This window comes from Limnobacter sp. MED105, from assembly GCF_000170915.1.
In the GTDB taxonomy this organism is placed as follows: domain Bacteria; phylum Pseudomonadota; class Gammaproteobacteria; order Burkholderiales; family Burkholderiaceae_B; genus Limnobacter.
Map to the genome: position 1 here is coordinate 1 of NZ_ABCT01000004.1, position 57,671 is coordinate 57,671.

General features: G+C 52.4%; 53 protein-coding genes and 1 tRNA gene (1 of these 54 running past the window's edge). 41 read left to right on the plus strand and 13 right to left on the minus strand.

What is annotated here, in order from left to right; translation table 11 throughout:
* Positions 1-313: 313 nt before the first annotated feature.
* Positions 314-1,018 (minus strand): Bax inhibitor-1/YccA family protein, encoded by a 705-nt coding sequence (locus LMED105_RS05170; protein WP_008248933.1) that lies wholly within the window; start codon positions 1,016-1,018, stop codon positions 314-316.
* A 172-nt stretch (positions 1,019-1,190) separates the two neighbouring features.
* Between LMED105_RS05170 and ndk the strand changes: the two genes are divergently transcribed.
* From ndk to der, 8 genes are all read left to right on the plus strand, one after another.
* Complete coding sequence (gene ndk, locus LMED105_RS05175) at positions 1,191-1,616, plus strand: nucleoside-diphosphate kinase (protein ID WP_008248935.1); 426 nt, start codon at positions 1,191-1,193, stop codon at positions 1,614-1,616.
* A 66-nt stretch (positions 1,617-1,682) separates the two neighbouring features.
* The gene (rlmN, locus tag LMED105_RS05180; RefSeq protein ID WP_008248937.1) at positions 1,683-2,822 is read left to right on the plus strand and encodes a 23S rRNA (adenine(2503)-C(2))-methyltransferase RlmN; all 1,140 of its coding nucleotides are present in this window, start codon (positions 1,683-1,685) and stop codon (positions 2,820-2,822) included.
* Between the two features lie 265 nt (positions 2,823-3,087).
* Complete coding sequence (locus tag LMED105_RS05185) at positions 3,088-4,191, plus strand: RodZ domain-containing protein (RefSeq protein ID WP_008248945.1); 1,104 nt, start codon at positions 3,088-3,090, stop codon at positions 4,189-4,191.
* A gap of 67 nt (positions 4,192-4,258) precedes the next feature.
* On the plus strand, positions 4,259-5,506 hold the full coding sequence (gene ispG / locus LMED105_RS05190) for a flavodoxin-dependent (E)-4-hydroxy-3-methylbut-2-enyl-diphosphate synthase (RefSeq protein WP_008248947.1): 1,248 nt from the start codon (positions 4,259-4,261) through the stop codon (positions 5,504-5,506).
* A 50-nt stretch (positions 5,507-5,556) separates the two neighbouring features.
* On the plus strand, positions 5,557-6,882 hold the full coding sequence (hisS, locus tag LMED105_RS05195; protein WP_008248948.1) for a histidine--tRNA ligase: 1,326 nt from the start codon (positions 5,557-5,559) through the stop codon (positions 6,880-6,882).
* Positions 6,879-7,523: a tetratricopeptide repeat protein gene (locus tag LMED105_RS05200; RefSeq protein ID WP_008248949.1), complete on the plus strand. Its 645-nt coding sequence runs from the start codon at positions 6,879-6,881 to the stop codon at positions 7,521-7,523. Before hisS ends, LMED105_RS05200 begins: the two co-directional genes overlap by 4 nt.
* Positions 7,524-7,531: 8 nt before the next feature.
* Positions 7,532-8,698: an outer membrane protein assembly factor BamB gene (bamB, locus tag LMED105_RS05205; protein ID WP_040512422.1), complete on the plus strand. Its 1,167-nt coding sequence runs from the start codon at positions 7,532-7,534 to the stop codon at positions 8,696-8,698.
* A gap of 8 nt (positions 8,699-8,706) precedes the next feature.
* Positions 8,707-10,032 (plus strand): ribosome biogenesis GTPase Der, encoded by a 1,326-nt coding sequence (der, locus tag LMED105_RS05210; protein ID WP_008248956.1) that lies wholly within the window; start codon positions 8,707-8,709, stop codon positions 10,030-10,032.
* 21 nt (positions 10,033-10,053) lie between these two features.
* Here the strand turns inward: der and LMED105_RS05215 are convergent, their stop codons facing one another.
* On the minus strand, positions 10,054-10,374 hold the full coding sequence (locus LMED105_RS05215; protein WP_008248958.1) for an Mpo1-like protein: 321 nt from the start codon (positions 10,372-10,374) through the stop codon (positions 10,054-10,056).
* Positions 10,375-10,519: 145 nt separating this feature from the next.
* Between LMED105_RS05215 and LMED105_RS05220 the strand changes: the two genes are divergently transcribed.
* The 22 genes from LMED105_RS05220 (at position 10,520) to LMED105_RS05325 (ending at position 32,487) form a co-directional block, all read left to right on the plus strand.
* Positions 10,520-10,993: a CBS domain-containing protein gene (locus LMED105_RS05220; protein ID WP_008248960.1), complete on the plus strand. Its 474-nt coding sequence runs from the start codon at positions 10,520-10,522 to the stop codon at positions 10,991-10,993.
* A 33-nt stretch (positions 10,994-11,026) separates the two neighbouring features.
* Positions 11,027-12,055: an NAD(P)/FAD-dependent oxidoreductase gene (locus tag LMED105_RS05225; RefSeq protein ID WP_040512423.1), complete on the plus strand. Its 1,029-nt coding sequence runs from the start codon at positions 11,027-11,029 to the stop codon at positions 12,053-12,055.
* 119 nt (positions 12,056-12,174) lie between these two features.
* The gene (aroC, locus tag LMED105_RS05230) at positions 12,175-13,281 is read left to right on the plus strand and encodes a chorismate synthase (RefSeq protein ID WP_008248963.1); all 1,107 of its coding nucleotides are present in this window, start codon (positions 12,175-12,177) and stop codon (positions 13,279-13,281) included.
* 27 nt (positions 13,282-13,308) lie between these two features.
* Positions 13,309-14,490 (plus strand): MFS transporter, encoded by a 1,182-nt coding sequence (locus LMED105_RS05235; RefSeq protein ID WP_008248964.1) that lies wholly within the window; start codon positions 13,309-13,311, stop codon positions 14,488-14,490.
* Positions 14,491-14,580: 90 nt separating this feature from the next.
* Positions 14,581-15,414, plus strand: coding sequence for a M48 family metallopeptidase (locus LMED105_RS05240; RefSeq protein ID WP_008248965.1), 834 nt, complete (start codon positions 14,581-14,583; stop codon positions 15,412-15,414).
* 160 nt (positions 15,415-15,574) lie between these two features.
* A complete protein-coding gene (gene leuC / locus LMED105_RS05245; protein WP_008248966.1) occupies positions 15,575-16,975 on the plus strand; it encodes a 3-isopropylmalate dehydratase large subunit in 1,401 nt (466 codons plus the stop codon).
* Between the two features lie 18 nt (positions 16,976-16,993).
* Positions 16,994-17,131: an entericidin A/B family lipoprotein gene (locus tag LMED105_RS05250; RefSeq protein WP_008248967.1), complete on the plus strand. Its 138-nt coding sequence runs from the start codon at positions 16,994-16,996 to the stop codon at positions 17,129-17,131.
* An 82-nt stretch (positions 17,132-17,213) separates the two neighbouring features.
* Positions 17,214-17,855, plus strand: a complete 642-nt coding sequence (leuD, locus tag LMED105_RS05255) for a 3-isopropylmalate dehydratase small subunit (protein ID WP_008248968.1) — start codon at positions 17,214-17,216, stop codon at positions 17,853-17,855.
* 23 nt (positions 17,856-17,878) lie between these two features.
* Positions 17,879-18,973, plus strand: a complete 1,095-nt coding sequence (gene leuB / locus LMED105_RS05260; RefSeq protein ID WP_008248969.1) for a 3-isopropylmalate dehydrogenase — start codon at positions 17,879-17,881, stop codon at positions 18,971-18,973.
* 47 nt (positions 18,974-19,020) lie between these two features.
* Complete coding sequence (gene asd / locus LMED105_RS05265; RefSeq protein WP_040512466.1) at positions 19,021-20,142, plus strand: aspartate-semialdehyde dehydrogenase; 1,122 nt, start codon at positions 19,021-19,023, stop codon at positions 20,140-20,142.
* Positions 20,143-20,206: 64 nt separating this feature from the next.
* Positions 20,207-22,387, plus strand: a complete 2,181-nt coding sequence (locus LMED105_RS05270; RefSeq protein ID WP_008248971.1) for a FimV/HubP family polar landmark protein — start codon at positions 20,207-20,209, stop codon at positions 22,385-22,387.
* Positions 22,388-23,152, plus strand: coding sequence for a tRNA pseudouridine(38-40) synthase TruA (gene truA / locus LMED105_RS05275; RefSeq protein ID WP_008248972.1), 765 nt, complete (start codon positions 22,388-22,390; stop codon positions 23,150-23,152). It abuts the gene before it with no gap.
* A complete protein-coding gene (locus LMED105_RS05280; protein WP_008248973.1) occupies positions 23,149-23,784 on the plus strand; it encodes a phosphoribosylanthranilate isomerase in 636 nt (211 codons plus the stop codon). Before truA ends, LMED105_RS05280 begins: the two co-directional genes overlap by 4 nt.
* A gap of 23 nt (positions 23,785-23,807) precedes the next feature.
* Positions 23,808-25,061: a tryptophan synthase subunit beta gene (trpB, locus tag LMED105_RS05285; RefSeq protein ID WP_008248974.1), complete on the plus strand. Its 1,254-nt coding sequence runs from the start codon at positions 23,808-23,810 to the stop codon at positions 25,059-25,061.
* A gap of 15 nt (positions 25,062-25,076) precedes the next feature.
* Positions 25,077-25,889 carry a tryptophan synthase subunit alpha gene (gene trpA / locus LMED105_RS05290; RefSeq protein WP_008248975.1) on the plus strand — a complete coding sequence of 271 codons (813 nt, stop codon included), beginning with the start codon at positions 25,077-25,079 and terminating at the stop codon, positions 25,887-25,889.
* Between the two features lie 24 nt (positions 25,890-25,913).
* Entirely contained in the window at positions 25,914-26,792 is an 879-nt protein-coding gene (gene accD / locus LMED105_RS05295) for an acetyl-CoA carboxylase, carboxyltransferase subunit beta (RefSeq protein WP_008248976.1), read from the plus strand.
* Positions 26,793-26,798: 6 nt separating this feature from the next.
* Entirely contained in the window at positions 26,799-28,205 is a 1,407-nt protein-coding gene (gene folC / locus LMED105_RS05300) for a bifunctional tetrahydrofolate synthase/dihydrofolate synthase (protein WP_008248977.1), read from the plus strand.
* A 17-nt stretch (positions 28,206-28,222) separates the two neighbouring features.
* Complete coding sequence (locus LMED105_RS05305; protein WP_156799554.1) at positions 28,223-28,924, plus strand: SPOR domain-containing protein; 702 nt, start codon at positions 28,223-28,225, stop codon at positions 28,922-28,924.
* A complete protein-coding gene (locus tag LMED105_RS05310) occupies positions 28,921-29,412 on the plus strand; it encodes a CvpA family protein (protein WP_008248980.1) in 492 nt (163 codons plus the stop codon). Before LMED105_RS05305 ends, LMED105_RS05310 begins: the two co-directional genes overlap by 4 nt.
* A 9-nt stretch (positions 29,413-29,421) precedes the next feature.
* On the plus strand, positions 29,422-30,936 hold the full coding sequence (purF, locus tag LMED105_RS05315) for an amidophosphoribosyltransferase (RefSeq protein ID WP_008248982.1): 1,515 nt from the start codon (positions 29,422-29,424) through the stop codon (positions 30,934-30,936).
* 91 nt (positions 30,937-31,027) lie between these two features.
* Complete coding sequence (locus tag LMED105_RS05320) at positions 31,028-32,284, plus strand: aspartate kinase (protein WP_008248985.1); 1,257 nt, start codon at positions 31,028-31,030, stop codon at positions 32,282-32,284.
* A 112-nt stretch (positions 32,285-32,396) separates the two neighbouring features.
* Positions 32,397-32,487: transfer RNA gene (locus LMED105_RS05325), tRNA-Ser, on the plus strand.
* Positions 32,488-32,522: 35 nt separating this feature from the next.
* Here LMED105_RS05325 and LMED105_RS05330 read toward each other — a convergent pair.
* The gene (locus LMED105_RS05330; RefSeq protein WP_008248987.1) at positions 32,523-33,455 is read right to left on the minus strand and encodes a diacylglycerol kinase family protein; all 933 of its coding nucleotides are present in this window, start codon (positions 33,453-33,455) and stop codon (positions 32,523-32,525) included.
* Between the two features lie 83 nt (positions 33,456-33,538).
* The gene (locus tag LMED105_RS16145) at positions 33,539-35,773 is read right to left on the minus strand and encodes a PAS domain-containing protein (RefSeq protein WP_198006798.1); all 2,235 of its coding nucleotides are present in this window, start codon (positions 35,771-35,773) and stop codon (positions 33,539-33,541) included.
* 131 nt (positions 35,774-35,904) lie between these two features.
* Here LMED105_RS16145 and LMED105_RS05340 point away from each other — a divergent pair, with 131 nt between their 5' ends.
* Entirely contained in the window at positions 35,905-36,162 is a 258-nt protein-coding gene (locus LMED105_RS05340; protein WP_008248991.1) for a hypothetical protein, read from the plus strand.
* Positions 36,159-36,596, plus strand: a complete 438-nt coding sequence (locus LMED105_RS05345) for a response regulator (RefSeq protein ID WP_083797105.1) — start codon at positions 36,159-36,161, stop codon at positions 36,594-36,596. Before LMED105_RS05340 ends, LMED105_RS05345 begins: the two co-directional genes overlap by 4 nt.
* Before the next feature lie 13 nt (positions 36,597-36,609).
* Here the strand turns inward: LMED105_RS05345 and LMED105_RS05350 are convergent, their stop codons facing one another.
* Both LMED105_RS05350 and LMED105_RS05355 read right to left on the minus strand, forming a co-directional pair.
* Positions 36,610-37,998, minus strand: coding sequence for an HD domain-containing phosphohydrolase (locus LMED105_RS05350; RefSeq protein ID WP_008248994.1), 1,389 nt, complete (start codon positions 37,996-37,998; stop codon positions 36,610-36,612).
* A 20-nt stretch (positions 37,999-38,018) separates the two neighbouring features.
* Positions 38,019-39,434 (minus strand): HD domain-containing phosphohydrolase, encoded by a 1,416-nt coding sequence (locus LMED105_RS05355; protein WP_008248996.1) that lies wholly within the window; start codon positions 39,432-39,434, stop codon positions 38,019-38,021.
* 268 nt (positions 39,435-39,702) lie between these two features.
* Between LMED105_RS05355 and LMED105_RS16150 the strand changes: the two genes are divergently transcribed.
* Positions 39,703-41,028 (plus strand): histidine kinase, encoded by a 1,326-nt coding sequence (locus LMED105_RS16150; RefSeq protein ID WP_156799555.1) that lies wholly within the window; start codon positions 39,703-39,705, stop codon positions 41,026-41,028.
* Positions 41,029-41,043: 15 nt separating this feature from the next.
* Here the strand turns inward: LMED105_RS16150 and LMED105_RS05365 are convergent, their stop codons facing one another.
* The gene (locus tag LMED105_RS05365) at positions 41,044-41,679 is read right to left on the minus strand and encodes a response regulator transcription factor (RefSeq protein WP_008249001.1); all 636 of its coding nucleotides are present in this window, start codon (positions 41,677-41,679) and stop codon (positions 41,044-41,046) included.
* 185 nt (positions 41,680-41,864) lie between these two features.
* On the opposite strand from LMED105_RS05365, the gene LMED105_RS05370 reads away from it, so the two are divergent.
* Together LMED105_RS05370 and LMED105_RS05375 are read left to right on the plus strand one after the other, a co-directional pair.
* Entirely contained in the window at positions 41,865-42,197 is a 333-nt protein-coding gene (locus LMED105_RS05370; RefSeq protein ID WP_008249002.1) for a BON domain-containing protein, read from the plus strand.
* 86 nt (positions 42,198-42,283) lie between these two features.
* Positions 42,284-42,715, plus strand: a complete 432-nt coding sequence (locus LMED105_RS05375) for a response regulator (protein ID WP_008249004.1) — start codon at positions 42,284-42,286, stop codon at positions 42,713-42,715.
* A gap of 13 nt (positions 42,716-42,728) precedes the next feature.
* Here LMED105_RS05375 and hmpA read toward each other — a convergent pair whose 3' ends face one another.
* Positions 42,729-43,871, minus strand: a complete 1,143-nt coding sequence (gene hmpA, locus LMED105_RS05380; protein WP_040512476.1) for an NO-inducible flavohemoprotein — start codon at positions 43,869-43,871, stop codon at positions 42,729-42,731.
* Positions 43,872-44,097: 226 nt separating this feature from the next.
* Between hmpA and norR the strand changes: the two genes are divergently transcribed.
* Positions 44,098-45,666 (plus strand): nitric oxide reductase transcriptional regulator NorR, encoded by a 1,569-nt coding sequence (gene norR / locus LMED105_RS05385; RefSeq protein ID WP_008249007.1) that lies wholly within the window; start codon positions 44,098-44,100, stop codon positions 45,664-45,666.
* Here norR and cphA read toward each other — a convergent pair.
* On the minus strand, positions 45,663-48,275 hold the full coding sequence (cphA, locus tag LMED105_RS05390) for a cyanophycin synthetase (protein WP_008249009.1): 2,613 nt from the start codon (positions 48,273-48,275) through the stop codon (positions 45,663-45,665). The genes norR and cphA overlap by 4 nt on opposite strands.
* A gap of 35 nt (positions 48,276-48,310) precedes the next feature.
* Complete coding sequence (locus tag LMED105_RS05395) at positions 48,311-50,503, minus strand: acetate--CoA ligase family protein (protein WP_232222715.1); 2,193 nt, start codon at positions 50,501-50,503, stop codon at positions 48,311-48,313.
* A 168-nt stretch (positions 50,504-50,671) separates the two neighbouring features.
* Between LMED105_RS05395 and LMED105_RS05400 the strand changes: the two genes are divergently transcribed.
* Both LMED105_RS05400 and LMED105_RS05405 read left to right on the plus strand, forming a co-directional pair.
* Positions 50,672-52,795: an ABC transporter ATP-binding protein gene (locus LMED105_RS05400; RefSeq protein ID WP_083797116.1), complete on the plus strand. Its 2,124-nt coding sequence runs from the start codon at positions 50,672-50,674 to the stop codon at positions 52,793-52,795.
* Positions 52,788-53,255, plus strand: coding sequence for a DUF1854 domain-containing protein (locus LMED105_RS05405; protein WP_008249012.1), 468 nt, complete (start codon positions 52,788-52,790; stop codon positions 53,253-53,255). Before LMED105_RS05400 ends, LMED105_RS05405 begins: the two co-directional genes overlap by 8 nt.
* Positions 53,256-53,371: 116 nt before the next feature.
* Here the strand turns inward: LMED105_RS05405 and flhC are convergent, their stop codons facing one another.
* Complete coding sequence (gene flhC, locus LMED105_RS05410) at positions 53,372-53,938, minus strand: flagellar transcriptional regulator FlhC (protein WP_040512425.1); 567 nt, start codon at positions 53,936-53,938, stop codon at positions 53,372-53,374.
* 55 nt (positions 53,939-53,993) lie between these two features.
* Entirely contained in the window at positions 53,994-54,311 is a 318-nt protein-coding gene (flhD, locus tag LMED105_RS05415) for a flagellar transcriptional regulator FlhD (RefSeq protein ID WP_040512480.1), read from the minus strand.
* Between the two features lie 194 nt (positions 54,312-54,505).
* Here flhD and LMED105_RS05420 point away from each other — a divergent pair, with 194 nt between their 5' ends.
* Entirely contained in the window at positions 54,506-55,384 is an 879-nt protein-coding gene (locus LMED105_RS05420) for an alpha/beta fold hydrolase (protein ID WP_008249017.1), read from the plus strand.
* On the opposite strand, the gene LMED105_RS05425 is transcribed toward LMED105_RS05420, so the two are convergent.
* Complete coding sequence (locus LMED105_RS05425) at positions 55,368-56,795, minus strand: amidase (protein ID WP_040512427.1); 1,428 nt, start codon at positions 56,793-56,795, stop codon at positions 55,368-55,370. The two genes, LMED105_RS05420 and LMED105_RS05425, sit on opposite strands and share 17 nt — an antisense overlap.
* 55 nt (positions 56,796-56,850) lie before the next feature.
* Here LMED105_RS05425 and LMED105_RS05430 point away from each other — a divergent pair, with 55 nt between their 5' ends.
* A complete protein-coding gene (locus tag LMED105_RS05430; protein WP_008249021.1) occupies positions 56,851-57,288 on the plus strand; it encodes a YchJ family protein in 438 nt (145 codons plus the stop codon).
* A gap of 126 nt (positions 57,289-57,414) precedes the next feature.
* Positions 57,415-57,671, plus strand: partial view of an Hsp20 family protein gene (locus tag LMED105_RS05435; RefSeq protein WP_008249023.1) — the 5' portion only. The gene runs 235 nt beyond the window's last position; 257 of the gene's 492 nt are visible here — the first part of the coding sequence; it begins with the start codon at positions 57,415-57,417; the stop codon falls past the right edge of the window.

The window sequence follows — 57,671 nt, forward strand, 5'->3', positions numbered from 1 at the left end:
TGAACATGTTCCCGCACACTGCGCATGTGGAATCGATTGCGGTGTTTGAGCGGGTTGAATACAGCGAATATTGCGGATAAAAAGCCAAGCGATCACTGGCTGGAAGCACAAATAACAAACGGGGCCGTTGCGGCCCCGTTTTCGTTGGTGCGTTTGCCTCACCAACTCGGCGGTCAGTATAGATACCGACCAACTGAGACTTCATATTGCGCTTCTGAAACCGACTTTGCAACAACTTTCGATGTTGCAAAGTGTCAAAAAAGTACTTTTAAATCAGTTACTTTCAGGTAACTTGAAGTCTGTTGGCCCGTTTTTACTCGCGGCTGCCACCAGCAAACACCATGAGCAGTTGCAGCAAATTCACGAACAAATTGTACAAACTCAGGTAAATGCTCAGGGCGGCAGAAATATAGTTTGTTTCACCACCGCGCATCACGCGCTGCAGGTCGTACAAAATAAACAGCGAGAACAAGCCTACACAAATGGTAGAAATGGTCAGCGACAAGGCTGGCATTTGCAGGAAGATGTTGGCTACAGAAGCCACAATCACCATGACCAGACCAATCAGCAGGCCTTTGCCCATATTGGTGAAGTCGCGCTTGGTCACCGCTGCGTAGCTGGCCAGACCAAAGAAAATACCCGCTGTACCCAACGCAGCCATCATGATGATGGAGCCACCGTTGGACAGGCTAAGTGCAACCGACAATATGCCGGAGAGCATCAAACCCATGAAGAATGTGAAGCCGAGCATCAAGACCACACCAAATGAGTTGTTGCGGTTACGTTGAATACCCCAGATGAAGCCGAACATGGCCGCAAGCATCACGACGAACGACAGGATCGGGCTGCCAGCGAATAGACGGAAGAAGCCGAATTGAATGCCCGCAAACGCGCCCAAGGCTGTTGGCACCATGGAAAGGGCCAGCAAGAAATAGGTGTTTCGCAGAACGCGGTTGGTTTCTACGGTAGATACACCACCGGCTGTTCGGCCAAATTGTGCAGTTCTGAAGTCAGACATGTGTACTCGCTCCTTTGTAAAACGCGAATTTGTATGGATTTAGAGTAATGGTAATGGCGAAAAGTTTCAATTCAAGACGTGGGTCAGCCCCGTGATTGGGTTTTTTACATAAACCAGCTATAATCGCGGGTTAATTTTCATGCTTTTCTAATCTTTTCGGAGTGGTTACACCATGGCAATCGAGCGCACCCTGTCCATCATCAAGCCTGATGCTGTTGCAAAAAACGTTATTGGTCAAATTTACAGCCGCTTTGAAGCCGCTGGCCTGAAGGTTGTTGCTGCACGCATGGCACACCTGTCACGCGCTGAAGCTGAAGGTTTCTACGCTGTGCACAAGGCACGTCCATTCTTCAAGGACCTGGTTGAATTCATGATCTCCGGTCCAGTAATGATTCAAGCCCTGGAAGGCGAGAATGCAATTGCCAAGAACCGCGAACTGATGGGCGCAACAAACCCCAAGGAAGCCGCTGCCGGTACAATTCGCGCCGACTTCGCAGACAGCATTGACGCCAACGCTGTTCACGGCTCCGATGCACCAGAAACCGCTGCGAACGAAATCGCTTATTTCTTCCCAGCGTCACAAGTATTTTCACGCTAATCTAGTTCGATTGCGTTGAATTCCGGGGGCGCACGTGCGTCCCCGTTTGTTTTGAAAGGACACACCATGAGTGCACAACTCGACAATTTGCTGGACTACTCGGTGCCCGAGTTGATTCAGTGGTGTGGCAATTTGGGTGAAAAGCCGTTCAGGGCCAAGCAGCTGGCCAAATGGATACACCAGTCAGGCATGGACAATTTTGACTCCATGACCGACCTTGCGAAGTCATTTCGCCAGAATTTGAACAGCCGTGCCTGCATCAAGGCCCCTAGCATCATTTCCGACAATGTCTCCAAAGACGGCACACGCAAGTGGCTCTTTGATGTGGGTAACGGCGATGCTGTCGAAACGGTATTTATTCCCGAAGAGCGCCGTGGAACCCTCTGTGTCAGTTCGCAGGCAGGCTGCGCCGTGAATTGCCGTTTCTGCTCCACAGGCAAGCAAGGTTTTTCCCGCAATTTAAGCACCGCCGAGATTGTGGCCCAGTTGTGGAAGGCCAATGTCTTACTGCGTGAAGCGGGTGACCGGGTTTACGCTCAAGAGCGCCCGGTTACGAACGTTGTCATGATGGGCATGGGCGAACCACTGTTGAACTACGATGCCCTGGTGCCTGCCTTGCAATTGATGCTGGATGACACGGCTTATGGTCTGTCTCGCCGAAGGGTTACTGTGTCCACTTCAGGTGTTGTGCCGTTTATGGACAGGCTCTCACAAGACTGCCCCGTGGCTTTGGCTGTGTCGCTGCACGCCCCCAATGACGCGCTTCGTGACCATCTGGTGCCATTGAACAAAAAGTATCCCCTGCGGGAATTGCTGGACGCTTGTTTGCGTTACCTGAAATTTGCACCCCGTGATTTCATCACTTTTGAGTATGTGATGCTCGATGGTGTGAACGACAAGCCCGAGCATGCTCAGCAATTGCTTGAAATCGCAAAAATTGTGCCTTGTAAATTCAATCTGATCCCCTTCAACCCCTTCCCGGAATCGGGTTTGCTCAAGTCAACCAGCCCTGCGATCAAAACGTTTGTAGACATACTGGGCGGAGCAGGGGTTGTGACCACCGTTCGCAAAACTCGGGGCGACGACATCGATGCGGCCTGTGGGCAACTGGCCGGTGAGGTTCGGGACCGAACGAAAGTCAAGGAGCGGCTGGTGAGCACCGTGTCTCTGGAAGAACTGAGGGGTTCCTCCAAACGCAGGGACTAGGGAAACACCCCGCATGCTTTGTCATACAATGAATGCATGATGTGGTGTGTTGTAGAAGTCTGAGTGTATTAATTGAACTATAAAAACTATATTTTGATCGCCGAACTTGTGGCGCTTTCTCAAAAAACTCCTCAACACATTGAATTTTCATAGAAATCGCTTGAATCTACCGGCTTGCTTCGATTATGCTGCACAGGTGGTGGCGGTAAAGAACTACAATTACTAATCGGGGCCATTTGTGCCTGCCGACGCTTGGAAAGACCAAATGAATGAAAATCGTGCCATGAGCAAAACTGAATCATCAGATGCCAGTGCAGGTCAGGATGTAAAACTGGAGCAAAACAACAGCTCTGTTGCAGAAAAGCACCCCAATTTGACGCTGCTCGAGTCGGGTCAAAACCCAGGCGAAATTTTGCGTGTCGCCCGTGAAAAAGCAGGTTATTCCCTCAGCGACATCAGCGCTCAAACCAAAATCAACGAACGCCAGCTTGAAGCCATTGAAAGTGGCGATGTTGGGCGCCTGCCGCCTGAGACATTTGCCAAGGCTTTCATTAAAAGTTATTGCAAAGCCCTGAAGATGGATCCGGCACCAGTCATCATGTCCTTCGGGTTTTCCGAGGCCAGCGCGCAAGTCAAAGCCGCACGGTCTGGGCAGGCAGACAGTGGTCGCCCTGAGCCGCTCGAGCCAAAAATGCCCAACAGCTCCAAGCGCTTGTCCACCCTGAATTTTGATCGTAAAACCGGCAAAAAATCATTGAGCTATGGCATTGTGCTGGCAGCCGTGGTGGTCATGGCTGTGTTTTACATTCCAGTGTTTATGTCAGGTCAAGAGGCCGAAGTTGTTGATGCGGAAGTGATCGAGCCCAACGAGGCGCCCGTATCCACGGCACCAGGTGCAGAGAGTGCAGTGCCAGCGGATGGTTCTTTGCCTCTAAGCCTCGATCCGCCAGCTGCTGCCGGCGATACTTCTGTTTTTCCAGCGCTTCAGCAACCTGTCACGCCTGAAGGTGAATCTGCGCCATCAGCCGCTATTGCACCAAGCTCCTCAGCAGTGGTCGGAAGCACTGCAACCCCGCCTCTTGCCGAAACAACAGCGCCTGCTGCGGCGGCAGCTTCCGCGGCCAGTGGCGGTGAAGGCTTGTTGCGATTTAACTTTCAGGAGCAATCCTGGGTGACCGTTCGCGATGCAAATGACAAGGTATTGATTTCCCAGCTTAACGACGGCGGCAGCAATCTTGAAGTAAAGGGCCAAGCGCCGTTCAAGCTGATTGTTGGCAACGCCAAGGCAGTGAGTGTATCCAGCAATGGAAAACCTGTTGACCTGACTTCATCCATTCGCGGGGAAGTGGCCCGAATCACTGTTCAGTAAAATCTGTCAGGGGGCTTTATATAGCCCCCGCTTTTAAGCAACCCGTCTATCTCGCCAGAAGTTCATCGTGATTCCAAATACACCCCTGAATCGTCGCAAAACGCACCAAGTGGATGTGCGCTGGAAAGAACATGTCGTATCAATCGGGGGTGGTGCGCCTGTGCTGGTGCAGTCCATGACCAATACCGACACGGCAGATGCGCTAAACACCGCCTTGCAAATCAAGGCGCTGTACCTAGCGGGCAGCGAGATGGTTCGAATCACAGTGAACAACGACGCCTCTGCAGAGGCTGTGCCTTATATTCGTGACCAACTGGACAAAATGAGGATCCCCGTACCACTGGTCGGTGACTTTCATTACAACGGACATTTGTTGCTTCAAAAATACCCGGACTGCGCGAAGGCCTTGTCCAAGTACCGAATCAACCCTGGCAATGTGGGCTCGTCCCGCTCGCGTGATGACAACTTCGCCGCCATGATTTCAATTGCCGCTGAACACGACAAGCCTGTGCGTATTGGCGTGAACTGGGGCAGCCTGGATCAAAACCTGCTCGCGCGCATGATGGATGAAAACGGCAAAAAAGCCGACCCACTGCCCGCGCAGCAACTGATGTATCAGGCGCTAATCGAGTCTGCTGTCAGCAGCGCGCACAAGGCGGTCGAGCTTGGTTTGCCAGCCGATAAAATTGTGTTGTCTTGCAAGGTAAGCCAGGTTCAGGATTTGATCGCGGTGTACCGCGAACTGGCCGGCCGAAGCGAGTTTCCTCTTCATCTTGGCTTGACCGAAGCCGGCATGGGTACCAAAGGCATTGTGGCCTCCACCGCTGCGTTGTCTGTGCTACTGCAGGAAGGCATTGGTGACACCATTCGAGTGTCCTTGACACCCGAGCCCAACGGCGACCGCTGCAAGGAAGTGCTGGTTGGTCAGGAAATATTGCAGTCTCTCGGCCTGCGTGCCTTCACGCCGCAGGTGATTGCCTGCCCAGGTTGTGGTCGCACCACCAGCACCGTGTTCCAGGAATTGGCGGATCAAATTCAAACCTACCTGCGTGATCAGATGCCGATCTGGAAAAACCAGTACGTGGGTGTTGAGGAAATGAAAGTAGCCGTGATGGGTTGCGTGGTCAATGGCCCGGGTGAAAGCAAACATGCCGACATTGGTATTTCATTGCCAGGCACTGGTGAGGCACCGTCGGCCCCTGTGTTTTTGGACGGCAAGCGCACAGTGACACTGAAAGGCGAGAACATCGCCCAGGAATTTCAGGCGATTGTGCAGCGTTATGTTGAGCAAAGGTACGCTGGCGGCAACAAGTAGCCCAAGAATAGGCGACAATACCGGGTTGAGAAATTAAGTTGAATGCGTCAATGAGTCATCCTGAGTCGCCGGAACAATCCAAAGCCAAGAAGCAAACCCGACTTCAATCCGTCAAGGGAATGAACGATGTGTTGCCTGTAGAGGGCATCCATTGGGAAAACCTCGAGGTGATGTTGCGCGAGTGGTTGACTTCCTATGGTTACCGCCTGATTAAAACCCCTGTACTGGAACCCACATCGCTGTTTCGTCGAGGCATTGGTGAAGTCACCGACATCGTCGAGAAAGAGATGTTCAGTTTTGTGGATCGTTTGAATGGCGACGAACTCACCCTGCGGCCGGAATTCACAGCGGGTATTGCACGCGCAACCATCCAGCACAACTTGACCTATGCAGCACCTCAGCGTGTTTATTCCATGGGGCCTGTGTTCCGCCATGAGCGCCCCCAGCGCGGGCGTTACAGGCAGTTTCACCAGCTTGATGTTGAAGCATTGGGTTTTGCGGGGCCCGACATCGACGCTGAATTGATCGTGATGCTGTCGCGTCTTTGGCGTGAAATGGGCCTTGAAGATGTACGCCTTGAAATTAACTGCTTGGGCGAAGCGCCAGAACGCCTGGCGCACCGACAAGCCTTGATTACGTATTTTGAAGCGAATGCTGAGCTGCTGGACGAAGACGCCAAGCGCCGCTTGCACAGCAACCCCTTGCGGATTCTGGATACGAAGAACCCCACCATGCAAGACATGGTCAATGGCGCACCACGTTTGTCAGAATTTTTGGGTGAGCAATCACTGGCCCATTATCAAGGTGTAAAGCGCCTGCTCGACGATGCGGGTGTGCGTTACATTGAAAACCCGCGCCTGGTTCGCGGCCTTGATTACTACAACCTGACCGTATTCGAGTGGATTACTGATGCCCTGGGCACGCAGGGCACCATTTGTGGCGGTGGCCGTTACGATGGTTTGATCGAGGTTCTGGGTGGAAAGCCGACACCGGCCATCGGATTTGCAATTGGCCTGGAACGTTTGCTCGAGTTGTACCTCGAAGTGAATCAACCTGATGACACTGCTGATCTGGATGTCTATGTGGTCCACCAAGGCGAAGGAACAGCACGGCGCGCATTTACACTGGCTGAAGAGCTTCGGGATGCAGGGTTTGCTGTTGTACTTCACGCTGGTGGTGGTGGTTTTAAAAGCCAAATGAAACGCGCAGATGTCAGCGGTGCGGCTGTGGCGGTTATTCTGGGTGAAAACGAATTGAATGCGGGCACTGCGGCAGTCAAATTGTTGCGCGGTGAAAGCAAGCAGGAAGAATTCAAACAAGAGGGATTGGCCGAAGCCATTTTCGGTCTGCTTTACGGAGAAGGAGAGGAGTCTTGAGTCGATACAGCCTTGAAGAACAAGAACAACTGGCCAGTTTGAAGGCATTCTGGTCCAAATACGGCAGTTTTATTTTGACCGTGTTGATTCTTGTGTTCGGTGCCTTTGCCTTGAACAACGGTTGGAAATGGTGGCAGGCACGCCAGTCCACAGAAGCGGTAGTGGTCTATGAACGCTTGGAGGCGGCTAGTCGCGAGGGAAATATCGAACTGGTAGGTGAAATCCAGAAGACCTTGTTCGAGGAGCATGCTGGTTCACCTTATGCGCAGCGTGGGGCCTTGATTGCGGCCAAAGCCTTTTTCGATGAAGGCAAGCTCGACGAGGCGAAGGCATCTTTAAAGTGGGCTTCTGAAGAAGCAAAGCTGGATGAATATGTTGCGACTGCTCGTTTGATGTTGGCAGGCATTCTGATCGAGCAATCCGAGTTCGATGCGGCCAAAGCTGCCTTGAGTGAAGACTATCCGGGATTTGAAGGCCTGTTTCACGACCGTTTGGGTGATTTGGCTTTGGCTCAGAAGGATGTAGCTACTGCGCGCAAAGAGTATGAGCTGGCGCTTGGTACCATTCAATCCGACAGTCCGTGGAAGCAGGTCATTGAGCGCAAAATCAGCGCCTTGCCCAAACTGGAGGCCAAACAATGAGAGATCCAATGAAGCACATTCTTAAAATTTCATCTCTTGTTGCTACTTTGGCCTTGCTGGGTGGTTGCGCTGCCATCAGCTCAACCATGAGCAGCCTGAATCCTTTTGGCAGCAGTGCTGTAAAGCCCGCGGAATTGCAGCCTTTTACGCCCCAGCTGAAAGTTGCCAATACCTGGTCTGTGGACGTGGGCGACTCTGAGCAAGGCAGCTTCACGCCTGTTTTACTCGACTCCACCGTGTATGCCGCTTCGCAAGAGGGTCAGTTGGTGGCTATTGACCGGGCCACAGGTAAAACAAAATGGAAAGTAAAAGTGGGCACCGAGCTGAAAGTCGGTGTGGCCGCAACGCTTGACACCATTGCCGTGATCGACGTAAACAACAATCTGCTTGCGTTTGATGCCAATGGCAAACAAAAATGGCAAACCGGTGTGGGCGCCGATGTAAGTAGCGTGCCGGTGGGTGCTGCGGGCACCATTCTGGTCCGCGGCATCGATTTCTCGGTGATCGCTTATTCGGCATCGAATGGAGCACAGCGCTGGAAGTACACGCGACAGTTACCTCCGCTGACTTTGCGTGTCAATACGCCGGTAGATGTCAACAATGCGCGGGTTTACGCCGGTTTCCCAGGTGGTCGCTTGGTGGCACTTGACCTGAGCGCGGGCACCGTTGTTTGGGAAGGTACCTTGGCAACGCCCAGCGGAACCACTGAAATTGAGCGCATTACCGACGTAACCGGCACACCGATATACAACTTCCGTGAAGTGTGTGCAGCTGCTTTTCAAGGCAAGGTTGGTTGTCTGGACTCAGTCAGTGCACGTCCAATCTGGACCACCGATTTTTCTGCACCCAGTGGCGCCTCGGTCGACGACCGCTACATGATTGCTCCCAATGAACTGGGTGATCTGTTCGCGTTTTCCCGCAGCGGCGGCAAGCAGGTTTGGAAAATTGAGAACTTCCAGCGTCGTCAACCAACCACACCGACCGTAATTGGTCGCGCTGTGGCCGTGGGTGACTACGAAGGCTATGTTCATTTCATTGATCGAGACACCGGCAAAACCATTGCGCGAACAAGAGTGGGTTCAACCACTTTTGCCAGCCAGCCTGTGCCTGCTGAAACCGATGCGCTGATCGTGCAATCGCGTGGCGGCAGTGTGGCCCTGATATCTGTCCAGTAAAGTAAAACATGAAACCTGTCATTGCCCTGGTTGGGCGCCCAAATGTGGGCAAGTCCACATTGTTCAATCGTTTGACCCGAACAAGAGACGCCCTGGTGGCCAACCAGCCCGGCTTAACCCGTGATCGCCATTACGGTGTTGGCCGCATAGGCCCACGAGAATACTTGGTGGTAGACACCGGCGGGCTAGAGCCTGTGGCGAAAGATGGTATTTACGCGGAAATGGCCAAACAAAGCCGACAGGCGATTGTTGAGTCTGACCTGGTATTGTTTCTGGTGGATGGTCGCCAAGGTGTAACCCCTCATGATCACGTGATTGCAGCAGAACTGCGCAAAGCCAAACGTGAAGTGATTCTGGTGGTCAACAAAACCGAGGGCTATACGCACTCCATGGCAGCTGCTGACTTCTTCGAGTTGGGTTTAGGCGAGCCAGAGACCATTTCCGCAAGCCACGGCGATGGCGTGCGCCAATTGATGGACATCGCCTGTGAAAAGCTGCCGGTTTTGCCTGAAGACGAAGCCGGTGGTAGGCGAATCAAGGTAGCCATTGCAGGCCGCCCGAACGTGGGTAAATCCACGATGGTGAACACCTTGCTGGGTGAAGAACGCGTAATCGCCTTCGACTTGCCTGGCACCACCCGGGACAGTATTTACATCGATTTCGAGCGCAATGACAAGCCGTATACCTTGATTGACACTGCTGGTTTGCGCAAGCGTGGCAAGGTGTTTGAGTCAGTCGAAAAGTTTTCGGTGATTAAAACACTGCAGGCGATTGAAGACGCCAATGTGGTGATTTTAATGCTGGATGCCCAGCAGGATATTTCCGATCAAGATGCTTCCATCGCTGGCTTCATTGTAGAAGCTGGGCGTTCGCTGGTCTTGGCTGTGAACAAGTGGGACAGTCTGGATGATTATCGCAAGGAACGAATCAAGGCTGAAGTAGGGCGCAAGCTCACCTTTCTGAATTATGCGAAGTTTCATTATGTGTCTGCCACCAAGCCGTTTGGTATTGCGGCCATGATGAAGTCAGTCGATGAAGCGCACGCAGCGGCTTTCGCCAAGTTGTCTACGCCTAAGCTGACTCGCCTGATTCAGGAATGCGTTGAACACCAACAACCCCCTCGCAAAGGCATTTTCCGCCCCAAGCTGCGTTATGCCCACCAGGGTGGTCAGAATCCGCCAATCGTGATTGTGCACGGCACTGCGCTGGATGCGATTCCAGACAACTACAAACGTTATCTGGAAACTCGAATTCGCGAACGTTTCAAGCTTGATGGCACGCCGCTTCGGGTGGAGTTCCGAAGCAACGTGAATCCGTTTGACAAGAAAGATTAACGCAAAAAATTAACGCGAGAATTAGAACGGAATTTTGCGGGTCAGAATGTCTTTGTACATCACCCAGTCACCCATGAGGCTGTAGAGCGGATACTTGAATGTGGCTGGGCGGTTCTTCTCGAAAAAGAAGTGTCCCACCCACGCAAATGCATAGCCTGTCAGCAAGCCATACAGTAGCCACATGGGTTGGCCTGTGGTGATCAATTTGAACAAACACACCAGTGCCAGCGTTGAGCCCACAAAGTGCAGTCTGCGACAAGTCAGGTTGTTGTGTTCAGCCAAGTAAAAAGGGTAAAAATCTGCAAAAGTCTGAAATCTGTTTCCGGTTTTTGGCATGCCCATGTCTCCATTTATTTATTTTTGATCGTTGTAGTTTACATCCCTTGCCGCTTCAGGCTTGCATTTGCCCAGAAATTTGGACTTGAAAGCTGTGGCATTTCGGGTAGGATGAATAAAACGACCATAAGAATATTTTAGGAGGTTTGTGATGCAAGTTAAAGAAGTCCTGCGCGTAAAGGGCAACACGCTTTTTACTGTCACCCCCGAAACCAATCTTTCTGATTGCGTGGTAACCATGGCCGATCATGATGTAGGTTCTCTGGTCGTGATGGACAAAGGGGTGCTGGCTGGCATCGTAACCTTCCGCGAAGTGATTCGTGTACTGGCCAAGCGACAGAAAGAGCACCGCACAGGCCCCACCCCCCCAGTGGCGGAAATTGTGGTTCGCGAAGTGATGAACACAGAGCCCACAGTGGCAACCCTGGATATGGAAGTGGACAGCCTTCGTAAATTAATGCTTGAGAATCACCAGCGCTATTTGCCTGTGATGGATGGAAACACCCTGTGCGGCGTGATTTCGTTTCACGACGTGGCCAAAGCAGTGCTTGAAGAACAAGGGTTTGAGAACAAAATGCTGAAAGGCTATATTCGCGATTGGCCGATGGAAGAAAGCAGCAGTTGAGTTGAACACAGAAGCAGTGCAGGTGGTACCAAATTGAAGAAAAGAGTTGCGATTATTGGCGCTGGTATGTCGGGTTTGGCTTGCGCACGAGAATTGATCCAGCAAGGCCACGAAGTCACCTTGTATGAGAAAAGTCGCGGCCCGGGTGGGCGTATGCCCACGCGCTGGCTGAATCGCGATACCGACCCCCCCTTGGGTTTTGATCACGGTACCCAATATTTCCAGGCCTCGTCACCCGCGTTTGTTGAATTGATTGATCTTGCCCACAAAGCGGGCGCGGTTGCGCCCTGGGCTGGTTCTGTTGTGAACCTGGGCTATGGGCTTTCCTCCCCGCATGCCAGCACCACCACTCGATGGGTGGGCACCCCTGGAATGGCCAGTTTGGGGCGTTTTATGGCTCAAGGGCTTGATGTTCGATTGCAATGCCGGGTGGCTGGTGTGGTTCACACCGATGGTCTGTTCCAGCTAACGGTGCACCTCGCCGATGGCACTGTGCGCGTAGAGTCTGGCTTTCATGCCGTGGTCAGTGCCGTTCCTGCAGAGCAGGTGGTGCCGCTCTTCGAGGAAGTTCACAAACCTTTGGCCCAATTGGCCGCTGCTGTTGAATCCAACGCCACTTGGTCAGTCATGCTCACGCCGCGGGAGCTTGTCAAAGTCGATTTTGACGGAGCCTTCGTGGTGGACAGTCCACTGGGCTGGATTTGCCGGGATTCGTCCAAGCCTGGCAGGGCCGTGGGCGATCGCTGGATCTTGCAGGCCACTGCTGATTGGTCTCGGCTGCACCAGGACTACGCCGCTGAGGAAGTGGGAAAAATGCTGCTTGATGTGTTCTGCAATGTAACTGGTCAGCTGATTGAGGAGCCTCTGACCATGACTGCACATCGATGGTTGTATTCTTTGCCGAGCAATCCTGTAGGCGTTCCTTGTTATTTCAGCGAAGAGAATATGCTGGGTGCATGTGGCGACTGGCTCAACGGCGCACGTGTTGAAGATGCATTTTTGAGTGGTTACACTCTGGGGCATCAACTGTCCAATGCATTCAACAGTACTTTGATTCAGTAGCAACTCGGCTGCAAATAAATTGCAATTGAGAAGTTGCAAGTGAGCAAGCTCAACACCCGCGCCGTTCAGGTGCGGGATATTCCGATAAAATAACCTTTTGCTTATTCGAGTGAACGCGCATGTCCGGAAGCAGCCTGGGTCGCCTTTTTGTGGTCAGTAATTTTGGGGAAAGCCATGGGCCTGCCATTGGTTGCGTGGTGGATGGTTGCCCACCGGGTTTACCACTCACCGAAGCCGACTTGCAAGCAGACCTGGACCGACGCAAACCGGGTACCTCCCGCCATGTGACTCAGAGACAGGAAGCCGATCAGGTTGAAATTCTTTCCGGTGTGTTTGAAGGCGTGACAACGGGAGCCCCCATTGGCTTGTTGATTCGGAATCAAGACCAGCGCAGCAAAGATTACGGCAACATCATGGACACGTTTCGCCCGGGCCATGCCGATTACACCTACTGGCACAAATATGGCATTCGTGATTATCGCGGGGGCGGGCGTTCCTCGGCCCGCATGACTGCGCCCATGGTAGCGGCAGGCGCAATTGCGAAAAAATGGCTGGCCAGCAAGCTGGGTATTGAGATTCGTGGTTGCATGACCCAAATAGGCGAGGTGGATATTCCGTTCTTCACTTGGGACGATGTACATACCAATCCTTTTTTCGCGCCAAACAACGAAAAGGTTGCCGAGCTAGAGGCCTATATGGATGCCTTGAGAAAGTCGGGCGACTCATGTGGTGCTGGCTTGCGTGTGCAGGCCACTGGCGTGCCTGTCGGTTTGGGTTCGCCTTTGTACGACAAGCTGGATGCCGACATTGCCCACGCCATGATGAGCATTAACGCTGTAAAAGGCGTTGAAATTGGCGCTGGTTTCGCTTGTATTGCCCAAAAGGGCTCTGAGCACGGTGATGAAATGACCCCGGAGGGATTTGGTTCCAACCACGCAGGCGGCATTCTGGGCGGTATTTCAACTGGCCAGGATATTGAAGTTCGCATGGCGATCAAGCCAACGTCCAGCATTCGTTTGCCCAGAAAGTCGATAGATAAAGCGGGCAATCCGATCGACGTTGAAACCTATGGCCGACACGACCCTTGTGTTGGAATACGCGCAACGCCTATTGCTGAGGCCATGCTTGCTTTGGTCATTATGGATCACATGCTGGTGCATCGCGCACAGTGTGCGGATGTTCAGGTGGGCACACCACAAATTCCCCCCGGCATTTCAAATTATTAAGTTGTTAATCTCTACACGGGCAGGCATTTGCAACTGGGCTGGTTAGCGCTTTTTTACGCAGCGTATTTCGCATTTGTAGGCTTGTATTCGCCGTTTTTGGGGCCTTACCTGAAATCGATTGGTCACAGTCTGGATGTGATCGCCCTGGCTTTGGGCATGATGCAGTTGATGCGAATTGTTGGTCCATTTGCCTGGGGCTGGCTGGCTGACCACACCGGCAACCGGGTTCGCTGGATTCGATTGGGAACCTTTGCTGGTTTCTGTTTCGCAGCGCTCGCATTTTGGTATCAGCAAACGCCTTCGCACCTCATTGTTCTCGTCTTGCTCTTGAACCTGAGTATTTCTGGTTTGGTGCCCATGTCCGATTCCTACGCCATGGAGCGTTGTGCTGGTTGCACTGGTCAGTATGGCCAAGTGCGTTTGTACGGCTCGTTGGGCTTTGTGTTGGCGGTGCTGGTTTTTGGGGCAGTGGCGGATCGCTTTGGTTTTGCCTCCTATCCGTTTTGGGCCTGTGCCATGTTGCTGCTTGGCTATGTTGCAGCCTTGAAATTCACACCCGATTCACCCCGGGTTGCCAACACGGAGAGTTCGATCTTGTTAACCGGCAGCGGCTTTAAACGGCTGCTGTTACCGGGGCCCATGCCGCTTTTCTGGTTGGCTTCTTTTTTCATGATTTTTGCCCATGGAGTTTTTTACGCCTTTTTCTCACTCTATTTGCTCGAATTCAATTATTCGGAACTGAGCATTGGTGGTTTGTGGGCATTCGGTGTGATGTGCGAGGTGGTCTTTTTTGCACTTCAAACCCGCTTCTTCAAACGCTTTTCCCTGAACACTTGGCTTTGCGTCAGTTTCGCGGCTTGTGCGTTTCGCTTCGCCCTGACTGCGGCGTTCCCTGAATTCGGCTGGGTGATGCTTTTTGCTCAGGGCTTGCATGCTTTAACCTTTGCGGCACACCATACCGCTACCATTAGTTGGTTGCGAGAAAACCTGCCGGGCAAGCTGGTGGTTCGTGGCCAGGCCATGTATGCCACCATTGCGTATGGCTTAGGGGGTTCAGCGGGTACATTTTTGGGTCGTTTTGCATGGGAGTGGGGCGGGCCAGCCAGCGCATTTGCCATGGCCTCGGTCAGTGGTTTGATTGCCTTGCTTCTTGGCTGGCGTTTTACAATCGCCAGCAAGCAAGCCCCTTCGGCACTTTTGTCGGGATAAGCAGTCTTAGATGGGTAGTTGATGTCAACTTTGCAGCATTGTCTGCCGTTTCTACAGAACGGTTTTACTGAAAATTACAGGTGAAAAACAATGGTATTTTCTGGATTGAAGCGACGCACCACCTTAACGCTGACGCTTGCGTTTTCAACTGGTGTGTTGGCCGCATGTTTAACCACTCAAACCACCTCGGGTGGGGCGGTTGGGGTTGATCGTTCCCAATTTGTACTGGTTTCCTCGGCGGAAGTAGACGCCGCTGCCGCCAAGGGCTATGCCGATGTGATCGCCAAGGCTCAAAAAGAGGGCAAACTGAACAGGGACGCCAAGCAGGTGGCTCGTGTGCGCGCCATTGCCAATCGGCTCATTCCTCAAACTGTGGCTTTCCGGCCGGATGCACCGCAATGGAAGTGGGAAGTCAATGTGATTGAATCAGACCAACTGAATGCATGGTGCATGGCTGGCGGAAAAATCGCTTTTTACTCGGCCTTGATTGAAAAGTTGGCCCTGACTGATGATGAAATTGCCGCCATCATGGGACATGAAATCGCCCATGCTCTGCGGGAACACAGCCGGGAACGAATTTCACAGCAACTCGCCACCAATGTTGGGCTTGACCTGGCTTCGGCTGTTTTTGGTTTGTCGCGCGGTGCGTCCGATCTGGCTGGCATGGCCGCCAATGTTGCAATTTCACTACCTTATGGGCGTTCCCACGAGGTCGAGTCTGATCGAATTGGCGTGGAGCTGGCAGCGCGCGCGGGCTACAACCCCCGCGCTGCAATCAGTGTTTGGCAGAAGATGAGCCGGGCCGGTGGTGGATCACCTCCCGAGCTGTTGTCGACGCACCCTTCACCCGAGAACCGAATTCAGGATTTGGAAGTTTATTCAGCCAAGGTTCAGCCTTTGTACGAGCAAGCCAAAAGGCGTTGAGCACTGGCGGGTGGCTTGATTTTGGGGCACAGCCACGTCCGCTGTGCTGCTAGGTCTGTGCTGGCTGTGGCATAATCAGGGGTTATTCTCCACGCAATTTGCTGGTCCGTTCAGCGGAACAAACCCGCTGAATGAGTCAGCCCGAAGCAGGTCCTTGAAAATGGCAAAAACTCTTTACGACAAACTCTGGGAAAGTCATGTGGTGCGCACCGAAGAGGATGGCACCTCACTGATTTACATCGACCGCCATTTGCTGCATGAAGTCACCAGCCCCCAAGCCTTTGAAGGTTTGGAGCTTGCTGGTCGCGACTTGTGGCGCAACAGTGCCAACCTGGCTGTGGTGGATCACAACGTGCCTACCACCGATCGTTCCAAGGGAATTGCAGACCCCACCTCGCGACTGCAGGTGGAAACCTTGGACAAAAATGCCAAAGCCCACGGTTTGACCTATTTCGACATTAAAGACCTGCGTCAGGGCATCGTTCACGTGATTGGTCCAGAGCAGGGCGCGACCTTGCCGGGCATGACCGTGGTTTGCGGCGACTCGCACACAAGTACCCATGGCGCCATTGGTGCATTGGCATTTGGTATTGGTACCTCGGAAGTTGAGCATGTCATGGCCACTCAGTGTTTGCTGATGAAGAAAGCAAAAAACATGTTGGTGCGCGTAGAGGGCACCTTGGGCAAGGGTGTTTCTGCGAAAGACGTGATTTTGGCCATCATCGGCAAAATCGGCACGGCCGGCGGCACTGGCTATGCGATTGAATTTGCCGGTTCAGCCATTCGTGGCTTGTCCGTTGAAGGCCGTATGACCATGTGCAACATGGCCATTGAGGGCGGGGCACGTTCCGGCATGGTGGCGGTCGATGAAAAGACGATTGAATACGTGAAAGGCCGGCCCTTCAGCCCGAAAGGCGAAATGTGGGATGCCGCTGTGGCTTATTGGAAGACCTTGCATTCAGATGAAGGTGCGCAGTTTGACCGCGTGGTTGAACTGAAAGCCGAGGACATTGAGCCGCAGGTGAGCTGGGGTACTTCACCGGAAATGGTAACTGATGTTCATGGTGTGGTGCCCGATCCTGCTTTGGTGGCCGATCCGGTGAAACGCCAAGGCTATGAGCGTGCCTTGCAGTACATGGGCTTGAAGCCGTTGCAGAAAATTGAAGACATCAACGTGGATACCGTATTCATTGGTTCTTGTACCAATTCTCGCATTGAAGATTTGCGCGATGCCGCTGCGGTGGTGAAAGGCAAGAAAAAGGCGGAATCGGTCAAATTGGCCATGGTGGTCCCTGGCTCGGGACTGGTAAAGGCCCAGGCCGAACAGGAAGGTTTGGACAAAATTTTCCTGGAAGCCGGGTTTGAGTGGCGTGAGCCAGGTTGCTCAATGTGCTTGGCCATGAATGCCGATCGTTTGGGCAGTGGAGAGCGATGTGCCTCCACCAGCAACCGGAATTTTGAAGGACGTCAAGGTGCGGGCGGCCGTACACACCTTGTTAGCCCGGCCATGGCGGCTGCGGCAGCGATTGCAGGCCATTTCACTGATTCCAGAACTTTTTAAAACAAGGGAGTACTTGATATGAAAATCGTTTCCGTACTGATGCTTGCTTTGTCAGCTCTGTCATTGTCCGCCTGCAACACCATTGAAGGCATGGGTAAAGACATTAAGGCGGGCGGCGCCGCCATTGAGCGTACCGCTGACGAGAACAAAAAGTAATTTTTACTGACATTCACAAGCCCTGCATGCATTCGCAGCAGGGTTTGAAATCCGGCTTAACCGGAATATTCACGGATTAATTATGGACAAATTTGTAACCCACACTGGCATCGCCGTTGCTTTGAACCGCGCCAATGTGGACACCGACGCCATCATCCCAAAACAGTTTTTGAAAAGCATCAAGCGCACCGGGTTTGGTGAGCACCTGTTCGATGGCTGGCGTTACCTGGACGAAGGCGAGCCCGGCATGGATTGCACCAAGCGGCCCTTGAATCCTGATTTCGAGCTGAATAAGCCCGAATTCAAGGGGGGCACAGTGTTGGTCGCAGGCCCCAACTTTGGGTGCGGGTCATCTCGTGAACACGCCCCCTGGGCGTTGCAACAGTACGGTTTTAAGGCTGTGATCTCCAGTAGTTTTGCTGATATTTTCTTCAACAACTGCTTTAAAAATGGATTCTTACCCATTGTTTTAAAAGAAGAAGAGTTGAAGGAAGTGTTTGCTTTGATTGAGGCCAAGCCTGGTATTGAAATCACAGTCAATCTTGAGCAGCAAACCGTGAGCATTGCGGACAAAAGCTACGGCTTTAACGTAGATGCATTCCGCAAGCATTGCCTTATGAACGGTTTCGACGACATTGGTCTGACTTTGCAGCATCGCGATGAAATTGTCGCTTTCGAGAAAAACCGCTTGGCCAACCAGCCTTGGCTTGCAAATACCATCTAAATAAAAACAGGCAGAGAACCAGAATGACTTTGAAAATTGCCGTAATGCCCGGTGACGGGATTGGCCCAGAGATTACAGCGCAGGCCGTGAAGGTGCTTGAAGCACTGAAAACCGATGGTTTGAACATCGAATTTGAGCATGCCCTGATCGGTGGTGTGGCTTACCGTGAAAAAGGTATGCCCCTGCCTGAAGAAACCGTGAACCTGGCCAAGGCTTCGGATGCTGTACTGTTTGGTGCAGTAGGTGATTTCTCGCTTGACACTTTGCCGCGCCATTTGCGCCCCGAGCAAGCCATTCTGGGTATTCGTAAGGCTTTGAACTTGTTTGCCAATTTTCGTCCCGCCATGGTTTACGAGGAACTGGCTGATGCGTCTACCTTACGTCCCGAAGTGGTGGCGGGTCTTGATATTCTGATTGTTCGCGAATTGACGGGCGACATTTACTTTGGCACGCCGAGAGGAAATCGCATTGCAGAGGATGGCCCGTTCAAGGGTGAGCGCGAAGCATTCGATACCATGCGCTACGCTGAAACCGAAATTCGCCGCATTGCCCATGTTGCATTTCAGGCGGCACAAAAGCGTGGTGGCAAGTTGTGCTCGGTTGACAAAGCCAATGTGCTGGAAACTACCCAGTTTTGGCGCGACATCGTGACTGAGGTTGGCAAGGAATACAGCGATGTCGAATTAAGCCACATGTATGTTGACAACTGCGCCATGCAGCTGTTGAAAAACCCAAAGCAGTTTGACGTCATCGTGACCGGCAACCTGTTCGGTGATATTTTGTCAGATGAAGCGTCGATGTTGACTGGCTCTATTGGCATGTTGCCTTCGGCGTCGCTGAATGAATCAAACTTTGGTTTGTACGAACCGATTCACGGTTCGGCGCCCGATATTGCTGGCAAGGACCTGGCCAACCCCATGGCCACTGTGCTTTCTGCAGCCATGATGCTGCGCTACACATTTGGTCTCGAAGATTATGCCAACCGCATTGAGAGTGCGGTGAAAACCGTGTTGGCCACTGGCCCGCGTACAGGTGATATTTGGCGTGACGGCAAGACGCGCACCGGCACAGCAGGTATGGGCGATGCAATTGTTGCTGCGCTGGCCAAGCAACAATAAAGCGAAATCGCGATTCAAGAATTTAAAAGTACTGGAGTTTTTTTATGTTGAAAGTTGGTTTGATTGGGTGGCGTGGCATGGTGGGTTCCGTGCTCATGCAACGTATGCAAGAAGAGAATGATTTCGCGCATTTCGAGCCGATTTTCTTCTCCACTTCCAATGCTGGTGGCAAGGCCCCGGCTTTCGCCGGAAATGCAGGTCCCTTGCAAGACGCAAACAACATCGATGCCCTGAAACAAATGGACGTGGTGTTGACTTGCCAGGGCGGTGATTACACCAATGAGGTGTTTCCCAAGTTGCGCGAGGCTGGCTGGAACGGTTACTGGATTGACGCGGCCTCAAGCCTGCGCATGAAAGACGATGCCATTATTATTCTCGATCCGGTCAATATGAACGTGATCAAGGATGGCTTGACCAAGGGCATCAAGAATTACGTGGGTGGCAACTGCACAGTCTCACTGATGTTGATGGCTCTGGGCGGTCTTTTCCAGCAGAATAAAATTGAATGGATTACGTCCATGACCTACCAAGCCGCTTCTGGCGCTGGTGCGCAGAACATGCGCGAACTGATTTCGCAGATGGGTAGTATTCACGGTTCAGTCAAAGAGTTGTTGGCCGATCCCGCTTCCGCGATTCTTGAGATTGACCGTAAGGTCGCCCAGCATATCAATTCCGACGCATATCCAACGGATAACTTTGGCGTACCACTGGGCGGAAGTCTCATTCCCTGGATCGACAAAGACCTGGGCAATGGGCAGTCGAAAGAAGAATGGAAAGGCGGTGCAGAAACCAACAAGATTCTGGGCAAGCCGGCCATGGGTACACCCGGTTGCGTACCTGTAGACGGGCTGTGCGTGCGTGTGGGTGCCATGCGTTGTCACTCGCAGGCCTTGACCATCAAGCTGAAGCAGGACATTCCATTGAATGAGATCAATGACATGCTCGCCAAGGCCAATGATTGGGTTAAAGTAATTCCCAATGAGCGTGATGCATCCATGCGCGATTTGACTCCTGCCGCTGTCACAGGCCGCATGCATGTGCCAGTTGGCCGCTTGCGAAAAATGGCAATGGGTGGCGAGTACCTTAGCGCATTCACCGTGGGTGATCAGCTGTTGTGGGGTGCGGCCGAGCCACTGCGCCGCATGCTGCGTATTTTGATTGAACGCTAAGCTGCATCAATTTTGATCCCAAAAAAGCTGCCGAAGGTGGCTTGAACATTCATGGAGTAAACGGGTGAGGCATACCAAAAAGAAGATTCTGCCCTTTGTTTTTGCATCAGGTTTGTTGGCAAGTTCCTTCGCGCAGGCAGCACAGCTGGGTAAGCTTGAGGTGCTGTCGGGTGCTGGCGAACCCTTTTTGGCGCAAATTCAGGTTGATCTGGTTCTGCCAGAGGAACGTGCTTCCCTACAGGCCAAGCTGGCGTCTGCTGATGCTTTCAAAGCTGCTCGCCTGAGCATGGATCCGAACCTGAAGAATCTTCAGTTTGCGGTGCAAGATGGCCCTCAGCCTGGTACGGCACTGGTGAAAATTACCTCAGCACAGCCATTGCCAGCTGGTTTTATCGACACATTGGTTGAATTAACCTGGGCGGGTGGTCGAGTAGCCCGTGAATACACCTTGACCGTGCCTGTTGGTGTGGCCCAAGCTGCTGAGCCCGCGACAAGCCTGCCTGAAATTCGCCCTCCAATGACACCGCCCACGGCGACGGCGCCTCAAGCAGCGGCTCCCAAGTTGCCAGCTGCTTCTGAACCACCTGCAGCTTCTGCACCCAGCGTGGCTGAGGGCACTTTCAATGTTCAGCGTGGCGACACCCTGTCGGAGTTGGCTTTGCAATTGGTGGGCGATGGCGTGACGTTGAACCAGGCCATGGCTGCAATTTATGAAGCCAACAAAGCCTCATTTATTAATGACAGCGTGCACTTGATTCGCGAGGGAGCGCAAATTCAGGTTCCCAATCGAGCCGCGTTGCGAGCCCGCACTGCCAATGAGGCCTTGCTGATTCTTGCCCAAAATGACGATCGAAATGTGTATTCAGCTTATGCACGCCAAATTGGTTTGCTGACTGTTGACAATCAAGTTGCGGCAGCCGACGCGACCAGTACCCAAGGCAGTATTACTCCCCAAGAGCAAGCGCCCAAGGCGAATGCTGGTGCGCCAGCGGATCGATTGCAAATTGCTCCCGGTGCAGCTCAAGGTTCAGGTAATGCCGATGCCAATGCAGAAGAGTTGGTGGCCAAAAACAAGGCACTGGCCGAGGCGAATGAACGAATTGCATTGCTTGAGAAGAACGTAAGCGATTTACAGCGTTTGCTCGACATGCAAAAAGACTTGAGTAACGAGCCGATCGCACCTTCAGCAGATGGCCCGGCAGTTGAAACTGATGCGACGGAATCGACGACTGTTGAAGTACCCTCTGAGACACTTGCCGAACCACCTGTGGCCAGTGAGCCCCCTGCAAGCACCGATGGCGTGCAGGCGCCCGTGGAGCAGGCCCCCGCTGAAGAGCAGCCTTTTAACTGGTTGCCCTGGATTTTGGCAGGTGTAGGCGGTTTGGTGGTGTTACTGGTGCTGCTGCTGATTGCGCGCGCACGCAAGAACAACGCCAAAAGCGATGAAGGTGAATTTGAAACTGAGGACGAGTCTTCTTTCAGCGAAGTGAATGAATTTGATGAGGCCATTGCAGCTGCCAGTGCGGGAATTGCGGCAGAGCGGGCCACGGGATTGAATCAAGCTGAAAATTCTGATTTTGATCTGGATGAAGTACTGAATGATCGCTTAAAGCAGGCTGACGTGGATGAGGCGACACAACTTCGTGCAACCCCCGCGGAAGTGAAAGCCGAGCCAGTTGTGGCCGAAGACATTCCAGAATTGAATGAAGCTTCAGATGAGGCACAGCAACACAAGGAATCTTTGGACAGCGAGGTAACGCTGGATTTCCCTGAGGAGGAGTCCAGCGAAGCGAAGTCCGGTTCAATTCTTGATGATCTGGACGAGATCGAAAAGGGCACCTTGGCAGCTCAGGAAGAACTGGATGAATTGCGCAAACAACCTCTGCCCCAGCACGATGTGAATTCGCGTGAGATAGACGCTGCATTTGGCGACTTGATTGGCGAAGAGCCTGTTGACGAAAAACCTGTTGAGTTGGATGAAGCCGACAAGGCCGATGCTGCTGCGTCCGACGTCATTCCTGAAGAGGCTTTTGACAAGGCGCTTGTTGATCTGGATGTCGACGTTCCAAACCCCAAAGTTGACGATGCTACCTGGCAGGAAGTGGCCACCAAGCTGGACTTGGCGGGCGCTTACGTGGAAATTGGCGATGCAGATGGTGCCAAAGAGTTGCTGAACGAAATCGTGAAAAAGGGCGATGTTGACCAGGTTCGCAAGGCCAAGGCGCTTTTGGCCACGTTGAACTAAATGAACAGAGTGGTCTTGGGCCTGTGCTACGACGGTCATGAGTTCGAGGGTTGGCAAACACAACCGCATGGTCGAACTGTTCAAGACTATTTGACCAAGGCCATTGAAGCCATTGCCCAAGAGCCGATCGCCCTGACTTGCGCGGGTAGAACCGACACCGGAGTGCACGCGCGCCAGCAGGTGGTGCATTTTGATACAGCGGCAGAAAGGCCGCTGACGGCTTGGGTAAAAGGGGTCAACAACAGTCTGCCATCGAGCATTTCCGTACAGGGTGCCAAACAGATCGATTCCGGTTTTCATGCACGTTTCAGTGCGGTATCACGAACTTATCGTTACTATTTTTACAGTGCCCCTGTCAGGGATCCTTTCAAGCGTTTCATGACCTGGGTGCATTACCCGCTTGATTTGGCTGCCATGCGCCGTGCGGCAGTTTGCTTGCTGGGTACCCACGATTTCAGTGCATTTCGCGCGTCGCAATGCCAGGCAGCAAGCCCTGTGCGCACTTTGTATGCTTTGAATCTTATTGAAGCTGATGATCATTGCTATTTTGAGATTCATGGCAATGCGTTTTTGCACCACATGGTGAGAAATTTGATGGGCAGCCTAATGGAAGTGGGCCAGCACAGGCAATCCGAGGCCTGGCTTCAAGACGTTCTGGTATCCAAAAACAGAAGCCTGGCGGCAAAAACCTACCCTGCGCAAGGCTTGAGCTTGTGGAATATTGAGTACCCCGAGCAATATGGAATACAGGAACTGTTTGCATGAGAACCCGAATCAAGTTGTGCGGTTTTAAGACCGAAGACACTGTGCGTGCGGCCACTCGGGCAGGGGCTGATGCGGTGGGGTTTGTATTTTATCCGCCTTCGCCACGCCACATTGAGGTGCAGCAGGCGGGTCAGCTTGCGCGTTGTCTGGGTGCCTGGCAAACCCCTGTTGCCTTGTTTGTGAACCCTCAGGCTGATTTTGTCAATTCCGTGATCAAGGAAATTCCCAACGTGCTGTTGCAATTTCATGGCGATGAAAGCCCTGAATACTGCGAAAGCTTCGGACGGCCTTTTATCAAGGCAATTCGCATGAAAGCAGATGTGAACTTGCTGGATGAAAGTAAAAAATTCCACGCGGCGCAGGCCCTCCTTGTCGATTCATGGAGCGAGGCGTATGGTGGGACAGGGCATACTTTTGATTGGTCTTTGCTGCCCAAAGCGAGTGAACTCAAGCAGGCTTTGGTATTATCCGGAGGGTTGGATGCCGGCAATGTTGAACAGGCCATTCTTGGCTTGCAACCCTATGGCGTCGATGTGTCCAGCGGTATTGAGTCGGCGCGAGGCGTAAAGAGCATTGAAAAAATTGAAATGTTCTGCAAAGCGGTCCAAAAGACCGATGCAGGGCTGTTGTAAGTGAACCCAGATAGAGCAGCATCATGAACAAACCCTATGAATTCCCAGACGCCACCGGCCATTTTGGTCCCTATGGCGGCACTTTTGTATCTGAAACCCTGGTTCACGCCCTGGAAGAACTGAAAAGTGTCTATGCACACTACCAAAACGACCCTGAGTTTTTGGCTGAATTTGAAAGTGAACTGAAGCATTTTGTGGGTCGCCCCAGCCCCATTTACCACGCCAAGCGTTGGTCCGATTTGGTCGGTGGCGCGCAAATTTACTTCAAGCGCGAAGATTTGAACCACACCGGCGCCCACAAGGTGAACAACTGTATTGGGCAGGCCATGTTGGCCAAACGGATGGGCAAGCCCCGCGTTATTGCTGAGACCGGCGCAGGCCAGCACGGTGTGGCTACAGCCACCGTGGCTGCACGCTATGGCATGAAATGTGTGGTGTATATGGGCCAGGAAGACGTGGCACGCCAGGCTCAAAACGTGTTTCGCATGAAGCTGTTGGGTGCTGAGGTAATTCCTGTGACTTCAGGTTCAAAAACCCTGAAGGACGCCTTGAACGAAGCCATGCGCGACTGGGTCACCAACGTAGAAGACACTTTTTACATTATTGGTACTGTGGCTGGTCCACACCCTTATCCCATGTTGGTTCGCGACTTCCAAAGTGTAATTGGCCGCGAATGCATTCAGCAAATGCCCACTATGGTTGGTAAGCAACCAGATTACGTGCTGGCGTGTGTGGGTGGCGGCTCAAACGCTATGGGTATTTTTCACCCTTACCTGAACGTGGATGGTGTGAAGTTGGTGGGCGTGGAAGCAGCGGGTGAGGGCATTGAAACCGGTAAGCATGCCGCATCTCTAAGCGCGGGCACACCTGGTGTGTTGCATGGCAACCGCACGTACCTTTTGCAAAGTGAGGATGGGCAAATTATTGAAACTCATTCGGTTTCTGCAGGTTTGGATTATCCCGGTGTTGGGCCAGAGCATGCATGGCTGAAAGATTCTGGCCGGGCTGAATACGTGGGTGTTACTGACAATGAGGCGCTGGAGGCTTTCCACCAATGTTGCCGCATTGAGGGTATTATTCCCGCGCTTGAAAGCAGCCACGCCTTGGCACATGCCGCAAAGCTTGCCAAAACATTGCCGAAAGACAAGGTGATTTTGGTGAATTTGTCTGGCCGTGGCGACAAGGACATGCACACCGTGGCGCGCTTGAGTGGTGCCGAGTTTTATTGCCACCCCGATTGCAAAACAGGCGCAGAAATGGCCTGCAACAAGAAATAAATTTCAATCTCAACCATGTCAAGAATCAAAGCAGTATTTGCAAAATTAAAAGAAGAGGGCCGCAAAGGCCTGATTCCTTTCGTCACCGGCGGTGATCCAGACCCAGGCCAGACTGTGGCCATGTTGCACGCCTTGGCGAATGCGGGTTCCGATGTCATCGAGTTGGGTGTGCCGTTTTCCGACCCCATGGCCGATGGCCCGGTCATTCAGCGTTCAAGCGAACGCGCGCTCGAGAAAGGGGTGACTTCCCGCAAAATTCTCGATTACGTGGCTGAGTTTCGCCTGACCAACCAGCATACACCGATCGTACTCATGGGTTATGCAAACCCGATTGAGCGCATGGGTGTGGAAAAGTATGTTGCAGAGGCGAAAAAGGCCGGGGTAGATGGTGTGCTGGTGGTGGATTATCCGCCCGAGGAATCACTGGAGTTTTCCAAGTACTTGCGCGCTGCTGAACTGGACCCCATTTTCTTGTTGGCTCCTACGTCGTCTGACGAGCGAATTGAAAAAGTTGCGAAGGCAGCCAGTGGTTATGTGTATTACGTCTCATTGAAAGGTGTGACCGGTGCACAAAACCTGAATGCAGCCGAAGTGAGCTCCAAGTTGCCTACCATTCGCAAATTCACTGACGTGCCGGTGGGTGTGGGCTTTGGTATTCGCGATGCCGAGTCTGCATGCCGAGTCGCTGAGTCTGCGGACGCAGTTGTCATCGGTTCCGCCCTGATTCAAACTCTGGAAGCAGGCAGCCCACAAGAGGCAGCCGCTTTGGCGGGCAAGTTCATTGCCCCAATTCGCGCCGCGCTTGATTCCAAGTTCGGCGCACGATAAAAACACCTCAGCAAGGGAAAGTGAATGAGCTGGTTTGACAAAATAATTCCACCACGCATTTCATCAAAAACTCCGGGTGATGCAGCCAAGAAAAGCGTTCCTGAAGGTATTTGGGCGAAATGTAAAAGTTGTGATGCCGTGCTTTACCAAAACGATTTGGTCAGCAATGCCATGGTGTGTCCATCCTGTACTTATCACATGCGCATCGGCTCGCGGGAGCGTTTGAATTTGTTGTTCGACAACGATGAACGTGTGGAAATCGGGCAGGAAATTCTGCCCATGGACACCCTGAAATTCAAGGACAGCAAAAGCTATACCGCCCGTTTGAATGAAGCCAAAGAAGCCACAGGCGAAACCGACGCTTTGGTGGTTCAGAAAGGCACGATGAATGGCGTTGAAGTGGTGATTGCCTGTTTTGAATTTGAATTCATGGGTGGTTCCATGGGTTCTGTGGTGGGCGAGCGTTTTTGTCGTGGTGTGCAGGCAGCTCTGGATGCCAACGTTCCGTTCATCAGTATTGCCGCCTCTGGCGGTGCGCGTATGCAGGAAGGTTTGGGATCGCTGATGCAAATGGCAAAAACCTCGGCTATGCTGGCCAAGTTAAGCCAGGCCAGGCTTCCGTATATTTCCGTGTTGACCGACCCAACCATGGGCGGTGTTTCCGCCAGCTTCGCGTTTTTGGGCGATGTGGTGGTGGCAGAGCCCAAAGCCTTGATCGGTTTTGCCGGTCCACGCGTGATTGAACAAACTGTGCGCCAAACCTTGCCTGAAGGTTTTCAGCGTGCCGAGTTTTTGATGGAAAAGGGTGCAGTGGATTGCATCGTGGATCGCCGTGAAATGAAAAAAACCCTGGCCAGCCTCTTGGCGCTGTTGATGAAAAAACAGATTGACCAAGCGGCCTGAATACTCATGACTCAAGCAGTACCCGAACCGAAATCTTCCAAGCCAGGTAAACCCAACGCCGATGCCAGTTTGAATGACTGGCTGGCCTACCTGGAATCAATCCACAGCAAGCCGATCGACATGGGGCTGGATCGCTTGAAGGTGGTTCAGCAACACATGAACTTCACCCTGAAGGGCGTGGTGTTTACCGTGGCAGGCACGAACGGCAAAGGTTCCACATGCGCCATGCTGGAAAGTATTCTGATTCAGGCGGGCTACAAGGTGGGTATGTACACCTCGCCGCACTTGATTCGCTTCACTGAGCGGGCCCGTATCAATGGCGAGGAGGTGTCTGAGTCTGAGCTGATTTCTGCATTTGAAAAGGTAGAGCAGACCCGCGTTGCAACCGGCATTTCCCTGACTTACTTTGAGTTCACCACGCTGGCGGTGGCACTCGTGTTTTCTCGCCTCGATCTGGAGGCGGTCATTTTGGAAGTGGGTTTGGGTGGCCGACTGGACGCAGTCAATATTTTCGATGCGGACTGCGCAATTTGCACCAGCGTAGATATTGATCACCAGGCTTTTCTTGGGCCTGATCGCGAAAGCATTGGTCGTGAGAAGGCCGGCATATTTCGGCCGGGCAAGCCTGCAATTGTTGGCGACCCAAAGCCGCCACAAAGCGTGATTGACCATGCAAATTCAATAGGTGCTGACCTTTGGCTGTTTTCGCGCGATTACAACTACAGCGGTGACAAGCAGCAATGGGCTTACGGCGGGCGCAGCATGCGTCGTGCAGCGCTGGCCTACCCGGCATTGCGCGGAACCAACCAGTTGTTGAATGCCTCGGCGGCCTTGGCTGCACTGGAGTCAGTTCGGGATCGTTTGCCGGTTCCGGCACAATCAATTCGACAAGGTTTTTTGTTGGTGGAATGGCCTGGGCGCTTTCAGGTGTTGCCGGGTCAACCCACGGTGGTTTTGGACGTTGGACACAATCCCCACGCTGCTGCGCATTTGCGCGAGAGCCTCGACAACATGGGATTTTTTCCTTACACCCATTGTATTTTCGGCATGCTGGCCGATAAAGATGCAGTGGAAGTTGTAAAGGCATTGAAAGACCGTGTTGACCACTGGCACTTGGTGCCACTGGAAGGCGACCGAGGGCGCAGCACGGAACAGTTGAAGCAGCAACTTGAACTGGCTGGCGTGGATGCAGGGGCATTTGACTGGGTTGCTAATTCCCAGGCACTGGCCAAAGGTGGTATTGCGAAGCAGCCACCGGAAAAAAGCGTGCAGAGCTACGAGAGTGTGGGTCAAGCGTATGCGGTGGTCACTTCTGCGGTGCCACCCAATGATAGAATTCTGGTTTTTGGATCCTTCCTGGTTGTGGCGCAGGCCATGCAAGCCAAAGAAGCGCTTCGAAAACGTCCCGGTTAATTTTTTCAGGAGTGCAGGTGAGTTCAAATTCGCGTTCTACTGCCAGGAACAAAGTCAACAACGATCCGGTTGATGAGTTGAAACGCAGGTCCAGAAGGCGGTTGGTAGGCTCCATTGCGCTTTTTCTGGCAGCCATCATCATTGTGCCCGCTTTGGTTGAAAACGAACCATCCCAAACCAGCAGCGATGTCGAGTTGGTGGTGCCCGATCGTCCTTCCGCTGAAATTCCTGCGCAGGCGGCACAGGTTCCCGAACAGCCAAAGATTGAAGCGCCCCAGTCTACCCAAGAACAGGCCTTGGCGACTGCACCAGTTGCACCTGCCGTAGAACCGCCACCTGTAGTTTCTGAACCTGCACCTAAACCTGCACCTAAGCCCGAACCCAAGCCCGAACCCAAGCCCGAACCCAAGCCAGAACCCAAAGCAGAAACTAAGGTTGAGCCTAAGGTTGAGCCTAAGGTTGAAGATCCGATTGCTGCGTTTGCAAAAGCTGAGGTGTACTGGGTTCAGGTGGCTGCTGTCAGCGACAAGCTACGCGCAGATGCGCTGAGTAAGGAATTGAGTGGCAAGGGTTTTCCGGCCAAGGTTGAATCAACCAGCACTGGCAATGGCACCGTATACCGGGTCAGGGTTGGGCCAATTGCAGGCCAAGCCAAAGCCGATGAAACCAAAGCCAAGTTGGCTGCTGCAGGTTACTCCGCAGGGAGAGTGGTGCAGTGACAATTTTTGATTACATCGTCATCGCCGTGGTGGTGCTGTCGGTTATTTTGGGTTTGTTTCGTGGCATGGTCAAAGAAGTGCTGTCCCTGGCCAACTGGGTGCTGGCCTTCTGGGTGGCAAACCGCTATGGCGCAGACCTCGCTGTTTACATGGACTGGGCTGAGTCGCTGAGCCCGCCCATGAAAGCGCTGATAGGGTGCGCTGCTGCTTTTTTTGCAACCATGTTGGTGGGGGCAATTCTGATTTCTTTGCTGGGCAAAATTGTTGCGGCAGCTGGTTTGGGTTTTGCGGACCGTGGCCTGGGTGCTACGTTCGGCTTCGCGCGTGGTTTATTTATTGTTTTGGTGCTGGTTACTGGGGCAGGTTTCACCTCGCTTCCGGAACAGCCATTTTGGCGAAATGCCATGTTGTCCCCTTTGGCAGTGGATGCGATGAGAGAAATCAAACCGCATTTGCCCGAAAGTGTGGCCAAGTGGGTGCGCTACTAGGAGCTTTCAATGTGCGGGATTGTCGGTATTGCCGGTTTTTCTCCTGTTAATCAAATTCTTTACGACAGTTTGCTGTTGTTGCAACACCGTGGCCAAGATGCTGCGGGTATTGCCACGGCACACAGCAATTCTTTTTCAATGTCCAAAGGCAATGGCTTGGTGCGAGACGTGTTCCGCACCCGCAATATGCGTTCATTGCCCGGCAATATGGGCATTGGTCATGTGCGTTACCCCACAGCTGGCTCGGCTGCCAGCTCAGATGAAGCACAGCCTTTCTACGTGAACGCGCCTTACGGCCTGGTATTGGCTCACAACGGCAACCTGACCAACAGCGAGCGTTTGAAAGCTGAATTGTTCAAAAACGATCGCCGCCACATCAATACCAATTCTGATTCCGAGGTGTTGCTGAACGTACTGGCGCATGAATTGCAGTCCAATGCTTCGGGCTACTCCCTTGATCCAGTCACGATTTTCCGCGCAGTGGCCGGCGTGCATGCGCGTGCCCGTGGTGCTTATGCCTGCGTGGCTCAAATTGCAGGTTATGGCTTGCTGGCTTTCCGTGATCCGTTCGGTATTCGCCCCTTGGCTTTGGGCAAAGCTGAAACCGAGCAGGGTACCGAGTACATGTTCGCATCCGAATCCGTGGCCCTTGTGGGCATGGGCTTTGAGTTTGTGCGTGACATTGAGCCGGGTGAGGCTGTCTTTGTCGACCTTGACGGCAAGTTGTATGCGCAGCAGTGCGCAGAGAAGTCTTCGCTGAACCCCTGTATTTTCGAATATGTGTACTTGGCTCGTCCCGATTCCGTGATGGACGGCATCAGCGTGTACGAAGCCCGCGTGAAAATGGGTGAATACCTGGCTGACAAAATTCGTAAAAGCATGCCTGCCGGCGAAATCGATGTGGTGATGCCCATTCCTGATTCTAGCCGTCCAGCTGCACTGGAATTGGCCAATCAGTTGGGCGTGCCCTACCGTGAAGGTTTTATCAAGAACCGTTACATTGGCCGTACGTTTATTATGCCTGGGCAGGCGGTACGAAAGAAAAGCGTTCGCCAGAAGTTGAATGCGATTTCTGTTGAATTCAAGGGTAAAACCGTGTTGTTGGTGGATGACTCCATTGTGCGCGGTACAACCAGCCGGGAAATTGTACAAATGGCCCGCGAAGCAGGTGCAAAGAAAGTGATTTTTGCATCGGCAGCGCCACCCGTGCGTTTTCCAAACGTTTACGGCATTGACATGCCCACGCGTGATGAGCTGATTGCCTCTGGTCGTACAGATGATGAAATTTGTGCCGAGATCGGTGCAGATGCCTTGTTTTACCAGGATATCGCAGACATGAAGCGCGCCGTTCGTGATTTGAATCCAAAGATTCAAACCTTCGATGCCAGCTGTTTTGATGGGTCGTACATCACTGGCGATGTCACCACTGAATACCTCGATCGTCTGGAATACATGCGCAAACATCCCGAGGTATTGGAGTCGGGCGGATTGCAAATGAATCTGGGTTATTCCGCGAATCAATAAGTGCAGCGAAAATTTCAGGTAAAATGTTCAACTGATTGATTTAAAAGCGCGAAATGGTTCGCGCTTTTTATTTGTGCAGGGCGATCTGACTATGTCACTGATAGTACATAAATACGGTGGCACCTCCATGGGGTCCACAGAACGTATCAAGAATGTAGCCAAGCGTGTCGCCAAGTGGCATCGCGCGGGCTTTCAAATGGTGGTGGTTCCATCGGCCATGTCTGGCGAAACCAACCGCTTGATTGGCCTGGCCAAGGAAATTCAGGCTGAGCCTGATCCCCGTGAACTCGACATGTTGTGTTGCACCGGTGAGCAGGCTTCAGTCGCTTTGCTGGCCATGGCCTTGAAGGCTGAGGGGCTGGACGCAATCAGTTTCTCGGGTTGGCAAGTGCCCATTAAAACCGACAGCAGCCACACCAAGGCCCGCATTGAATCGATTGACGACACGCGCGTAAAAGCCGAGCTGAACGCTGGCAAGGTGGTGATCATCACCGGTTTCCAGGGCATTGATGAAGCTGGCAACCAAACCACGCTGGGTCGTGGTGGTTCTGACACCTCAGCTGTGGCAATTGCTGCAGCCATGGGTGCAGCTGAGTGCCTGATTTATACCGATGTGGATGGTGTTTACACCACCGACCCTCGCGTGGTGCCCGAGGCTCGCCGCATGCGTGTTGTAAGTTTCGAAGAAATGCTGGAAATGGCCTCTTTGGGTTCGAAGGTTCTGCAAATTCGCTCTGTTGAATTTGCGGGCAAGTACCGCGTGCCCACCCGTGTGCTTTCCAGCTTGACCGATCCGATGATGTCGCTGGACGAAGAAAAAGTGTCTGGCACGCTGATTACTTTTGAGGAAGATGAACATATGGAACAGGCCGTTGTTTCCGGTATCGCTTTCAACCGTGATGAAGCAAAAGTGACCATCCGTGGCGTGCCTGACAAGCCCGGTGTGGCTTACCAAATTTTGGGTCAGGTTGCTGAGGCCAACATCGACGTGGACATGATCATCCAGAACCAGGGTTCGGATGGCACCACCGATTTCACGTTCACCGTACACCGCAATGAATTCAACAAAACCATGGATCTGTTGAAAAACAAGATTCAGGGTAGCGTGGGTGCACGTGAAGTGGCGGGCGATACCAATGTGTGCAAGGTGTCGATTGTGGGTATCGGCATGCGCTCACATGTGGGTGTGGCCAGCCTGATGTTCAAAACCTTGTCGGAAGAGGGCATTAACATCCAGATGATCTCTACTTCGGAAATCAAGGTGTCGGTGCTGATCGACGACAAGTACATGGAATTGGCAGTTCGTGCGCTGCACAAGGCCTTCGGTTTGGAAAAAGAGGCAGCTTGAACTGGGAGTTTGAGTTGAGTTTTAACTGATGGGAATGTGGTGCAATTTGCTTGAAAGCGATTTGCGCCAGCATTCAACATTTTGGCCGAAACCGTGTATAATTCGGCCTTCTGGAGACGTGGCCGAGTGGTCGAAGGCACTCCCCTGCTAAGGGAGCATACCCCAAAAGGGTATCGGAGGTTCAAATCCTCTCGTCTCCGCCAGAATGAAAAAGGGATCCCAATCGGGATCCCTTTTTTTATTCCATGGCTACAAACTGCACTGCCGGGGCGCTGCTGATTCGTATTGACGACAGGGGTGCATGCACATCGCCATCGAGTTGCCAGGCTGTGGGTGAATCGAATTGAAAATCAATGCGGTGAATAGTGCTGCGTTCTACGCCCACACTGTGCGGCATCCTACCCAACCAAATTCTCAGCAAATTAACTACCAGCGCCAGTTTATTGGGTACACCCGCGATCAGGCACATGTCTTGATTGGCGAGCGGGCCGCCGCTTGTGGACACACGAAACCTCAGCGGTAAACACTGAATACTGAGCGCAAGGCAGGCCTGCCATGCGAACCCTTGTGGTGTGGCATTGTCGCGAGATTGCTGCCCCTTGACTGTGGAGAAAAGATTTTCCACGAACTGACTGCGCCGAATAATTCCCCACGCTATTTTGGCCAACAATTTTGTGGCTGCAATTGGGCCACTACCCAGGCTGTAATACGCGTGCATGAAATTGACAGTGACGCCGAAGCCAAACACAAAACCATATTGCTGGCCAGATGTTTTAATGGGATATCGGGGCGTGCTGTGCAGGTGAGTGCTGGCCTGATTCTCAACCAACCATTGCAGTGCTTTCAGTGGCGCAGTTTTGGGGTAGGCGTCCCAGGCAATCATGTTCATGGTGCCAGCATGCACAGGGAATATAGCTGGTATCGCATGCTCCCCCCAAACTTTGGCAGCGGCGCCCAACACTGCTGAAACGGTGCCATCGCCACCGAAAGGCACGATCACTGTGGGTGGTTTGTACTCATAATGGCGCAAGGCATTTTCAAGTTCTTGCGTATTTTGAGTGAGCGCCACATGGCCGGAGTTGCCAAGAATTGAATGAATCCCGGCCAAGCTGGCCCCGGCGTTGTGTGTTTTCAGGTAACCCGATTTCGGATTGGCAATGACAAGAATCACAATGATTTTGTTACGTAATGATGTGAGTTCAATTTAACTGATTTTGTAAATCCCAAATCAACAAATTGAAGTACCTTTGCGTATCACGGCGTCTCCGGGGCAAATTTGGGAAAGTACAGTTCCACGCAAGTTCCTGAATTGGGTGCTGAGTGAATTTTGATGTAGCCCTTGGATTGCTTCACAAATCCAAACACCATGCTAAGTCCCAATCCACTACCCTTGCCAACTTCTTTGGTCGTGAAAAACGGTTCGAATGCACGATTCAGGGTTTCCTGCGTCATGCCGTGCCCGGTGTCACGAACTGAAATCAAGACATATGGGCCAGCAGGCAGGGTTTCTTTGGCATCTGTTTGTATCGAATCAAGTTCAGTATTCAATGCGCTGATGTGAAGCTTGCCGGCTTGTGGAATTGCGTCTCTACCATTGATGACCAAGTTCAGCAGTGCTACCTCCAGTTGCCCGGGGTCCACTGCAATTTTCCACAAACCGTCAGTGTCAGGCGCTTCGATTTCGATGGTTTCCGGCAGAATCCGTCGAAACAGGGCCAGAGAATCTTGAATTAGTTGCCCTGCATCAACCGTTTTGGGCTGCAGGGGTTGCCTGCGAGCAAACGACAACAGTCGACTGGTGAGTTCAGCCCCGCGTTCTGCGGCTTTGCTGGTCATTTCTGCCAGTGATTGAAGTTGTGGATTGTCTTTAAGCCTGTAGGCCAGGGTTTCAGCATTGCCCATGATTACAGTGAGCAGGTTGTTGAAGTCGTGGGCTACTCCGCCAGTCAGTTGCCCCATGGCCTCCAGCTTTTGGGATTCACGCAATTTCTCCTCCAGTTCCCGGGTTTCGGTCAGGTCCAGCATGCTGCCCAACATGCGAATGGCTTTGCCCTGTTCGTCTCGAATGACAAACCCCCGGTCGTGAACCAAAGCATACTTTCCGCTTGATTTTGCGAATCGGTATTCATTGCTCCAGTGTGTTCCCGTGCCATCGATAACCTGATGAATGCTCTCAAGAACCCGCTGACTGTCATCGGGGTGGATACGCGTCGTCCATGATTCAGGGCCAGGTTCAAGTTGCAGCAGTTCATAGCCAAACACGCGGCTCATGGACTCGTTCCACCAAAGCCCATTTTTGATCAAGTCCCAATCCCAGATCACATCGTTGGTGGCCTTGGACACCAGCACGAATCGCTCATGCAGCAGTTTCGCGGCTTGTTGCTGGTTCTCCTCGTTGGTGACGTCACGAAAATAGACGCCAAGTCCTTCGCTTGTCGGGTATCCATTGACTTCGAACCAGGTGTCCAGAGGCGGGTAGAAAAATTTGACCTTGATGGCATTGCCTGTATCGATGGCTTGTTGATACAGGGAATACACCGGTGTGTTGCGCGCTTCCGGGAACTCTTGCCAAATGTTTTTGCCGATCAGGTCTTCGCGTCGTCTTTTGAGCAGGTTTTCAGCCCTAGGGTTCAAGTACACAAAGTCGAATCGGGTCGAGATCATGAAAAAAGAGTCGCTCATGTTCTCGAGGGTTGAGAACAGTCGCTGTTCCAAATCAGAGTTGCGATTCTTTTCATGTATCAGTTCGGTGATGTCCTGGAATGCACCCTGAGCGCCGATGATGTTTCCCAGAGAATCAAGCTCGGGTTCACCAATGGCTCGGACCCAGGCGATGCGATTGGATCGTGTTTTGATTTGGAGTATTTCGTCGTAAGGTTTTCCTTCCGTGATGCATTCCGTGTAGCACTTTTCAATTTTCTGGCGGTAGGCGGGCAGGTAGTACGAAAAGGCTTCCTCTGCGCTGGGCGCAGGCTCGTAAGGGGCGTCGTGGATGGCGGCAGTTTGGGGAGTCCATGACACGTGGTCACTGCCAAGGCTCATCCTCCAGCCGCCCAGTTTTGCTTTGGTACCAGCGATATCAATCAATTTTTTTGCACGGTCCAGGTTGGCCAGGGTTTCGTGGGTATCGGTGACATCATTGATGGTCGCCAACACTTGTATTTTTTGATTCAGGGCGCAGCGTTGCCAGTGGAAACGGGCTTTGAATGATTTGCTTGTTTTGCTTTGAAGGGTCCATTGCGATGTAAATGTGGTTTCGTTTTGAAACGCAATCAAAGCAGCGCGCAGGGCCTGGTGGTCTGAAGGGGGGCGAAGATCGAGAATTGTTTTGCTCTGCAATTCGGCAGCACTTATTTCCAGCCACTCTTCGCAGGCAGGGTTGTTCCATATGATGCGCAAGGTTTCCGGATCAAATATCCAGATGGGTTGTGGCAGTGCTGACAAGGCTTGCAGTGCATTCTCTTCCAGTAAAAGGGGATTGTTGTCCATTTTCATATCGCCGATTTTGAATGGTTCAGGGTGCACTCAATTGAGTAGGGGGGGCTTAAACGCTGGTTCAGGTGCGGCTCTTTCAATAAAATAATGGTCAGCGCCTAACAGGCAGTCAAGGGGTAATTGGCATGGTGACGGATGGAACGGGCAGCGGGGATCAAGGTGAGCAAGTGAATCAGTTGCTTTCTCAGTACGTACACAAACTAAACAACACCATGCTGCCGTTTGTGCTTGAGCTGGACGATTTGCTTGGAAAAATGAATGAGCACTCACGATTGGATCAACTCAAGCTACAGCGGTTTGACACGGAGTGCAGGGCACAACTGGAAATAATCCAGCGAATTCGTAGTCTGATTTCTTGTACGTCAGAGTCTGACTTTGAATGAGCCAAACAAGGACGGAGAGCGGTGCAGCCATGGACAATAATTCGACCAATCAAGGTGCTGCCGTTTGTAGTGCCAAACACATTTTGTTGGTGGAGGACGATGCCATGGTTCGCGAGCATGTGGAGTGCTTGCTGGAAGACCTGGGTTACAAGGTGACCTCGGCGCACAATGCTCGAGAGTGTTTGCGTGTAATTTCTGACCTTGATCGCGTCGATTTGCTGTTCTCCGACATAGTCATGCCCGGTGGCATGTCTGGTACCCAGTTGGCCCGTGAAATCCGTCAAATGTACCCGGGTTTGCCCATTCTTTTGACCTCGGGCTATGCCGAGGATGTGATCAGTGGCCTTGATTCCATCGATGCTCGCCTAGCTTTGCTTCGAAAACCTTATCGCCGTACTGACTTGTGCCGTGCATTGCAGGCCATGCTGGGATAATCATGGTGCTTGTTTAGTGCCGCTCGGCCAGTGCTTTTGGCTTCATGATGTAAATTTTCATGGGATGACCAATTACCTTTTCGCCATCACGGAATTTGGTGATCATTCTGCCGTTGACCACCTGGTCTTTGGCGCCCCACAGGTATCCATCCGGGCCCGTGAAATCACGTGTAAGTACTGCGCCGATTTTCAGTGTCTTGGCGCTTACCATTTGTTCATGCTCAAGCGGTGTGCTGCCGTATTCTTCCAGTGCGGACGGCAATGCCCGGATGACCTCGGGGTCGTACCGTCGGCCCGAGGCATTGCTGACGAATCGAGCGGCATCCTTGGCGGATAATTTTTGATCTGCCAGCCAACCCTGTTGCAGTTCATCGTAATCTTCAGCCACAGCGAGTATGCGTGCTCCAATGTGTATGCTTGCGCCGATGAGGCCGTCCGGGAATCCTTGACCATCATAGCGTTCGTGATGGTGGCGAATGATCGTGCTGACTTCCCCCATGTCGGGCAGGCTTAAAAACACGGTTTGGGCGCGCACTGGGTGTTTGAGCAAGCTGGCTTGCGCTTCGCCGTCAAGGCTTGCAAAGGGGGTGAACAGGGTTCGGTCTGGCAAACCTATTTTGCCAATGTCGTGTAGCAAGGCTGCAATGTAAATTTCCTGAACCTCGCTTTCATCAAGACCAAGTTGTTGCGCAAGAATTCGTGAAAGGTCGGCAACACGCCGTGAATGTGCAGCCAAGGCAGGGGAGCGTAAATCCAGAAAGTTGCAGAACACGCGAATCGCGCTGAGGTATTGCAGCTTGATGTCTTTACGGGACTGGTCCAGCAGTGAATTAACCTGCTTGATTTCATCCATGCGTTCGTCAACTCTGGTGTTGAGCTCTTGTTGAAAGTTTTCAAGTTCATAAACCTTCTCGGCCAGGCTTTGGTTCATTTGCTCGGTTTCAAGCCGAATTTGAAACACTTCGATCAGTTCCGCTACGGCATGACGCAAGGTGTCGTCCTTGCAGGGTTTGCTTAAAAACCGGTCGACTTGTCCCAGGTTGATGGCGTCAATTGAGGAGTTAAGGTCTGCATGGCCTGTGAGAATGATTTTCCCGACGTGGGGTGCAAATTCGGAAATAGCTTGCAGCACGTCTACGCCGCTTAAATCGGGCATGCGCATATCACAGATCACCACGGACGGTTTTTCCCTGCGAGTGAGTGCAATCGCCTCTCGTGGGTTGGTCGTGAAAAGAATGTCGTAAGGCTCAAGGCTGAATACTTTGCGTAGTGAATTGATGACGTTGGAGTCGTCATCCACAAACAGGATTTTGTGCTTGGAGGGTTTGTTCCGGTTAAGGCTTCCCGTGAATCCGTGGATTAATGGGCTGCTCTCTTTGTCGAGGGTGTCTTCAGTGTGCATGGTGTGTTCCGCGGGGTGCCTTACCGGCCAGATCGCTTGAGGCGATATACATAGACTTTTTGCGATTTGCCATGTGTGGCTTCGTATTCTTTGACCTGATCAATAAAGTGTTTGCTCACCAGTTTTTCTTTGGATAGCCACAAGTATCCGTCAGGGCCAATGAAGTCGCGTGACAGTGTTTGACCCACCATCAATTCGCTGCCCGACAGAAGGCGCTCTTCAAGTCGTGGGGCGGCCCGGAGTTTTTCCAGTGCAGGTGGTAACGCTTGCAGCACTTGTGGGTCGTAGCGGCTTTCGCCAGATTTCATGACAAATGACAGCGCCTCGTCTTCAGAAAGCTTTTTGGGCGCGAGCCAGCCTTGTTGCAATTCATCGTAGTCTTCTGCAACGGCCAGAATGCGCGACCCAATTGGAATCACCTGATTCAAAATCCCGTCCGGGTAACCCTCGCCATCGAAACGCTCATGATGGTGCCGAATCATGGTGGCGATTGTTTCCATGTCGGCCAAGCCTGCAAATACGGCCTGACCTTTGGTGCAGTGGGTCATCAGTTCAGTGCGCAGTTCCTTGCCCAGGCTACCAACAGGCATGAAAAGAGCTTCATCGGACAGACCGATTTTTCCAACATCATGCAGCAAACCAGCGATATACACTTCGTTCACATAGTTTGGATCGCAGCCAAGTTCAATTGCGATAAGGCGGGCCAGTTCAGCCACCCGTTTGCTGTGTGCGCCCAGTTGAGGAGAGCGCAGCTCAGTGAGACCAGAAAATACTTTGATCGCACTGAAGTACTGGGCTTTTTGTTCCCTGCGGGACATGTCCAGGAACAGCTTGGCTTGTTCAAACTCTCGAATGCGTTCACTGATGCAATGTTCAAGCGAGCTGTTGAGCAATTCAAGTTCGGCCGCTCTGTTATTCAACTCGCGTGCAGCCTTGATTCGCTCCAGCTTGACACGGGCCAGCCCCACCAGCTCGGACAGGGTAAGTTGAAGCATTTCAGCGTCAAGGGGTTTGCACAGGTAGCGATTCACGTGGCCGCGGTTGATGGAGGAAACCACGGTGTCCAGTTCGCTGAATCCGGTCAACATGACCCGGGCGGAGTCAGGTGAAATTTGATGAATGGCTTCAAATACCTCAACGCCCGACAATTCAGGCATTCGTATATCGCAAATAACCACGCCCGGTTTGTGGTGTTTGGCCAGTGATACGCCTTCCCGGGCGTCCAGCGAGGTGAGTACAGTGAGGTTTAACTTGCGCAGTTCTTTGCGCAGGGCCATGAGTACATCGGGGTCGTCGTCGATTAGCAAAACTACGTCAGGACTCAAATCTTTGCTTGCATAGCTCGACTCCGACAGCAGATTGGCTGGCGAGTCTGCCTGGTTTGCAGTGTCAGGTTCCGGCCCGGATGTGTTTTCGGCGAGGCTGGCGGAGATCATTGGCGTTGTGGCCTTTCACTGGTGAAGAAATTGGTACTTCCGGAAATGGTAGTTGAATGTTGCTTTTTTTAATGCTTGAAAAGAATGTCAAAAATGGTCAATTTCGGCTGATGAGGTGAATATCAATACCAAGGATGGGTAGTAGCCTGATGTAGGGGGGTCAACCGTTTTGTAGGTTAGGGAGTTGAAAGGGTACCTGTCTCTGTTATTGCTCAGTCCAAAGGTAAGCTTGGTTTATTCAAAATTACGAGTTTTTAGTTCCGCGCAAGTGCAAATCCGTCAAAGCCGTCCGTATTGGCTACTGGCCTTTGGTTGCGCGATGGTGCTTGCCTTGTTGGGCATCACTTACACCCATTCCCGAATGAATGCTGAGGTGGTGGCGATGTCTGAGCTCAATCAAAAACGCATCGATCGCCTCGACCAATTGTGGGTGTTGTTGGTTGATGCGCAAGCCAGTGCCCTGTCTTTTTTGCTGATGCGCAACGACGCGTACCTCGAGCCTTACCGAAGTACAGCGACGCGACTGGAGCCGCTCATGGCATCCATGAACTTTGATATTCCGCCTGATTCGGATGATTATGCCGATTTGCAAGACTTGAAGCGTTTGGTGGATGCAAAGTTTCAGTACCTCGGTGAGATGTTGAGCCGGGGTGGTGCTCCCTTGGTTTTGTCGGTAGAGCATGGTGAACTTGGGAAACAGTTGATGGATGAAATCCGGGTTCGCTTGGCGATACTGAAAGCCAGAAGGGAGAAGGTTCATCAGGATTTTGAGAATATGTATTTGGCGCGTGCCAAGAAAATTCAGTACGTGGGATATGCCTTGGGTGTCGCGTCGCTATTGTTGATACTTGGCCTGTTTGTGGTGCAACAGAGGCAGGTGGCCTTGCGTGCAAGAATTCAGGAGTTGTTGAAAACAGAAAACAGCCGGCTTGAAGCCAAGGTGCAAGCGCGCACGCTTGAGTTGAGCAATTTGGCCACCAACCTGACCACCGCCCAAGAGGCGGAGCGCCAGCACATAGCCAGGGAGTTGCACGACGAAATGGGTTCGGCATTGACTGCTGCGAAAATGGATGCGGGCTGGTTGCGCCGATCTTTGGGTACGCAGGTCGATGAACTTGTTCAGGAGCGAATGCTTCGTTTGATTGAAAACATTGGAAGCACTATTTCAATGACGCGTCGTTTGGTTGATGACCTGCAACCCCCTTTGCTCAAGGGTTTGGGGCTGGTTGAGGCGCTTCGTTCACTGGGGCAGCAGTTTGAAATGGACATGTCTGTGGTGATGGACTTTCCCGAGCATGAGTTGAGTTTGTCGCCTGAACAATCGTTGGCCTTGTTTCGGGTGGCCCAGGAGTCGTTGACGAATGTTCGGAAATACGCCAAGGCCAGCAAGGTGGAGTTGAGCCTGAAGGAGAAGCAGGGCATGGTAATTCTGAGCGTGGCTGATAACGGCAGTGGCTTTAACACAGAAAACATTGAGCTGCATGGCCATGGCATTGCCGGCATGAAACACCGTGCTCAGATGTTTAACGCCAATTTATTGCTTGATTCACAAGCTGGACGCGGCACACGCATTGAAGTGCGAATGCCTGTTTGATTTTGAACAGGTGGTTTAGTCGAGCAGCAAGCCGTGCTGGTGTGCGTAGGTGGCCAGTTCTGCGTTGCTGTTCACGCCAAGCTTATCCAGTAACCTTGATCGATAGGTGCTCACTGTTTTTACGCTCAAGTGAAGCACCTGCGCTATAGCTGACACACTTTCGCCCCTCACCAAGCGCATGAACACTTGCCTTTCACGTTCAGACAGTTCCTGATGCGCTGGTTTGTCGCTTTCGCCGGTCATTTCGCGGGCCAACAGTTCTGCTGTGTTGGCCGAGATATAACGTCGACCCTGCGCCACCGTATGGATAGCGTTGACAAGGTCGCTGCGGTCGCAGTCTTTGCAAAGGTATCCGCTGGCACCACTTCGGATCATTGGCAAAGCATAGCGTTCTTCTGAAAAACTGCTGATGACCAAGACCTGCGTCTTCTCATGTCGTTGTTTAACGGCGCGCAACAAGTCAATACCGTTTTCGTCAGGCAATGACAGGTCAAGCATCAAAACATCGCAGTTGTGCTCTCGCAGCAGGCTTCTGGCCTCTTGCGCGGTACCCGCTTCGAACTGAATACACATGCCCAGTTCTTCATTGAGCATTTCACGAAAGCCAGCACGCACAATTGCATGATCATCAACAATCGCCAATCGAATCATTTGAATAGTCCTCGTGTTGTGGTCCGTTGGGGAAGCCAGACTGGTCCTACAAACGAATCGTCCTTGTCGGACAGATCAATGGTTTGCCCCGCCGTAGTATTGAACGCATGAAGCCTGATCAATACATACCTTTGATCTTGATTTCTTGTCAGTAGTCAGTTCAATAACCTTGAAGGAGTACAACCATGAAAAAATTGATCACTCAAACCTTGATCGCCTCTGGTGTTGCGTTGTCTGCGTTGAGCCCTGTGTATGCAGCAGAGCAGGGTAAAGAACCATTGAAGGCCGTGGGGCAATATGTGGACGACGCCACCATTACCACCAAGGTAAAGGCCAAGCATGCGGAAGACAAAACCGTAAGTGCCTTGCGTGTGAATGTAGAAACCAAGCAAGGTGTGGTGGTGTTGTCGGGTGAAGCCAGAACCGAGGCTGAACTTGAGCGCGCCGAGGCGTTGGCCAAACAGGTGGAAGGTGTGAAAGCTGTTTCCAATATGATCGAGTTGAAGCCCAAGTCGTAAGCTTGGCGATAGAGCCAACGGATTGAGCCGACCTTAACTCAATGCCCTGCTGGCTTTGCGCCAGTGGGGCGTTGTAGGTGCCCGCCATGAAAAAGAATTGTACAAACCAATTGCAAGTGCCATTGCGTGTGTTGCTAGTAGAGGACTCGATTGAATTGCAGGCGATGCTTCAATCCATGTTGAGCGAAATTCCCAGTGTTGAAGTGGTCGCCAGTGTGGAGTCTGAGGAAGATGCAGTGGCTTTCATGAGAGTGGACCCTACAGATTTGGCGATCGTTGACTTGGAATTGCGGTCTGGCACGGGCTTGGGCGTGCTGAAAAAACTGCAGGATGATCTGGATTTGACCGACAGACAGATTGGTGTTGTCGTTTTTTCCAACTATTCAAATTTGGTGATTCGACACCGTTGTTTGAGTCTTGGGGCGAGGGCCTTCTTCGACAAGTCGTTTCAAATTGATGAATTGCTTGAGTTTGTTCAGAAACAAGCCTCGGGCAACGCCAAAGGCTCGTTACTCTGAACATCCAACCGTTTTAAATCGCCTGTGCAGGACCAAAAAACTCGAAATGCTGACGCTCGGCAGGCACACCCAGCTTGCCCAGCATGTTCTTTACTGCACTCATAAAACCAACTGGACCCAAAAAGTAAACCTGTGCATTGTTGGGCAGGTTTTTCTCAATGGTTTGGTGTTTAATCAAACCATCCTGATTCTCATAAATGTACTCGGCTGTGATGTTGCTGTGCTGGGTACTTAATTGCTCGGTCAGGTTTTTGAAAGAGTGTTGCGCGGCATTTTTGCAGGCGTGGATGAACCGCACCTCGCGTTGGCCTGCTGCTGCTTTCAGCATTGCAATGGCCGGGGTCAACCCAACGCCGGCGGTGATCAGCACCAAGGGGTCTTTGCTGTCATCGAGAACAAACTCACCGCAGGGTGGGCTTAGCTGTACTGTGTCCCCCACAGCCAGTTGCTTGTGCAGGTGGTTGGATACCACGCCGCCTTCTTCGCGCTTGACCGAAATTCGATAATGTTGCCCGTTGGGTGCGTCTGAGAGTGAGTAGTTGCGCATCACAGTTGCGCCATTTACATTCAGGTGCAGGGTAATGTATTGCCCCGGTTTGAAAGTCATAATCTGTTTACCATCCAAAGGTTTCAGATAAAAAGATGTGACCAGTTCGCTTTCTTGCTCTTTCGCGGCAATTGTGAAAGCACGTTGCCCCTCCCACCCTCCGGTGGACATGGCTTGTTTGGCATACAGGTTTGCTTCGGCGTTGATCAAAATATCGGCGAGCTGGCCATAGGCGGCTGCCCAGGCGTCGATAATTTCAGGTGTGGCTGCGGCGCCCAGCACCTCTTTCATGGCCTGTAGTAGGCATTCGCCCACAATAGGGTAGTGTTCGGCTTTGACCCCCAGGGCTACATGCTTGTTGACGATCAGTGTGACCGCACCCATGAGTACTGCCGGGTTGTCAATGTGTTTGGCGTAGGCCAGCACGGCATTGGCCAGGGCGCGAGGTTGAGTGCCTTTTTCCTGATGAGCCGGATTAAAAAAGGTAGCCGTAACCGGGTATTTGCTGAACATCAGTTTGTAGAAGTGTGTCGTCAATGCTTCGCCACCCTGTTCGAGTGCGGGAATGGTTGCCTTGATCCAATGTTTTTGCTCGGTGCTGACTGACATGCTTTTTCCTTCCTGATCGATTGTAAATTTGTACATGCTTCACAGTGACAAACACTATCAAGATACATGCCAGCCTTAACATTTTTATTAAGTATATGAAAATATTGAATATATGAAAAAATGTGTTTTGTTAAAAATATCAAATCATTGTTTAATTGACAGCGATTTGATATTGTTATTAAAACAGTAATTGTTATAAGTACAATAAGGACGGCTAGCCGTGGAAATGTCCAGTTTTGTGTTGGCAGTGATTGAAGACCTTGGAGCCGACCTGGATCCGTCAACTCGCTACTTGCGCTATGTCAATTCATTGGCCGCCGCATTGCCCGGCAACGCGTGCGCCTTGCTGAAAAAGGAGGGCTCGACCTTAAAGCCGCTGGCCGTACGCGGTTTGACTCCCGATAGCCTGGGGCGCCGCTTCGAATTAAACGAGCATCCTCGCCTGAATGCGATTGTGACTTACCGTGGCGTGACCCATTTTCCGAACAAGTCCACCTTACCCGACCCCTACGACGGTTTGCTCGAAGGCGTGCATGCGGGCGATTTGAATGTCCATGACTGCATGGGTTGTGCCCTGCATGTAAATGGCAAGTTGTGGGGAGCAATTACGCTGGACTCCCTGAAAGCGGGCGTGTTTGATGTGAAAGTTGAACGCGCCATGGCCATGTTTGCACGCTTGGGTGAAGCGGTTGTGCATGTCGCCGAACTGACTGAGAAAACCGATCGAACCGCGACTTCCCTGAAGTTGAGTCAGGCTGACGGCAATGGTCTGAGCGCGTTGGAAGGTGTTCAATTGTCTCGTCGGGAAATGATTGGGGACAGCACGCCCATTCGCGAACTAAAGCATGAAATTTTGACTGTTGCCAACAGTCAGTTGGCTGTGCTCATTCATGGTGAAACAGGTGTGGGCAAAGAATTGGTCGCGCAGGCCTTGCATGCCATGTCCGACAGGGCGAATTTGCCCTTGGTGGTGATCAATTGCGCCGCCTTGCCCGACCAGTTGATTGAAAGCGAGCTGTTTGGCCATGTTAAAGGCGCGTTTTCCGGTGCAGAGCGCGATCGTCAAGGCAAGTTTGAATTGGCCAACGGTGGCACCTTGTTTCTGGATGAAGTGGGCGAGCTGAGTGCCTCTGCCCAAGCCAAGTTGTTGCGGGTACTGCAAAGCGGGCAGGTGCAGCGTGTGGGTAGCGACAGAGAGCACCGGGTCGATGTGCGCATCGTGGCTGCCAGCAATCGGGACCTTTCGGCTGAAGTAAAGGCAGGGCGTTTCAGGGCTGATCTGTATCACCGCCTGTGCGCTTATCCTTTACACATTCCACCGCTTCGCGAGCGTGGGGATGATGTGGTATTGCTGGCAGGCTATTTTCTGGAGCAGAACCGTAGCCGTTTGGGCTTGCGCAATTTGCGCCTGGGGCGCGGCTGTGAGGCTGCATTAAAACGCTACCCTTGGCCGGGCAATGTGCGGGAACTGGAACATACATTGGGGCGTGCAGCATTGAAAGCGCGTCGGGATGAACCTGGCCCCATGGTGACTGTAGAACTTGAGCACCTTGACCTGCTGAGCGAGCTTGAGCAAGAACGCGCTGTGACTGCCCGAGGCCCGGCAACTATTGTGGAGATGGGAATGGCCGGCCCTATCGAAGGCATGCCTTATCGGGATGCTGTAGATGCTTTTTCTAGAAATCTGATACAGCAGGTGCTGGATTACACGGATGGCAATCGAGCCGCAGCCGCTAGGCAGCTGGGTCTCGATTCCGGCAACTTTCACCGCATGCTCAAGCGGCTTGGTTTTTAGGCAGATGCCCGTGCTGGCTCGCCTGTGGTGTTTTCCTGCAGGTATTGCAAGGCTTCATTGACCTGATCGATCAATACCAACACCAGGTGGTCCGGGCCTGTTTCATCCAGGGCCATTTGAATTGCCTTGAACTCACCCCGCACCTCGACAACCGAGGGTTTCTTGTCGCCAGAGGCGAGTGCAATGCCCTGTTGCAGCAAGGCCAGCGTTTCACCATCTGGGCGACCGCGCTGGCAGGCGTCCTCATACAAAATAATGTGATCAAAAAATCCACCCACCAAGCGACCTTGCTCAGTGATGTCCTGATCGCGACGATCGCCCGCTGCACTAATTACTACGGTGCGTCTAACGGCCGGTATGTTCTTCAGCGTATTAACCAGCGTTGACACTGCATCCGGGTTGTGGCCGTAATCGGCAATCACTGAACCCCCTTTGTGCTTGAAAAAATTGAAGCGGCCGGGCACCGTGTCGGGGGTAGATTGAAAGCTGCCAAGCGCTGCCCGAATGGTGTTGAATGGTACGTTCAGACCCAAGGCGGCAGCCACAGCACACATCACATTTTGTACCTGGAAGGTGAACAAGCCGTTGTTGGTCAGTGGTACATCCATCAGGTCAATGGTTTTTTCCATGTCGTCATAACTGATGTTGATCACGCGACCGTCGTGAATAATGACTGGGCGACCTTTGGCTTTGTGTGCAGCCACAATCGGGTTGTCCGGGTTGCTGGTGAAGAACAGCACACGTCCGGGGGTGAGTTTGGCCATGTTCGCAGCGTGGCGGTCATCCGCGTTCAGTACAGCAAGACCATTGGGGGCCACGTTTTGAACCAGCACGCTTTTTAGCAAGGCCAGGTCTTCCACGCTGTCGATGAAGTTCAGACCCAGGTGGTCACCCTCGCCAATGTTGGTCACAATGCCCACATCGCACATGTCAAAACCCAAACCTTCACGCAGCATGCCGCCCCGTGCACATTCCAGTACGGCGGCATCTGCTTCGGGGTGAACCAGCACCTTGTGTGCGCTTTTAGGTCCACTGCAATCACCGGTGTCGATCAAGTGTCCGTTCACGACCACACCTTCTGTGCCAGTAAAACCAACACGCAGATTGTGGTAGCGAAGGATTTGTTCAATCAGGCGAACCGTGGTGGTTTTGCCGTTGGTGCCAGTGACGGCCACTACTGGAATACGGCCGTTTTCATCTTTCTTGAACATCAGATCAATCACGGCTGCACCCACGTCGCGCCCCTTGCCGATTGATGGCTCCAGGTGCATGCGCAAGCCCGGTGCAGCGTTTAATTCAACAATGCCACCACCTTGGGCCTCAAGCGATTCGTCCACACGCTCGCACACCACATCCACGCCGCACACCTCGATTCCAATTTGCTGTGCGGCCTGAATCACCATTTCGGCCATGGCGGGGTGAACGTTGTCGGTAACATCCGTGGCGCTGCCACCAGTACTCAGGTTTGCATTGTTACGAAGGACAACCCTAACACCTTGCTCGGGTACAGATTCAGCGGTGAAACCCTGTTTCTTGATTCGGGCAATTGCAATTTCATCGAGGCGAAGTTTGCTCAAGGCGCTGCCATGGCCTTCACCACGCAGGGGGTTGCGGTTTTCAATTTCGACCAACTCGGCAATGGTGTGCGCACCATCGCCAACCACGGAAGGAGGTTCGCGACGTGCGGCAGCCACCAACTTGTCACCCACCACCAGAAAGCGATAATCGTGACCAGGTATGAATTCCTCCACGATGGGTACACCGCTGCCGTACTTTTTGGCGGCATCAAAGGCTACACGCAAGTGTTCCTCGTCCACAATGTTCACTGTCACGCCTTTGCCTTGGTTGCCATCGCTTGGCTTGATCACCACGCCTTTGTTGGTGGCCTTGGTCAATTCGCGAAAGGCTTCCAGCGCTTCTTCAAACGTTTTAACCAGTTTGCCGCGGGGTGTGGGAATTCCGGCTGCAGACAAAATGGTTTTGGTCAGGTCTTTGTCCTGGGCGATTTCCTCAGAAATGGCACAGGTTGTATCGGTCTCTGCTGCTTGAATTCTGCGCGCTTTGGAGCCCCAACCCAACTGCACAAGGCTACCCTGGGTCAGGCGGCGAATGGGAATACCCCGGCGCAGTGCTGCATTGACAATCGAGCCTGTGCTGGGCCCAAGTTTGCAGTCTTCATAAATTTCTTTGAGGCGCTCTATGGCTGCATTTGCATCAAAATCATGGCCTGCCAGCGCCGCCAGAATAAGTTGGTGCGCTTCTTCAAAAGCCGCACGCGCCAAATCTTCTTCCTCGTACTGCACCACCACCCGAAAGTACCCGGTGGTAATGTTGTCAGCCACATGGGCGAAAGTCACCTGCGAACCAGCTTCAACCTGAAAGCGCAAGGCGGTACGGCTCAAAATATGCGCCAGCGCTATATTGCTTTGCTCGAACCCTGTGGCTCGCAGCGAACCAATGCCGGGCAACGCGCTGCGAACGCGCATTTCAATATTGGCAAAGCGATCATAAAGGCGTTCGTTTTCTTCGCAAAACACCAGGGCTTCCATGCTGGTGTTTTTGCTCCACAAATTGGGGCCGCGCAAGGCGCGAATGCGTTCAATTTTCATAATTTATCAACCTGTTGTGTGCGTCAGCTTGGGGTTTAATAGCGCTGCCGAAGATCGGCGCGCAGCAGGTGGTGCGGTACGTCCATCGCCCAACCTGCCGCTGCAAGAGCCAGCGCCTTTGTCAGGTTTACCGGCGGCTGTTTTAGCGGAATGGGGCTGCGTTGTTCGGCTTCGGCTCGATTGCCCATGAACTGAATATTCTCGTCTTGATAAACAACGGCCATGCCGCCGTTTTTCACGTGCTCCGCAACAATCGGGTTGTCGGCGCTGCTGCTGATCCAGATCACCTTACCGTCACACAGGTCCTTCAAAGGCAGCAGGCTGACTTCGTCTGCGTTGACAACAGCGTGGCCACTGCCCAGTACCAGGTCTACCACGGTGCGCATCACATTGAAGTGTTGTTCCTTGGTGAGAATGTCCCATTCTTCCAGCCCTTCCATGGCACCCAGACTGGTAATCACAGCCAGACTTGACCGGTCGTAGGGCAGGCCTTCAGACAGAATGGTGCTGGCCTTGACCTGCATTACCAAGGTGTCCAGATTCTTGTTGATCAGGCAGTTGCGGCCTGATTGCCAGTTTGCTGAGGGGGCTTTGTTGATGGTGCGGCCGTTCATCACCAAACCTTGGTCGCAGGCCAAGCCCACTTTGTGTCCCTGATCTTCAAGAATTTCAGTGAGTTCGGGGCCGAAGCCGTCAATTTCGGGGCCGCCTGAATAGGAAATGGTTGGAATTCGACCGTTGGCATCACCCGGGAAAAGTGATTCGACAATGGGTTTGCCCACGTTGCGTGCCTGACCTTTCGCAGGTTTGATGTGCATGAGCAAGCCAGGACCTGCATTGACTTCGACCACCGCCAGTGATTGGCCCTTGGGGGACTGATCGATATGCTCGCAGACGAGGTCGATACCCGCCACATCCAGGCCTACAACGCGCGCTGCCATGCAGCACAGGCGTGCAATTTCGGGGTGAATCAAATCGGTGACATCTTCCGAGGCGTTGCTGTTGCGTTCGATCAGCACTTTTACGCCATTTGCAATCACGGAAGTGGCTGTGTATCCCTGGCGTTGTACTTCCAGAAATACGGCCGGATTTTTTTCAACGTTGACCGGGCGCAAGGGGAAAATTTCCGATTCACCACGACGAGGATCTGTATTGATTTGCTGATTGCAAAGTTCTTGCAAGGTTGACTTTCCGTCGCCCATCACATGAACCAATTCACCACGTGATACTGCCGCCACCTGGTAATTCACCACCAAAACCCGATGCTCAGTTCCGCGAATGAATTTTTCAACAATAACGCCGGTGTAGCTTTCCTTGTCTGCAAGTGGCCAGGCGTTTTTTACATCCTCTTCTTTGGTCAGCTCAAGCGATACACCGCGCCCCCAATTACCGTCAACGGGTTTCACAACCACAGGCACGCCGATGTCCTGTGCAATTCCCCAGGCGTGTTCAGGGCTTTTGGCCATTTCACCTTCGGGAACGGGTACACCGCATTGCGCCAGCAGTTCCTTGCAAAGGTCTTTGTCGGCGGCAATGCCTTCTGCAATGGCTGAGGTTTTGGATGTTTCTGCAGTCCAGATGCGCTGTTGCTTGTTCCCATGGCCCAGCTGTACCAAATTGCCGTCGTTAAGGCGAACAATCGGAATTCGACGCTCGTAAGCCGCATCAAGAATATGTTGTGTGCTGGGGCCCAGGCCGTGCATGTCGCAGTGGTGCTTGATCACTTTCAGCTCGGCCTGCAAATCGTACTCTGTCCCCTCGATGGCTGCGTGCAACAAGCGCACACCTGCCTCCAGACAAGCCATACCCACTACCGGGTCTGGGGTGCGAAAAACCATTTTGTACACGCCTTCCTTGCTGGTCATTCGGGCTTTGCCAAATCCCACTTCAAGGCCTGCTTGCGTGTGCAGTTCAATCACAATGTGTTCAAGCATGTGCGCAGCGTAAGTGCCCTCGCGCACCCTCAGCAGGAAACCGCCCGGCTCGCCAATTCCACAGCGGTGGTCAACCAAACCGGGTAGCAAAGCCGTTAATCGCTCGTAAAATCCTGGCAACAGGTTGGAAGGGAATTGTTCCAGTTCTTGAATATCCACCAACGCTTCAATGCAACTTCGATAGGTCCAGATATTTGGGCCATCAAGCCACATGGTTCGGAGTATTACAAGGCGTTTTTGCGTCATAAGATGGGTGTCGGCAGGTTTGTTTTCGAGGATTGGATTTTCGATCAATGTTAACTCCGTGTCGCTGGAAATAGTGGTGTAACATCAGCGAATTCGCGAACTGAGGGGGTAATCTCATTGAAAATCGTTGGATTTTCACCGTCTGAAAACGAAGTACAACGCCTTTCAGAGGTTTGGGCCGCCAATTCACCAACCCAAGCGGTGTTTGTGGCTGACATGAACACTCGGCGTGAGTTTTCTCGCAGCCTTGTAGCCTTTAACGCCCATGAATTAATTGTGGTAGACAAGGAATTGCAGGTGCCTGTTTTCAAGGCACATTTCTCAAGCATTGAGAAAATTTCCATGTCCGATCATTCTGGTCTTTCTACGGTTTTGATTCAGATTGATTCCGGGCAGGTATTTCGCTTCTATGCCAGCTTCAGTTTGCATCGCGCACTTGAAGAATTTGTGGAGTTGCTGGAGACAGCCGTGCGTGAGTTTGAGCAGGGCACATCTCACGCGGCTCAAATTCAGCACCCGGTGCCGCGCTTGCTGGCCGATGAAGAACTGGATGATGCCGGGTTTGAAGAGCCCGTTTCTTCACGGGCACTGTTGCGCTTGTGGCGCTTTGCACACCCGTATCGCTGGCGTTTGTTTGCCGGGCTGATTCTGACATTGCTGTCAACTGCTGCAACGCTGGTGGCGCCTTATCTTTCAATGCCACTTATGGACGAAGTACTGATTCCATTCCAGAACGGCCAACCCATGAACACCGAGTTGGCAACGTTTTATCTCAGTGGTCTCTTGATTTCAGCGGTGGTGGCTGCCGGTTTGAGTTGGGCAAGAACCTACTTGTTGGCCTTGGTCTCCGAGCGAATCGGCTCTGATTTGAGAACCACCACATTCAACCATTTGATGAGCTTGTCGCTGGACTATTTCAGCGCGAAACGCACCGGTGATTTGATCGCGCGTGTCAGCGCTGAAACCGATCGAATCAATTTGTTTCTCTCGCTGCATGCGCTCGACTTCATTACCGATGTGATCATGATCGTGATGACAGCGATCATTTTGATGAACATTGACTTTGAGCTGGCTTTGCTGACGTTGCTGCCGTTGCCCGTCATTGCCTGGATGATTCACCTGGTCCGCGAAAAGCTGCGCACGGGTTTTGAGAAGGTCGACCGTGTTTGGGGTGAGGTCACCAACATTCTTACGGACACCATTCCGGGCATTCGTGTTGTGAAAGCCTTTGCACAAGAGCGTAGAGAGTCTGACCGCTTTTTGAAGGCCAACACCCGCAACCTCGAAGTGAACGACCGAATCAACAAAACCTGGTCGCTGTTCGCACCCACGGTCAGTCTGCTGACTGAACTGGGTATTTTGGTGATTTGGGCTTCCGGCATCTGGATGATCATGAACAATGACATCACGGTGGGTGTACTCACCGCCTTTTTGGCTTACATCGGCCGTTTTTACACCCGGCTTGATTCGATGAGCCGGATCGTGTCTGTCACCCAAAAAGCAGCCGCTGGTTCCAAGCGTATTTTCGATATTCTGGATTACAAGTCTTCGGTACCCGAAGCTGAAAACCCGGTAAAAATTGATCAGTTGAAGGGCGAGCTTGAATTGCGGAATGTGTCATTCCGCTATGGAAGCCGGCAGGTGCTCGATGGTGTGAACCTGAAAGTGAAGCAGGGCGAAATGGTTGGGTTGGTGGGCCACAGTGGTTCCGGCAAGTCAACTTTGGTGAATCTGCTGTGCCGTTTTTACGATGTGAGTGATGGTGAAGTGCTGGCCGACGGAATTGATATTCGTCAAATTGAAATGGCCAGCTACCGCAGAAATATTGGCCTGGTGTTGCAAGAGCCTTATTTGTTTTTTGGCACCATCGCCGAGAATATTGCCTATGGGCGTCCCGACGCTACCCGTGAAGAAATTATTTCTGCAGCGCGGCTTGCACATGCGCATGAATTCATTCTGCGCTTGCAGCACGGTTACGATTCACTGGTGGGGGAGCGTGGTCAAAGTTTGTCGGGTGGCGAGCGCCAGCGTATTTCGATTGCGCGTGCCTTGTTGATCGATCCTAAAATTCTCATTCTTGACGAGGCCACCAGCTCGGTCGATTCGCAAACCGAGAAGGAAATTCAAAAGGCCTTGGACAACCTGGTGCAGGGAAGAACCACCATTGCGATTGCACATCGGCTTTCAACCTTGCGCAAAGCCGACCGCATTGTGGTGATGGACCGTGGCAAGGTGGTGGAAGAAGGCCCGCACGATGAATTGCTGGCGGCGAAATCGCACTTCTGGCATTTGCACCAGGCCCAGGAAAAACTGAAGCAGGAGCAAGCCCAATATGACTGACTGGCGATTGCGTGAATCAACACAGGGCAAGCTGGCCTTGTACAAAGGAGAGGAGTTGGTGGCCGACCGGGTGATGCCTGTGTTGGCGTTTCCTTTTTCAGCACCCAATGAGAGTATTTCAATTGTGGATGAGTACAGCAAAGAACTGGCTTGGCTGGATCGCCTTGATCAATTGGACGCAGGCTCACAGGCTGTGGTGAAAGATTACCTGGCTGTTCGCGAATTCAGGCCCACTGTGCTTCGAATTACTTCGGTGTCCACGTACTCCACACCAAGCATTTGGACCCTGGAAACGGACAAAGGGTCTTGCAAGTTCGAGTTGCCCACGGATGAAAGCATTCGGCGTCTGGGGGGTAGCCGTTTGGTGTTGACCCATGCCAATGGCATGCAGTTCATCATCGAAGACCTGCTTGCGCTGGACGCCCGAAGCCGCCAAATTCTTGCCCGCTTCATGGCTTAAAAAAAACACCTGTGAGCAATCGCTGACAGGTGTTTGAAGTGTCCTTGTACTACGGACAGGGGAGAGAGACAAAAAACAAGCTACTGCTTGGTACAACGGCACTACAATTCAATTCTTTAAGCGGTTTCCAGCATGCTTTCTTCATTGAAGAAGCGGGTTGCTGCGTCCTGCTTGGTTTTCCCGGCGCGGGAGGGCATATTGCACAAGCCGCATTCATAGTCATTCACCAGGTCGTAGGTGTGCACCACAAAGTTGCCATGGCAAGTTTTGCAGGCTGTGGTGGTCAACATTCCGGCGTCAAAAAATTTCACCAAGCGCCATGCGCGGGTCAGTGACAACACTTCAGGCAGGCCCAAGACGTTGATTTGTTCGCGATACAGTTTGTAGGCCTTGACCAGGCATTCGCCGTCTTCAAGGTCGGTGTGCTTGATGCAAGTGGAGTAAAAGTTCATGAATAGCGAGCAATGAATATTGGGCTGCCAGGTCATAAACCAATCGGTGGAGAAGGGCAACATGCCCTTGGGTGGCGATTTCTGCTTGATTTCCTTGTACAGGCGAATCAGGCGCTCACGTGACAATTGGGTTTCGCTCTCCAGTACTTGCAGTCGAGCGTCTAGCTTGATCAAGTCAGAAGCAAGTTTGATTTGAACGGCCTCGGCCATCAAGGATTTAATCTTGGACATGTTTGCTCTCCAGCGCACTCGCAGGTGCATGAACCACGGTTATTTTTAAGTGCGCTTAAGCTGAAATTTGGGCGCTGCGGCCGGCCATCAAGATGGCGGCGTGCATGCCTGAAATAGCGCGCTCTTTTCCGTGGTCACAAAGGAGTTTCCACACGGCAGGGTCTTCGAATCGAATGCTGCACATTGGCACATCGTTTGCTGCAATGCGCAAAACCTGTGCGGTGGTCAGTTGATCCAGCAGGTCTGCTGTGTTTTCATCAATACCCAAGCGAATGATGGCCTCGGCTTTGTCTTCATTGATGAGTTGTTTGGCCAGAAGCAGGTAAGATAAATTGGCTTCGCGAATTTGTTCCAGTAGTTCATTTGCTTTCATTTTGAACATCCTCCTATTCAAATCAAGCAATCTTTTTCAGAAGGTTTCGACGCTTCCCACAGACATCGATCCCAGTGAATGTATTGTTGATGAACCGCGAAAAAAACTAAGCCATCCAATTGCTGTAAGCGAGATCAGCGAGCAGCCATTGTGTATGTAAGAAGAAACCAGACAACGAGACAGGTGAAACAACAATGAGCAACGCGTTTATGAACTGGCTGTGCCGCAAACTGATCGATTCCAAATGCAAACAAATGGGTCTGATCAAAAGCAGCGTCAACACCGTAGACGGGCGCACCGTGTATTTCAAAGGTGGGCAAGGGCCCGACATGGTTTTGATACATGGCTTTGGTGCCAACAAGGAGAATTGGCTGGCACTGGCCCCGCGCCTGATGCGCCATTACACCGTATGGATTCCCGACCTGATCGGTTTTGGTGAATCAGACCGACCCAGCAATGCCCGTTTTAATATTGCGGAGCAGGCCGATCGGGTTGTGCGTTGGCTGGATGCTGTGGGTGTCAAGAATTTCCACGCGATGGGTAACTCCATGGGAGGCTATTTGGCAGGTGCCTTGGCCGCGAATTTTGAGAACCGGGTTCTTAGCGCTTGTTTGCTAAATCCCGCGGGAGTGAAAGGCTCCGAGCACACCACCGTTGGGCGCGCCTTTGCCGATGAAGGAAAAATCATCCTTGCCCCCACCAATTTCGAAGAATATGAAAGGGTGGTTAATCTTTGTTTCAACGGCAAAGCGCCGCCTATGCCTGGTTTCATGCGCAAATATTTCGGCCGCATGTCGATCAAGAACAAGGCTTTGCTGGATCGGGTTTTCATGGAATTCGTGAACCCGGATGTCAATGTCAGTTTGAATGAAATGGTGGAAAAAACCTCAGTGCCTTTGATGGTGGTGTGGGGTGATTCAGACCAGTTGGTGCACCCCAGCGGGCTGGCCGTGCTGAAACAGGCCAAACCCGCGATTGTCGATTTAATGCTTGAAAACACAGGCCACTGCCCCATGGTGGACAGGGCTTCACTGGTTTATAGGGCGCATCTGGAATTCATGCCAGCATCTTGAAAGGTTGAGCTTGTTCAATTTCCAGGGCAAGCTCGATCAGCCTGAATTCATGTCCCATGGCTGCGGCAAAGTGAACCCCCACTGGAGTACCTTCAGCGGTGTGGTGCATGGGCAGGCTGATGGCTGGTGCGCCCGCCACGTTTTGAGCGGCGGTGAATGATGCAAAGTTAACCAGCCTTTCCCGCGCCTGCTCAAAAGGCAGGTCGAGTGCCAGGTAACCCAAAGGCGGCGCTGGCTGCCCCAGGGTGGGGCTAAGCAGCACATCCAGGTCCGCAAAGGCTGTGGCATATTGCGCTTCAAACTGGTGAAGCCTGCGCAAAGCGAATGGAAACTTCAACAGATTGCGGGTGAAGTGTTTGGCCAAACCGAGGGTAAGTGGCTCGAGTTTTCCTGTATCCATGTGCCGGTCAACGGCCAGCTTGCCCAAGTGTGAAATGGAGGCGGCCAGCATGCCCCAGTACAGCAAAAAATCATCCGCAAACTGGGCGCTGATCGGAACTTGTATTTCCTGCACTTCATGGCCCAGCTCTTCGCACAAGGCGGCGGCCTTGTGCACAGCCTCCACGCAGGCGGAGTCTGTTTCATGACCAGAAATTTTCTGCGTGAACATGCCGATTTTCAGGCGTTTGCGCCCTGGGGCTGTAATGTGGCCCAGTGGTGGCAATGTCGGGTTCTTGTAATGCTCTTCAGCCAAAGCGAAAAACGCTGCAGTGTCCCGTACGCTACGCGACACAATCCCGTCGCTCACAATATTGATAGGCAAACTTTTTGCCATTTCATTCATGGCCAGCCGGCCTCGGCTTGGTTTTAATCCCACCAGCCCACAGCAGGCGGCTGGAATACGAATGGAGCCGCCACCGTCGTTTGCATGGGCAATTGGAACCACACCCGCGGCCACCAGGGCCGCGGAACCGCCCGATGAACCACCCGTGCTGTGTCCAGTGTTCCAGGGGTTGTGGGCTGCTTCTGACTTGCTGTATTCCGTGGTGGCAGTCAGCCCGAATTCGGGCAGTTTGGTCTTGCCCAGCAACACCACACCGGTGTCAATAATTTGTTGTGCCACGGCGCTTGTATGCTTTTTGGGGGTATCGGGCATGGCAGCAGAGCCGTGCCGAGTGGGCAAACCCTGCAAATCCAGGTTGTCTTTCAAAAATCCCGGTATACCCTGAAACGCCCTGAAATTGCCCAATTCGTCGTAATAACGGGCTTGAGCCAATGCGGTTTCTTCTTGCATGCACACCGTGGCGTGTAGCGCAGGGTTCACCAATTCAAGCCTTTGGTAGGCTGCTTGCACCAGCGCGCTGGCACTGGTTTCTCCGCGTTGAAGTTGCCCCGCCAGGGCCACTGCGTCGTGATGACCCAAGGCATCGGTATGGTTAAACGCGTGCACTTGTGTAGGGTTAATTGTCATGGTTGCTGGTCATTGTTGTGGGTATAAGGTTGGCTGTCTCTGGCTTCAGTCTAAAATGAAAAATCTGCTGAATTCATCGCTTTTACCTTACATGGTCCAAAAAAATAAATCACAGCCTTGTCCTTGTGGCAAAGGCGATTATCAAGTCTGCTGCCAACCGTTTCATTTTCATCCTGAGTCGGTACCCACAGCCGAGGCGCTCATGCGTTCTCGCTACAGTGCTTACGCCCTGGGTTTAAGTGATTACGTGTTGTTGACCTGGCATGCCAGCACACGGCCCAAGCAGCTGGATTTAAGCGATGAGCTTGCACAAGGCAAATGGTTGGGTTTGAGTGTGAAAGGGCACTGGCCACAGGGTGACAAGGCTGAAGTGGAGTTTGTGGCGCGTTACAAGCCCAGCCACGGGCCTGCCAGTCGTCTTCATGAACGCAGCCGTTTTGTACAGGAAAACGGGCAGTGGTTCTATGTGGATGGCGACTTGTTTTCGACCTGAAAAAATTTTAATGAAAACGCTTGAAATTTTCCGGGCGGCTCATAAATCAGACTTGTGGGAAATGTCTCCAAGAGAGTTTCCGCACATTTTGAGCAACTGATTTTTTGCTTCTCAGGAGAATGAATCATGGCAACAATCGACCTTACCCCTTTGTACCGCAGCACCATTGGATTTGACCGCATGGCCAGTATTCTGGATGCAGCAATGCGTGCGGATACTTCAACCGGTTATCCCCCCTACAACATTGAGGCACTTGAAGAAAACCGTTACCAAATCAGCGTAGCAGTGGCGGGTTTCGATGAAAAAGAGCTCGAGTTGGAAGTAGAGCGTGGTGTGCTCACCGTGCGTGGCCGCAAAACCGACGAAGAGGGTAAACAGTACCT

Bases quoted from the DNA above. Each gene is read 5' to 3' on its own strand.
- cphA (WP_008249009.1), bottom strand. From the start codon at position 48,275: ATGAAAATTGAACGCATTCGCGCCTTGCGCGGCCCCAATTTGTGGAGC.
- flhC (WP_040512425.1), bottom strand. From the start codon at position 53,938: ATGTCCAAGATTAAATCCTTGATGGCCGAGGCCGTTCAAATCAAACTT.
- LMED105_RS05375 (WP_008249004.1), top strand. From the start codon at position 42,284: ATGAAAAAGAATTGTACAAACCAATTGCAAGTGCCATTGCGTGTGTTG.
- hmpA (WP_040512476.1), bottom strand. From the start codon at position 43,871: ATGTCAGTCAGCACCGAGCAAAAACATTGGATCAAGGCAACCATTCCC.
- LMED105_RS05370 (WP_008249002.1), top strand. From the start codon at position 41,865: ATGAAAAAATTGATCACTCAAACCTTGATCGCCTCTGGTGTTGCGTTG.
- LMED105_RS05340 (WP_008248991.1), top strand. From the start codon at position 35,905: ATGGTGACGGATGGAACGGGCAGCGGGGATCAAGGTGAGCAAGTGAAT.
- LMED105_RS05365 (WP_008249001.1), bottom strand. From the start codon at position 41,679: ATGATTCGATTGGCGATTGTTGATGATCATGCAATTGTGCGTGCTGGC.
- bamB (WP_040512422.1), top strand. From the start codon at position 7,532: ATGAAGCACATTCTTAAAATTTCATCTCTTGTTGCTACTTTGGCCTTG.
- LMED105_RS16145 (WP_198006798.1), bottom strand. From the start codon at position 35,773: ATGGACAACAATCCCCTTTTACTGGAAGAGAATGCACTGCAAGCCTTG.
- truA (WP_008248972.1), top strand. From the start codon at position 22,388: ATGAACAGAGTGGTCTTGGGCCTGTGCTACGACGGTCATGAGTTCGAG.
- LMED105_RS05350 (WP_008248994.1), bottom strand. From the start codon at position 37,998: ATGCACACTGAAGACACCCTCGACAAAGAGAGCAGCCCATTAATCCAC.
- LMED105_RS05425 (WP_040512427.1), bottom strand. From the start codon at position 56,795: ATGACAATTAACCCTACACAAGTGCACGCGTTTAACCATACCGATGCC.
- trpA (WP_008248975.1), top strand. From the start codon at position 25,077: ATGTCAAGAATCAAAGCAGTATTTGCAAAATTAAAAGAAGAGGGCCGC.
- LMED105_RS05220 (WP_008248960.1), top strand. From the start codon at position 10,520: ATGCAAGTTAAAGAAGTCCTGCGCGTAAAGGGCAACACGCTTTTTACT.
- ndk (WP_008248935.1), top strand. From the start codon at position 1,191: ATGGCAATCGAGCGCACCCTGTCCATCATCAAGCCTGATGCTGTTGCA.
- LMED105_RS05320 (WP_008248985.1), top strand. From the start codon at position 31,028: ATGTCACTGATAGTACATAAATACGGTGGCACCTCCATGGGGTCCACA.
- LMED105_RS05240 (WP_008248965.1), top strand. From the start codon at position 14,581: ATGGTATTTTCTGGATTGAAGCGACGCACCACCTTAACGCTGACGCTT.
- leuD (WP_008248968.1), top strand. From the start codon at position 17,214: ATGGACAAATTTGTAACCCACACTGGCATCGCCGTTGCTTTGAACCGC.
- accD (WP_008248976.1), top strand. From the start codon at position 25,914: ATGAGCTGGTTTGACAAAATAATTCCACCACGCATTTCATCAAAAACT.
- LMED105_RS05420 (WP_008249017.1), top strand. From the start codon at position 54,506: ATGAGCAACGCGTTTATGAACTGGCTGTGCCGCAAACTGATCGATTCC.
- der (WP_008248956.1), top strand. From the start codon at position 8,707: ATGAAACCTGTCATTGCCCTGGTTGGGCGCCCAAATGTGGGCAAGTCC.
- folC (WP_008248977.1), top strand. From the start codon at position 26,799: ATGACTCAAGCAGTACCCGAACCGAAATCTTCCAAGCCAGGTAAACCC.
- LMED105_RS05430 (WP_008249021.1), top strand. From the start codon at position 56,851: ATGAAAAATCTGCTGAATTCATCGCTTTTACCTTACATGGTCCAAAAA.
- leuC (WP_008248966.1), top strand. From the start codon at position 15,575: ATGGCAAAAACTCTTTACGACAAACTCTGGGAAAGTCATGTGGTGCGC.
- purF (WP_008248982.1), top strand. From the start codon at position 29,422: ATGTGCGGGATTGTCGGTATTGCCGGTTTTTCTCCTGTTAATCAAATT.
- LMED105_RS05405 (WP_008249012.1), top strand. From the start codon at position 52,788: ATGACTGACTGGCGATTGCGTGAATCAACACAGGGCAAGCTGGCCTTG.
- aroC (WP_008248963.1), top strand. From the start codon at position 12,175: ATGTCCGGAAGCAGCCTGGGTCGCCTTTTTGTGGTCAGTAATTTTGGG.
- LMED105_RS05185 (WP_008248945.1), top strand. From the start codon at position 3,088: ATGAATGAAAATCGTGCCATGAGCAAAACTGAATCATCAGATGCCAGT.
- LMED105_RS05400 (WP_083797116.1), top strand. From the start codon at position 50,672: ATGAACACTCGGCGTGAGTTTTCTCGCAGCCTTGTAGCCTTTAACGCC.
- trpB (WP_008248974.1), top strand. From the start codon at position 23,808: ATGAACAAACCCTATGAATTCCCAGACGCCACCGGCCATTTTGGTCCC.
- LMED105_RS05170 (WP_008248933.1), bottom strand. From the start codon at position 1,018: ATGTCTGACTTCAGAACTGCACAATTTGGCCGAACAGCCGGTGGTGTA.
- rlmN (WP_008248937.1), top strand. From the start codon at position 1,683: ATGAGTGCACAACTCGACAATTTGCTGGACTACTCGGTGCCCGAGTTG.
- LMED105_RS05345 (WP_083797105.1), top strand. From the start codon at position 36,159: ATGAGCCAAACAAGGACGGAGAGCGGTGCAGCCATGGACAATAATTCG.
- flhD (WP_040512480.1), bottom strand. From the start codon at position 54,311: ATGAAAGCAAATGAACTACTGGAACAAATTCGCGAAGCCAATTTATCT.
- hisS (WP_008248948.1), top strand. From the start codon at position 5,557: ATGAGTCATCCTGAGTCGCCGGAACAATCCAAAGCCAAGAAGCAAACC.
- LMED105_RS05355 (WP_008248996.1), bottom strand. From the start codon at position 39,434: ATGATCTCCGCCAGCCTCGCCGAAAACACATCCGGGCCGGAACCTGAC.
- LMED105_RS05215 (WP_008248958.1), bottom strand. From the start codon at position 10,374: ATGGGCATGCCAAAAACCGGAAACAGATTTCAGACTTTTGCAGATTTT.
- leuB (WP_008248969.1), top strand. From the start codon at position 17,879: ATGACTTTGAAAATTGCCGTAATGCCCGGTGACGGGATTGGCCCAGAG.
- norR (WP_008249007.1), top strand. From the start codon at position 44,098: ATGTCCAGTTTTGTGTTGGCAGTGATTGAAGACCTTGGAGCCGACCTG.
- LMED105_RS05250 (WP_008248967.1), top strand. From the start codon at position 16,994: ATGAAAATCGTTTCCGTACTGATGCTTGCTTTGTCAGCTCTGTCATTG.
- LMED105_RS05280 (WP_008248973.1), top strand. From the start codon at position 23,149: ATGAGAACCCGAATCAAGTTGTGCGGTTTTAAGACCGAAGACACTGTG.